This is a genomic window from Dactylosporangium sp. NBC_01737 (genome assembly GCF_035963215.1).
Taxonomy (GTDB): domain Bacteria; phylum Actinomycetota; class Actinomycetes; order Mycobacteriales; family Micromonosporaceae; genus Dactylosporangium.
Window position 1 is genome coordinate 630,679 of sequence record NZ_CP109153.1, and the last position, 57,671, is coordinate 688,349.

The 57,671-nt window shown below is 72.2% G+C and carries 52 protein-coding genes and 1 pseudogene (2 of these 53 only partly in view); 19 read left to right on the plus strand and 34 right to left on the minus strand.

The features are described 5' to 3' along the window. Together OHA72_RS02875 and OHA72_RS02880 are read right to left on the minus strand one after the other, a co-directional pair. A protein-coding gene (locus OHA72_RS02875; protein ID WP_327006307.1) for a serine/threonine-protein kinase crosses the window boundary here: on the minus strand, positions 1–69 show its beginning. Its footprint begins 1,836 nt before the window's first position; the window shows 69 of its 1,905 coding nt (coding positions 1–69); its start codon is at positions 67–69; its stop codon lies beyond the left edge, outside the window. 65 nt (positions 70–134) lie between these two features. Continuing rightward, the gene (locus tag OHA72_RS02880; protein ID WP_327006308.1) at positions 135–2,279 is read right to left on the minus strand and encodes a prealbumin-like fold domain-containing protein; all 2,145 of its coding nucleotides are present in this window, start codon (positions 2,277–2,279) and stop codon (positions 135–137) included. Positions 2,280–2,387: 108 nt separating this feature from the next. Here OHA72_RS02880 and OHA72_RS02885 point away from each other — a divergent pair, with 108 nt between their 5' ends. Then, positions 2,388–2,606 (plus strand): acyl-CoA carboxylase subunit epsilon, encoded by a 219-nt coding sequence (locus tag OHA72_RS02885; RefSeq protein ID WP_327011433.1) that lies wholly within the window; start codon positions 2,388–2,390, stop codon positions 2,604–2,606. Positions 2,607–2,947: 341 nt separating this feature from the next. Here OHA72_RS02885 and OHA72_RS02890 read toward each other — a convergent pair. Then, positions 2,948–3,184, minus strand: a pseudogene (locus OHA72_RS02890) (MscL family protein); the annotation flags it as partial. Positions 3,185–3,211: 27 nt separating this feature from the next. On the opposite strand from OHA72_RS02890, the gene OHA72_RS02895 reads away from it, so the two are divergent. Both OHA72_RS02895 and OHA72_RS02900 read left to right on the plus strand, forming a co-directional pair. Further along, the gene (locus tag OHA72_RS02895; RefSeq protein ID WP_327006309.1) at positions 3,212–3,826 is read left to right on the plus strand and encodes a Maf family protein; all 615 of its coding nucleotides are present in this window, start codon (positions 3,212–3,214) and stop codon (positions 3,824–3,826) included. Beyond that, a complete protein-coding gene (locus OHA72_RS02900; RefSeq protein WP_327006310.1) occupies positions 3,823–4,482 on the plus strand; it encodes an O-methyltransferase in 660 nt (219 codons plus the stop codon). Before OHA72_RS02895 ends, OHA72_RS02900 begins: the two co-directional genes overlap by 4 nt. Here the strand turns inward: OHA72_RS02900 and OHA72_RS02905 are convergent. From OHA72_RS02905 to OHA72_RS02920, 4 genes are all read right to left on the minus strand, one after another. Continuing rightward, the gene (locus tag OHA72_RS02905; protein WP_327006311.1) at positions 4,460–5,638 is read right to left on the minus strand and encodes an MFS transporter; all 1,179 of its coding nucleotides are present in this window, start codon (positions 5,636–5,638) and stop codon (positions 4,460–4,462) included. The two genes, OHA72_RS02900 and OHA72_RS02905, sit on opposite strands and share 23 nt — an antisense overlap. 161 nt (positions 5,639–5,799) lie before the next feature. After that, entirely contained in the window at positions 5,800–6,555 is a 756-nt protein-coding gene (locus OHA72_RS02910; RefSeq protein WP_327006312.1) for an ABC transporter permease, read from the minus strand. A gap of 6 nt (positions 6,556–6,561) precedes the next feature. Then, positions 6,562–7,518 carry an ATP-binding cassette domain-containing protein gene (locus OHA72_RS02915; RefSeq protein ID WP_327006313.1) on the minus strand — a complete coding sequence of 319 codons (957 nt, stop codon included), beginning with the start codon at positions 7,516–7,518 and terminating at the stop codon, positions 6,562–6,564. A gap of 85 nt (positions 7,519–7,603) precedes the next feature. After that, complete coding sequence (locus OHA72_RS02920; RefSeq protein WP_327006314.1) at positions 7,604–8,239, minus strand: PadR family transcriptional regulator; 636 nt, start codon at positions 8,237–8,239, stop codon at positions 7,604–7,606. A 115-nt stretch (positions 8,240–8,354) separates the two neighbouring features. Between OHA72_RS02920 and OHA72_RS02925 the strand changes: the two genes are divergently transcribed. After that, a complete protein-coding gene (locus OHA72_RS02925) occupies positions 8,355–10,100 on the plus strand; it encodes an acetyl/propionyl/methylcrotonyl-CoA carboxylase subunit alpha (protein WP_327006315.1) in 1,746 nt (581 codons plus the stop codon). Here OHA72_RS02925 and OHA72_RS02930 read toward each other — a convergent pair. From OHA72_RS02930 to thrS, 6 genes are all read right to left on the minus strand, one after another. Then, positions 10,081–10,443 (minus strand): heavy metal-binding domain-containing protein, encoded by a 363-nt coding sequence (locus OHA72_RS02930; protein ID WP_327006316.1) that lies wholly within the window; start codon positions 10,441–10,443, stop codon positions 10,081–10,083. The two genes, OHA72_RS02925 and OHA72_RS02930, sit on opposite strands and share 20 nt — an antisense overlap. 87 nt (positions 10,444–10,530) lie before the next feature. Continuing rightward, on the minus strand, positions 10,531–11,127 hold the full coding sequence (locus OHA72_RS02935; protein WP_327006317.1) for a hypothetical protein: 597 nt from the start codon (positions 11,125–11,127) through the stop codon (positions 10,531–10,533). Beyond that, on the minus strand, positions 11,124–11,510 hold the full coding sequence (locus OHA72_RS02940; RefSeq protein WP_327006318.1) for a hypothetical protein: 387 nt from the start codon (positions 11,508–11,510) through the stop codon (positions 11,124–11,126). Before OHA72_RS02940 ends, OHA72_RS02935 begins: the two co-directional genes overlap by 4 nt. A gap of 114 nt (positions 11,511–11,624) precedes the next feature. Continuing rightward, on the minus strand, positions 11,625–12,134 hold the full coding sequence (locus tag OHA72_RS02945) for a SigE family RNA polymerase sigma factor (protein WP_327006319.1): 510 nt from the start codon (positions 12,132–12,134) through the stop codon (positions 11,625–11,627). 44 nt (positions 12,135–12,178) lie between these two features. Continuing rightward, positions 12,179–12,934, minus strand: a complete 756-nt coding sequence (locus OHA72_RS02950; RefSeq protein WP_327006320.1) for a DUF3152 domain-containing protein — start codon at positions 12,932–12,934, stop codon at positions 12,179–12,181. 33 nt (positions 12,935–12,967) lie between these two features. Continuing rightward, complete coding sequence (gene thrS / locus OHA72_RS02955; protein WP_327006321.1) at positions 12,968–14,164, minus strand: threonine--tRNA ligase; 1,197 nt, start codon at positions 14,162–14,164, stop codon at positions 12,968–12,970. Positions 14,165–14,363: 199 nt separating this feature from the next. Between thrS and OHA72_RS02960 the strand changes: the two genes are divergently transcribed. Continuing rightward, on the plus strand, positions 14,364–15,179 hold the full coding sequence (locus OHA72_RS02960) for an Fpg/Nei family DNA glycosylase (protein WP_327006322.1): 816 nt from the start codon (positions 14,364–14,366) through the stop codon (positions 15,177–15,179). Further along, positions 15,161–15,694, plus strand: coding sequence for a 2'-5' RNA ligase family protein (locus OHA72_RS02965; RefSeq protein ID WP_327006323.1), 534 nt, complete (start codon positions 15,161–15,163; stop codon positions 15,692–15,694). The genes OHA72_RS02960 and OHA72_RS02965 overlap by 19 nt, the downstream gene beginning before the upstream one ends. Here the strand turns inward: OHA72_RS02965 and OHA72_RS02970 are convergent. After that, complete coding sequence (locus tag OHA72_RS02970) at positions 15,691–17,094, minus strand: NAD(P)H-quinone dehydrogenase (protein WP_327006324.1); 1,404 nt, start codon at positions 17,092–17,094, stop codon at positions 15,691–15,693. The two genes, OHA72_RS02965 and OHA72_RS02970, sit on opposite strands and share 4 nt — an antisense overlap. Before the next feature lie 164 nt (positions 17,095–17,258). On the opposite strand from OHA72_RS02970, the gene OHA72_RS02975 reads away from it, so the two are divergent. Further along, the gene (locus OHA72_RS02975; protein ID WP_033358353.1) at positions 17,259–17,714 is read left to right on the plus strand and encodes a gamma-glutamylcyclotransferase family protein; all 456 of its coding nucleotides are present in this window, start codon (positions 17,259–17,261) and stop codon (positions 17,712–17,714) included. A 671-nt stretch (positions 17,715–18,385) separates the two neighbouring features. On the opposite strand, the gene OHA72_RS02980 is transcribed toward OHA72_RS02975, so the two are convergent. The 3 genes from OHA72_RS02980 to OHA72_RS02990 all read right to left on the minus strand — a co-directional run bounded on the left by OHA72_RS02980 (position 18,386) and on the right by OHA72_RS02990 (position 20,953). Next, on the minus strand, positions 18,386–19,336 hold the full coding sequence (locus tag OHA72_RS02980; protein WP_327006325.1) for a GNAT family N-acetyltransferase: 951 nt from the start codon (positions 19,334–19,336) through the stop codon (positions 18,386–18,388). After that, positions 19,333–20,082, minus strand: a complete 750-nt coding sequence (locus OHA72_RS02985) for an SCO6745 family protein (protein ID WP_327006326.1) — start codon at positions 20,080–20,082, stop codon at positions 19,333–19,335. Before OHA72_RS02985 ends, OHA72_RS02980 begins: the two co-directional genes overlap by 4 nt. 70 nt (positions 20,083–20,152) lie before the next feature. Further along, complete coding sequence (locus tag OHA72_RS02990) at positions 20,153–20,953, minus strand: TolC family protein (RefSeq protein ID WP_327006327.1); 801 nt, start codon at positions 20,951–20,953, stop codon at positions 20,153–20,155. Between the two features lie 22 nt (positions 20,954–20,975). Here OHA72_RS02990 and OHA72_RS02995 point away from each other — a divergent pair, with 22 nt between their 5' ends. Beyond that, positions 20,976–21,545 (plus strand): 3'-5' exonuclease, encoded by a 570-nt coding sequence (locus OHA72_RS02995; protein ID WP_327006328.1) that lies wholly within the window; start codon positions 20,976–20,978, stop codon positions 21,543–21,545. Here the strand turns inward: OHA72_RS02995 and OHA72_RS03000 are convergent. Further along, positions 21,542–22,171 (minus strand): MBL fold metallo-hydrolase, encoded by a 630-nt coding sequence (locus OHA72_RS03000; RefSeq protein ID WP_327006329.1) that lies wholly within the window; start codon positions 22,169–22,171, stop codon positions 21,542–21,544. The two genes, OHA72_RS02995 and OHA72_RS03000, sit on opposite strands and share 4 nt — an antisense overlap. Before the next feature lie 145 nt (positions 22,172–22,316). Here OHA72_RS03000 and OHA72_RS03005 point away from each other — a divergent pair, with 145 nt between their 5' ends. After that, positions 22,317–23,645: a DUF4349 domain-containing protein gene (locus OHA72_RS03005; RefSeq protein ID WP_327006330.1), complete on the plus strand. Its 1,329-nt coding sequence runs from the start codon at positions 22,317–22,319 to the stop codon at positions 23,643–23,645. Positions 23,646–23,743: 98 nt separating this feature from the next. Here OHA72_RS03005 and OHA72_RS03010 read toward each other — a convergent pair whose 3' ends face one another. Then, entirely contained in the window at positions 23,744–25,990 is a 2,247-nt protein-coding gene (locus OHA72_RS03010) for a hypothetical protein (RefSeq protein ID WP_327006331.1), read from the minus strand. Between the two features lie 145 nt (positions 25,991–26,135). Next, positions 26,136–27,419 carry an amidohydrolase gene (locus OHA72_RS03015; protein WP_442788498.1) on the minus strand — a complete coding sequence of 428 codons (1,284 nt, stop codon included), beginning with the start codon at positions 27,417–27,419 and terminating at the stop codon, positions 26,136–26,138. Positions 27,420–28,078: 659 nt separating this feature from the next. Here OHA72_RS03015 and OHA72_RS03020 point away from each other — a divergent pair. Both OHA72_RS03020 and OHA72_RS03025 read left to right on the plus strand, forming a co-directional pair. Then, complete coding sequence (locus tag OHA72_RS03020) at positions 28,079–30,007, plus strand: serine/threonine-protein kinase (protein ID WP_327006332.1); 1,929 nt, start codon at positions 28,079–28,081, stop codon at positions 30,005–30,007. Positions 30,008–31,351: 1,344 nt separating this feature from the next. Continuing rightward, positions 31,352–32,956 carry a phospho-sugar mutase gene (locus OHA72_RS03025; protein WP_327006333.1) on the plus strand — a complete coding sequence of 535 codons (1,605 nt, stop codon included), beginning with the start codon at positions 31,352–31,354 and terminating at the stop codon, positions 32,954–32,956. Here OHA72_RS03025 and OHA72_RS03030 read toward each other — a convergent pair. Then, a complete protein-coding gene (locus OHA72_RS03030) occupies positions 32,951–34,117 on the minus strand; it encodes a glycoside hydrolase family 26 protein (RefSeq protein WP_327006334.1) in 1,167 nt (388 codons plus the stop codon). The two genes, OHA72_RS03025 and OHA72_RS03030, sit on opposite strands and share 6 nt — an antisense overlap. A 174-nt stretch (positions 34,118–34,291) precedes the next feature. Further along, positions 34,292–34,924 carry a uracil phosphoribosyltransferase gene (gene upp / locus OHA72_RS03035; RefSeq protein ID WP_327006335.1) on the minus strand — a complete coding sequence of 211 codons (633 nt, stop codon included), beginning with the start codon at positions 34,922–34,924 and terminating at the stop codon, positions 34,292–34,294. Between the two features lie 25 nt (positions 34,925–34,949). Here upp and deoC point away from each other — a divergent pair, with 25 nt between their 5' ends. From deoC to OHA72_RS03070, 7 genes are all read left to right on the plus strand, one after another. Continuing rightward, on the plus strand, positions 34,950–35,885 hold the full coding sequence (deoC, locus tag OHA72_RS03040) for a deoxyribose-phosphate aldolase (protein WP_327006336.1): 936 nt from the start codon (positions 34,950–34,952) through the stop codon (positions 35,883–35,885). Positions 35,886–35,889: 4 nt separating this feature from the next. After that, on the plus strand, positions 35,890–37,320 hold the full coding sequence (locus OHA72_RS03045) for an aldehyde dehydrogenase family protein (RefSeq protein ID WP_327006337.1): 1,431 nt from the start codon (positions 35,890–35,892) through the stop codon (positions 37,318–37,320). After that, positions 37,310–38,185 carry an aldehyde dehydrogenase family protein gene (locus OHA72_RS03050; protein WP_327006338.1) on the plus strand — a complete coding sequence of 292 codons (876 nt, stop codon included), beginning with the start codon at positions 37,310–37,312 and terminating at the stop codon, positions 38,183–38,185. Before OHA72_RS03045 ends, OHA72_RS03050 begins: the two co-directional genes overlap by 11 nt. A 91-nt stretch (positions 38,186–38,276) precedes the next feature. Further along, positions 38,277–39,497, plus strand: coding sequence for a SatS C-terminal domain-containing protein (locus OHA72_RS03055; protein WP_327006339.1), 1,221 nt, complete (start codon positions 38,277–38,279; stop codon positions 39,495–39,497). Between the two features lie 234 nt (positions 39,498–39,731). Beyond that, complete coding sequence (locus tag OHA72_RS03060) at positions 39,732–41,351, plus strand: hypothetical protein (RefSeq protein WP_327006340.1); 1,620 nt, start codon at positions 39,732–39,734, stop codon at positions 41,349–41,351. Continuing rightward, a complete protein-coding gene (locus OHA72_RS03065; RefSeq protein ID WP_327006341.1) occupies positions 41,348–42,982 on the plus strand; it encodes a hypothetical protein in 1,635 nt (544 codons plus the stop codon). The genes OHA72_RS03060 and OHA72_RS03065 overlap by 4 nt, the downstream gene beginning before the upstream one ends. Beyond that, positions 42,979–43,422 carry a hypothetical protein gene (locus tag OHA72_RS03070; protein ID WP_327006342.1) on the plus strand — a complete coding sequence of 148 codons (444 nt, stop codon included), beginning with the start codon at positions 42,979–42,981 and terminating at the stop codon, positions 43,420–43,422. Before OHA72_RS03065 ends, OHA72_RS03070 begins: the two co-directional genes overlap by 4 nt. 1,385 nt (positions 43,423–44,807) lie before the next feature. Here OHA72_RS03070 and OHA72_RS03075 read toward each other — a convergent pair. From OHA72_RS03075 to OHA72_RS03095, 5 genes are all read right to left on the minus strand, one after another. Then, positions 44,808–45,410, minus strand: coding sequence for a GTP-binding protein (locus tag OHA72_RS03075; RefSeq protein ID WP_203848113.1), 603 nt, complete (start codon positions 45,408–45,410; stop codon positions 44,808–44,810). Beyond that, positions 45,391–45,768: a DUF742 domain-containing protein gene (locus OHA72_RS03080; RefSeq protein ID WP_033358337.1), complete on the minus strand. Its 378-nt coding sequence runs from the start codon at positions 45,766–45,768 to the stop codon at positions 45,391–45,393. The genes OHA72_RS03075 and OHA72_RS03080 overlap by 20 nt, the downstream gene beginning before the upstream one ends. Positions 45,769–45,866: 98 nt before the next feature. After that, a complete protein-coding gene (locus tag OHA72_RS03085) occupies positions 45,867–46,271 on the minus strand; it encodes a roadblock/LC7 domain-containing protein (protein WP_033358336.1) in 405 nt (134 codons plus the stop codon). Next, positions 46,268–49,747 carry a sensor histidine kinase gene (locus tag OHA72_RS03090; protein ID WP_327006343.1) on the minus strand — a complete coding sequence of 1,160 codons (3,480 nt, stop codon included), beginning with the start codon at positions 49,745–49,747 and terminating at the stop codon, positions 46,268–46,270. Before OHA72_RS03090 ends, OHA72_RS03085 begins: the two co-directional genes overlap by 4 nt. 300 nt (positions 49,748–50,047) lie before the next feature. Beyond that, positions 50,048–51,118 (minus strand): adenosine deaminase, encoded by a 1,071-nt coding sequence (locus tag OHA72_RS03095; protein ID WP_327006344.1) that lies wholly within the window; start codon positions 51,116–51,118, stop codon positions 50,048–50,050. 17 nt (positions 51,119–51,135) lie between these two features. On the opposite strand from OHA72_RS03095, the gene OHA72_RS03100 reads away from it, so the two are divergent. After that, positions 51,136–51,960 carry a putative RNA methyltransferase gene (locus OHA72_RS03100; protein WP_327006345.1) on the plus strand — a complete coding sequence of 275 codons (825 nt, stop codon included), beginning with the start codon at positions 51,136–51,138 and terminating at the stop codon, positions 51,958–51,960. Here OHA72_RS03100 and OHA72_RS03105 read toward each other — a convergent pair. From OHA72_RS03105 to OHA72_RS03135, 7 genes are all read right to left on the minus strand, one after another. Next, positions 51,952–52,632 carry a DUF4272 domain-containing protein gene (locus OHA72_RS03105; protein WP_327006346.1) on the minus strand — a complete coding sequence of 227 codons (681 nt, stop codon included), beginning with the start codon at positions 52,630–52,632 and terminating at the stop codon, positions 51,952–51,954. The two genes, OHA72_RS03100 and OHA72_RS03105, sit on opposite strands and share 9 nt — an antisense overlap. A 21-nt stretch (positions 52,633–52,653) precedes the next feature. Next, positions 52,654–53,013 (minus strand): cupin domain-containing protein, encoded by a 360-nt coding sequence (locus OHA72_RS03110; RefSeq protein ID WP_327006347.1) that lies wholly within the window; start codon positions 53,011–53,013, stop codon positions 52,654–52,656. Then, positions 53,013–54,290: a thymidine phosphorylase gene (locus OHA72_RS03115; protein ID WP_327006348.1), complete on the minus strand. Its 1,278-nt coding sequence runs from the start codon at positions 54,288–54,290 to the stop codon at positions 53,013–53,015. Before OHA72_RS03115 ends, OHA72_RS03110 begins: the two co-directional genes overlap by 1 nt. Positions 54,291–54,375: 85 nt before the next feature. Further along, positions 54,376–55,032: a cytidine deaminase gene (locus tag OHA72_RS03120; protein WP_327011435.1), complete on the minus strand. Its 657-nt coding sequence runs from the start codon at positions 55,030–55,032 to the stop codon at positions 54,376–54,378. 50 nt (positions 55,033–55,082) lie between these two features. Then, the gene (locus tag OHA72_RS03125) at positions 55,083–56,336 is read right to left on the minus strand and encodes an ABC transporter permease (RefSeq protein WP_327006349.1); all 1,254 of its coding nucleotides are present in this window, start codon (positions 56,334–56,336) and stop codon (positions 55,083–55,085) included. After that, a complete protein-coding gene (locus tag OHA72_RS03130) occupies positions 56,333–57,475 on the minus strand; it encodes an ABC transporter permease (RefSeq protein WP_327006350.1) in 1,143 nt (380 codons plus the stop codon). The genes OHA72_RS03125 and OHA72_RS03130 overlap by 4 nt, the downstream gene beginning before the upstream one ends. Positions 57,476–57,566: 91 nt before the next feature. Further along, positions 57,567–57,671: the final stretch of an ABC transporter ATP-binding protein gene (locus OHA72_RS03135; RefSeq protein WP_327006351.1), read on the minus strand. Its footprint extends 1,416 nt past the window's final position; the window shows 105 of its 1,521 coding nt (coding positions 1,417–1,521); its start codon lies beyond the right edge, outside the window; it ends in the stop codon at positions 57,567–57,569.

The following is a 57,671-nucleotide window of genomic DNA, read 5'->3' on the forward strand; positions in this document are numbered from 1 at the left end:
CATGCCACCGGCACCGAGCGACTCGATCAGTCGGTAACGCTCGGCGATCAGGGATCTGGACTGCATCATCACTGCAAACGCTACCCAACGAGCGCCCGTTCCAGACAGCCCGGATCCTGCTCAGATCACTCTATTCAGTCGGTGCGGGACCGCAGGACCATGATCAATAGGATGACGAGCCCGATACCGACCAGCCCGGCGCCGATCAGGGCCACCGGCAGGATGCGGAACGTGTCCAGCACCTTCTGCTGCGTCGGCGCCGCGTCGTCCGCGGTGAAGGTCACCGTCACGGTCACGGTGTACAGGTCGACGTCCTTGCCGGCGTCCTCGCCGATGGCGACGGTGCCCGGTATCGACAGTGGTGCGTTGCCCGGCGCCGGGTCGAGCGTCGCGCCGACGCTCACCGTGGCGCCGGCCGCCGCAGGGGTCGACGGGCGCCGCAGCGTGCACCTCGTCGGGTCGAGGAAGCCCAGCGGCACGGGCAGCGTGGCCTCGCTGTTGTCGTCCTCGGGCAGCACGACCCGGCCGGTCGAGCCGTCCAGGCAGTCCAGGTCGAGCACGACGGGGCCGCCGCGGCCGCTGGTGCTGCCCGCGAACCGGACCGTGACCTGCAGCTGGTGCGCCTCGTCGAACAGGTAGGTCGCGGTGCACTTCGCGGCCGGCTCGGCGGCGGTGAGCGGCACGACGTCGGCGCCGACGTTGGGCACGTCCTGCGACTCGCCCGGGTCGCAGGCGAACGAGCTGAGCCGCCAGCTGCCGTCGACGGTGGCGAGCGGCGGCAGCGGTGTCACCAGGTATTCGCCGAGCGGCAACGCGCCGGGCACGCCCTGGGCGATCGCGGCCTCGCCGAAGGCGGTGGTGGTCGCGACGCCGGACCAGCCGGGCGAGCCCTGGGTGCGCGGCGCGATCACGAACGACGCCGCGCCGATGCCGCCGACGGTCACGGACCGCAGCTGGATGGCGCCGCCCTTGCGGGTGACCCGCAGGGTGCAGTCGGTGGGCGTGCCGGCGGCCACCATGACCGTGACGGTCAGCCCTTCGGGCTTGAGCTCGGTCCCGCCGCAGCCGGCCCCGGCGAGGGTCCACGCGGCGGCCTCGCCGGCGGGAGCGGTGAGCGTCACCGGGTAGGCGCCCGGCAGCAGCGTGGACAGGTCGGCGCCGACTGCGACGGTCGCGGAGCCGTCACCGGTCGGAGCGGCCTGCAGCAGCCGCGGCGGGTCGGCGCCGCCGCCGGATGCGACGGACACGTTGAACGCGCCGCCGGGCGCGTCGCCGAACAGCCGCAGCGTCAGCCCGGCCGGCGCGACCGGCGGGGTGTAGGTGAACGTGCAGGTGACGACCTCACCGGCGGCGAGGGTCACGGTGGCGGTCCCGGTCGGGACGTCGGTCGCGGTGAGGCTGCGCCCGGCGCCGCTCTTCGCGCAGCTCAGGTCGGTGAGGGTCCAGCCGGCCGGGGTCCGCGACACGACCGTGCCGGGCGTCCCGCCGGAGCTGCGCACCAGGGTCGCGTCGGTGGTCGCGTCGGCGTGGATCCGCTTGTCGGCGGTGTAGCTCGCGGAGGCGTCGAAGGCGAAGCGCTGCGGGTAGCCGGTGGGCGTGGCGGTGCGGGCCTTCACCACCAGCGTGCCCGGCGCCTGCGCGGACTTCACGTAGTACGCGAAGCAGAACACGTGCCGCGTCCCGGCCGGGAAGCCGAGCCACTGCACGTTGCCGCCGGCGTGCCCGTCGGCGGCGCAGCGCAGGGCGCCGAAGCCGTAGCCGGGCCGCGCGGCGGCGAGCAGCGGATCGCCGGGCGTGCCGCCCTGCACCCAGAGCTGCCGGTGCGTGGACGCGCTGGCCTGCTCCGGCGACAGCTGCATGGTCACCGCGCCGTCGATGAGCTTGTCGGTCTTGTACCCCGCGGCGTCCAGCAGCGGCACCTGCGCCACGGTCTCGCCGGAGTCCACGGCGGGCGTCGTCACCGTCGACAGCGCGCCCTTCTTCTCCTGACCGGGTCCCAGTGAGAAATGCCATCCGGGCAGCGCGGTGCAGCCGCTGCCGTTGGCGGCCTCGACGGCCGGGTCGACCGCCTGGCCGTCCTTGTACGCGTTGCCCCGGCCCGGCGCGGTCGCCGCCTCCATCCGGTCGTCACGGACCCGGTTGGCCATGACGTCGGCGTAGGAGTCGCAGGACCGCGCCACGAACGTGATCTGGTAGCGCAACGACGCGGAGACCGAGGCCGGCTGCTCGCCTTCACGGGCGTGCCCGGGCACCGCGGGCAACAGGACAGCGAGGAGCACGCCGACAACGAGCATCGACGCGGCTCGAAATGAGACGTTTGTCAATGCGCCCCCCAAACTCGCCATCGACTCCCGTTCCGCTTGAGTATGCGCCGCCGATACATGCGTATGCTCGCAGGACGGCAACGTTTCGCACACTTTCAGGGAGTCACGGTGGCCGAGGAAGCGCTGTTCAAGGTCGTCCGCGGCACGCCGACGGCCGAAGAGGTCGCGGCGATCGTGGGCGTGTTGTTCAGCCGGCCGGCCGCCGCGGCGGCTCCGGCTCCGGCTCCGGTGTCCCGCTGGCGGCAGAGCGCCCGGCCAGGGTCTCGTCCCCGCTGGAAGTAGGCCCTCCCGCCGGCGGCCCGTCCGCCGCGGGCGCCTCGTCCCGGGTCTCGTCCCGGGCGGGGGGCCGCTCCCGGTGGCCTCCGGCGCGGGATCGCGATCGGCGGCAGCGCCGGCAAGGTCGGCCAGCGCCGCGCCTCGCGCTCGTCGAGCAGGTGCTCGGCCTCGGCGAGCGTCGGCAGGTCCGCCACGAGCTGCTGCCCGCAGGACCGGCAGATGAGCGCGGCGCCCGGGACCCGGTCGAAGCAGAACGGGCACTGCCGCTGATCGAGGGACCGGCCGCGCTCCACGCCGATCCAGGTCATGAACTTGATGATCACGAACAGGGCGACCGCCAGCAGCATGAACTGGAGCAGGTCGTTGAGGAACACGCCGTACCTGATCGGCGTGCGGTGCAGCGTGATCTCCAGCTTCTGGAAGTCGGGCTCGCCGACGACGGAGGCGACCGCCTGCAGGAACAGGTTGGTCACGAACGACTGGACGAGCGTGGCGAACGCCGAGCCGATGATGAAACCCAAAGCCAGGTCCAGGACCGTGCCACCGATCGCGATCGCCTTGAACTCCGCCCAGAGCTTCCGCATGGCCGCGATGGTACTAACGTCCGTCCCGTGAAGACCTTCATCCTCGCCTCGGCCAGCCCCGCCCGCCGCAAGCTGCTGCAGTCCGCGGGCATCGACCCACGGGTCATCGTCAGCGGCGTCGACGAGGCCGCGGTCGAGGCCTCCGGCGACGCCGCCCTGGCGGGCACCCTCGCCGAGCTCAAGGCCCAGGCGGTCGCCGAGTCGCTGGACCCGTCCCTCAAGGGGGCGCTCGTGCTCGGCTGCGACTCGATGCTGGCCTTCGACGGCGAGGCCCTCGGCAAGCCCGTCGACGCCGCCGACGCGGTGGCCCGCTGGAAGGCGATGCGGGGGCGCTCCGGCGTGCTGCAGACCGGGCACTGCCTGATCGACACGGCGACGGGGAACAACACGTCGAAGACCGTCGAGACGATCGTGCACTTCGCCGAGCCCAGCGACGAGGAGCTCGACGCGTACGTGGCGACCGGCGAGCCGCTGCACGTGGCCGGCGCGTTCACCATCGACGGCCTCGGCGGCGTGTTCATCGAGCGCATCGAGGGCGACCACGGCAACGTCGTCGGGTTGTCGCTGCCGACGCTGCGGGTGCTGATGGCGATCCTCGGCGTTCGGCTGACCGACTACTGGTCGGGCAGGATCGAGCGATGACGAGACAGACGCTTCCCCTCACCGACGCGCTGCACGCCTACGTCGTCGCCAACGGCAGCGAGCCCGACGACCTGGTGCGGGACCTGATCGCGGAGACCGCGGCGGCGCTGCCGCACGACGCCGGCATGCAGGTCGCGCCCGAGCAGGCCGCGCTGCTGACCCTCCTGACCCGGATCACCGGGGCACGGCGGGCCCTCGAGATCGGCACGTTCACCGGGCTGTCGTCGATCGCGATCGCCCGCGGGCTCGCCGACGGCGGGCGGCTGACCTGCCTCGACGTGTCGGAGGAGTTCACGTCGATGGCCCGGCGGTACTGGCGGCGCGCCGGCCTCGACGACCGCGTCGAGCTGCGGATCGGCCCGGCCGCGCAGACCCTCGCCGCGCTGCCCGCCGAGCCGCACCTCGACCTGGTCTTCATCGACGCGGACAAGACCGGTTACCTCGGCTACTGGGAGGCGGTCGTGCCCCGCACCAGGCCCGGCGGCCTGATCCTGGTCGACAACGTGCTGCGGCACGGCCACATCATCGACCCGGACCCGGGCGACGAAGGCACCCTCGCGATGGTCGAGTTCAACCGTCGGGTCCTGGCCGACGACCGGGTCGACTCGATGATCCTGCCGATCGCCGACGGGCTCACACTGGCTCGACGGCTCTGACCGGCACCGGTGGCAGGGTGGCGCGGTCCAGCCGCGCCACCACCACCACACTGAGCAGCAGGAACCCGGGCACGAGCAGGAATGCGGTGTGCGGGCCGACCGCGTCGGCGATCGCCCCCAACGCGAACGGGGCGACGGCAAAGGAGATCCCGACGGCGAAGGAGGCCCGCGCGGCGGCGAGGTCCGGCTGCCCGTCGGAGTGCGCGAGCGCCAGCCCGATGCCGAGCGGGTAGTGCAGGCCGACGCCCAGCCCGCAGACGAACAGGCCGGAGACCGCCAGCCACGGCACCGTCGCCGACCAGAACAGCGCGAAGCCCGCCGCCGACACGCCGAGGGCCGCCAGGAGCATGCGGGTCGGCCGGTACCGCAGCAGCAGCCGCCCGCCGATGATCCTTCCGGCGACCATCCCGGCGATCATCATCGACACCGCCGCGGTGGCCACCCCCGCCGACACGTCGGCGTGGGCCCGCAGCACGTCACTGCCCCACAGCGTCAGGCAGACCTCGACCGAGCCCGTCGCGAACAGGCTCGTCGCGGCCAGCCAGTAGGTGGTGGGGAGCCTGCGGACGCGCTTGCCGTCGGCGGTGACGACCTGGAGGGGCTCGGGTGCCCGTACCCCGGCGAACACCGCCAGCAACAGGGTGGGGACGACCACGAGCACCAGCCCGACCCGCCACCCCAGGCCGATGCCGTAGGCCAGGCCGACGACCAGCGGGGCGACCAGGCCGACCGCGGCGGCCGCGGCGTTGGCCTCGCTGATCGCGGCCGGGCCGGCGGTGCCGTGGTGCTCGGTGAGGGCCGCGACGACCCCGTTGACCAGCAGCGACCCGCCGAAGCTCGCGAGCGTCGCGAAGGTGAGGGTCAGCGCCAGGTGGTGCGCGGCGAACATGCCCACGGCGGCGGCACTGATCAGCGTCAGGCCGCCCCAGATGAGGCGGTTGCGGCCGTACCTGCGGGTCAGGGCGGGGATGACCGCGCCGCCGATGATGCCGCCGACCGCGAAGCCGGTGCCGTGCAGGCTCGCGAGGGTGCGGCTGATGTGCAACTCGTCGCGCAGCAGCGGGGCCACCGGCCCGAACCCGTAGAGGAAGTAGCACCACAGGGACAGCTGCACATAGATGACCCAGGTGAGACGGTCACGGACGAGTCGCGGCACCACCTGACGGTGTCACGGCCCCTCCCAAGGTTGGAAGGGGCCGAGACGGTGACGGTCGTTACCGGTACAGTTTCTTGCCTCGGCGGCCTATCGGCCGGAAGAGCAGTGGGGGTTCCCACCCACACCCCCATGCGACGCTGCGCGCCGCACTCAAGCGTTGCCTAGCGGACGCCTCGGGCGAAGGCGCGGGAGGCCCACACGACGGTGATCAGGGTCAGCCCGCCGATCACGACGGCGGCCTGCCAGACCGAGTCCGCGCCCGCGTCGCCGGCGAACAGGGCCCGGACGCCGTCGGTGGCCCAGGAGAACGGGTTCCAGTCGGCGACCCGCTTGAGCCAGGTCGGGGCGAACGTGAGCGGCAGCAGGATGCCGGCCGTCAGCAGCAGCGGCTGCGAGATCGTGTTGAGCAGCGGCGCCAGGGCGTCCTCACTGCGCAGCTTCAACGAGATCGCGTAGGAGAACGCCGACAGCATCAGCGAGATGATCGCCATCAGCGCGAACGCCGCGAGCACGTCGAGCACGTTGACCTTGAGGCCGAACCCGACGGCGATGATGACGATGAGCGCCGCCTGGAACAGCAGCGACACGACGTCGCGCAGCGAGCGGCCGATCAGCAGGGCCAGGCGGCTGACCGGGGTGACCCTGCTGCGCTCGATGACGCCGGCGCGCAGCTCGGCGATCAGGCCGAAGCCGGTGAACAGCGAGCCGAACATCGCCAGCAGCACCAGCAGGCCGGGGACGAACAGCTTGTACGCCTCGGCGTTGGTCTGCACGCCCAGCGCAGGCTTGAGCAGCGGCGCGAAGAGCAACAGGTAGAACAGCGGCTGGACGACCCCGACGATCAGCCACACCGGCTGGCGGAGCATGAGCTGCATCTGGCGGGCAAAGACGAGCCAGGTGTCGCGGAGGAATTTCATCGCTACTCAGCTTTCCCGAAGTGAACGGCCGGTCTTGGTGAGGAAGACGTCGTCCAGGCTGGGGCGGTGCAGCTCCATCTGCTTGAGCTGCACGCCGGCGGTGTCCAGGACGCGAAGGATGTGCGGGATCGCCACGGCGCCCTCGTCGACATACAGCCGCAGCGAGTGGTCCTGGTTCTCCTCGATCTTGCGGACGTAGTCCTGGCCCTTGAGCAGGTCGGTGGCGGCCTTCGCGGCGCCGTTGACGCCGACCGTGACCACGTCGCCGGCGACCTCGCGCTTGAGGTCGTCGACCGTGCCCTCGGTGACGATCTCGCCGTGGTCCATGATCGCGATCCGGTCGCAGAGGGCGTCGGCCTCGTCGAGGTAGTGCGTGGTGATGAAGACGGTCATGCCCTCGTCGCGCAGGCGGCGCACCTCGTCCCACATGTGGGCGCGGCTCTGCGGGTCGAGCCCGGTGGTCGGCTCGTCGAGGAACACCACCTTCGGCCCGTGGATGATGCCGAGCGCGATGTCGACCCGCCGGCGCTGGCCACCGGAGTAGGTCTTCGTCTTGCGGTCCGCGTATTCGGTGAGCTGGAACGCCTCCAGGGCCTTCTTCGCCCGCTGCTGCGCCTCGGCCTTGTGGATGCCGTAGAAGCGGGCCTGCAGCACCAGCTCCTCACGGGCGGTGCTCTCGTCCCAGGTGCTGCCGCCCTGGGCGACGTAGCCGATCCGGCGGCGCACCTCGCCGGGGTGCTTCAGCAGGTCCGCGCCGGCGATGACGGCCTCGCCGCCGTCGGGCGTGATGAGCGTGGCCAGCATCCGCAGCGTCGTGGTCTTGCCGGCGCCGTTGGGGCCGAGGAAGCCGTAGATCTCCCCCTCCTTGACGGAGAGATCGACCCCCCGCACCGCTTCGACGACCTTGGTCTCGCGACCGGCCCGTGAGCGGTACGACTTCCGCAGACCCTTCGTCTCGATCATGACGGTCTCCCCTGTCGTCTCGTGTCTCGCAGGGTCAACCTAACGCGATATAGTTCTACTAGTCAAGACAGATATATATCGCGTTTCAATCCTCGTCCTCGTCGACCGGCTCGCCGAATTGCTCGCGGATCGCCTTGCGCCACGCCTCGGCGCCGTGCTCCTCGGAGTCCTCGGCGAAGTGCGAACCCTCTCCGGCCTCGACCCGGGCGGCGACGTCGTGGCACCAGCGGGCCTCCGCCTCGGACCGCAGCATGGTCAGCTCGAACTGCCAGCCCACGTGCGGCGGCTTGCCGACGGCCCATTCGTCGCCGCTATCGCGATAGGTCGCCACCCAGCTCTCCAGGAGCCTCGCGCGGGCCCGCAGCGCGCCGACCGCCTCGGCCCGCGGCAGCGACGGCAGGAACGCGAACGCGGCCAGGAACGGGTCGACCGGCTCGGCGTACTCCCACCAGTACCGCCGCAGCATCGTCTGGTATTCGACCTCGCCGGCCTTCGTCAGCTGATACCTGGTGCGGGCCGGACGCCCGTCCACCTGCTCGGTGTCGACCGCCTCGAGCAGGCCCTCCTCGGTCATCCGGCGCAGCGCGTGATAGATCGAGCCCGGCTGCACGTTGGCCCAGCTCTCAACGTTCCAGCTGGTCAACTCCTTGCGGATGTCGTAGCCGTGGACGGGCTGGAGGTAGGAGATCAGCCCCATGATCATCAGACGCGTAGTAGACACGACACTATCGTAATGGTGTTTCTTGACTACGGCACTCAGTGACATTGTTGGCAGCGGTCCCCGCCGAGCAGGTCGCCTAGACTGCGCTGGAGGGTTACCCGAGGGAGCGTTCAGCGTGCGCAAGGTTCTCATCGCCAACCGTGGCGAGATCGCCGTCCGCGTCATCCGCGCCTGCCGCGATGCCGGTCTGGCCAGTGTCGCGATCTACGCCGACTCGGACCGCGACGCGCTGCACACCCGCCTCGCCGACGAGGCCTACGCGCTCGGCGGCGACACCGCCGCCGCCTCGTATCTGCGCATCGAGAAGGTCATCGAGGTCGCCGTCGCGGCCGGCGCCGACGCCGTGCACCCCGGCTACGGGTTCCTCTCCGAGAACGCCGCCTTCGCCCAGGCGGTCATCGACGCCGGGCTGACCTGGATCGGGCCCACCCCGCAGGCCATCCGCGACCTCGGCGACAAGGTGACCGCCCGGCACATCGCGCAGCGGGCCGGCGCGCCCCTCGTCCCCGGCACCGCCGAGCCCGCCCGCGACGCCGACGAGATCGTCGCGTTCGCCCGGGAGCACGGCCTGCCCGTCGCCATCAAGGCCGCCTTCGGCGGTGGCGGCCGCGGCCTCAAGGTCGCCCGCACCATCGAGGAGATCCCGGCCCTGTTCGAGTCCGCGACCCGCGAGGCCGTCGCCGCGTTCGGGCGGGGCGAGTGCTTCGTCGAGCGGTATCTCGACCAGCCCCGCCACGTCGAGGCCCAGGTCCTCGCCGACCAGCACGGCAACGTGATCGTCGTCGGCACCCGCGACTGCTCACTGCAGCGCCGCCACCAGAAGCTGGTCGAGGAGGCGCCCGCGCCGTTCCTCACCGACGCCCAGCGCACCCAGATCCACGAGTCGGCGAAGGCCATCTGCCGCGAGGCCGGCTATCACGGCGCCGGCACCGTGGAATACCTGGTCGGCAACGACGGCACGATCTCCTTCCTGGAGGTCAACACCCGCCTGCAGGTCGAGCACCCGGTCAGCGAGGAGACCGCCGGCATCGACCTGGTCCGCGAGCAGTTCCGCGTCGCCGACGGCGAGAAGCTCCGCTTCGACGCCGACCCCGAGCCGCGCGGGCACTCCATCGAGTTCCGCATCAACGGCGAGGACCCGGGCCGCGGCTTCCTGCCCGCCCCCGGCACCGTCACCGTCCTGCGGCTGCCGACCGGCCCCGGCGTCCGCGTCGACGCCGGCATCGAGTCCGGCAGCGTCATCGGCGGCAACTTCGACTCGCTGCTGGCCAAGGTCATAATCACCGGGGAGACCCGCGAGCAGGCCCTGGAGCGGGCCCGCCGCGCCCTCGACGAGATGGTCGTCGACGGCATGGCCACCGCGCTGCCCTTCCACCGCGCCGTCCTGCGCGACGAGGCCTTCACCGCGTCGCCGTTCCGGGTGCACACCCGCTGGATCGAGACCGAGTGGGTCAACACGGTCCCGCCGTTCACCGCGCCCGCCGCAGACCTGCCCGCCGCCGAGGAGCGCTCGACGGTCGTCGTGGAGGTCGGCGGCAAGCGCCTGGAGGTCTCGCTGCCGGCCGGCTTCGGCGCGGGCGCCGCCCCCGTTGCCGCCGGCGCACCGCGCCGGCGCTCGACCCCCAAGAAGCAGTCCGGCGCCGCCGGCGGCGACGCGCTCACCAGCCCCATGCAGGGCACCATCGTCAAGATCGCGGTCGCGGAGGGCGACACCGTCGCCGAGGGCGACCTGATCGTCGTGCTGGAGGCGATGAAGATGGAGCAGCCCCTCAACGCTCACAAGTCCGGCGTCGTCACCGACCTGTCGGCCGCCGTCGGTGAGGTCGTCTCCGCCGGCGCCGTCATCGCGACCCTGAAGTAGCCCGCTCCGCCGCGTGGGCGCCCGAGCTGGCGTGCAGCGGCACGGCGACCACGGCCGTGCCGTAGGCGCACATCTCCGCCCAGGTGTTGGTGAAGTCGCGGTGGTGGAAGCGCATCCCGACCACGGCGTTCGCGCCGCGCTGCTCCGCCACGTGCACCATCTGCCCGACCGCCTTGGCCCTGGTCTGCACCAGGAACTGCGACATGTCCATTCCCGGCCCGCCCTCGGTGGACCGCAGCCCCGCCGCGAACGGGTTCCGCGACGTGGGGCACACGCCCAGCACCTCGCCGAGCACCGTGGTGATCTCGTACCCCGGTAAGCCTTCAGTGGTTACAACTAACACAAATGAATCGTATGCCCATATGTACGGTTTAGGGTGCATCTACTGTGAACCACCCCACTGCTCCCCTGCGTCCGGGACAATTCCTCGTCAGCCCTGGCCGGGGGTGGCAGTGGGGTTGACGGTGATGCCGGCGGCGAAGCGGATCAGGTCGGGCTCCGGCAGCGGCACCCGCACCGCGGACTGCACCACGAGCAGCCGCCCGTCGCCCAGGTCGACCTGCAGCGCGAGGTAGCCGCCGGCCGGGTCGGTCAGCGTGCCCGGGTGGCCGGCGACGTCGACCCGGCGGCCCGGGGACTGCTCGCCGGTCACGCCCAGCATCACGGTGATCTTGCCGACGAAGGACTGGTCGAAGGCGACGTCCGCGGGGCAGAAGGTCACGGCGGCGGGGCTGACGTTGTCGATGGTGTAGCCGTCGGGGACGAGGGCGAACGTGAACGGCGCCGGCGCGGTGACCGGGACGGGCACGAGGCTCTTGGCGAACCCGGCCAGGCGGTCCACCGGCACCCGGGGGGACGCCCGCAGCTCGAACCACTGCTCGGCGCTCTCCTGCCACACCAGCGAGAGCTCCGGGCCGCCGGCGTCGTCGGACCACTCGACGGCGTGGCCGGGGTGGCCGCGGACCGTGAGGGGGGTGGTGCCGGTCGCGGTGGCCAGCACCGCCGGGCGGGCCGGGCTCGCGGTCACGGTGGCGGTGACGCCGCCGGTGCCCGGCAGCGGCTGGGTCGGAGGGTCGGCAGCCCCGCGGCGAGCCGCACCTCGGCCGGGCCGGGCGGCGGCGTCGTGCCCGGGTCGGCGGGCAGGCTGAGGGGGAACGTGACGGTCGCGGGGGTGGCCGGCTCGCTCAGCGTGGACGGCGCGGCGACCGTCATGGGCGCGGTGGCGAGCCGTAGCGGCAGGGTAGCGCCGGCGCCGGCGAGCACCGTGACGACCGCGGCGAGCAGGACGCGGGTGCGCCGCGTGCGGCGCCGGCTCTCCCTGCGCACGGCGGTGAGCAGGGTCGCGCCGGGCGGGGCGTCGGCGGCGTGGCGCTCCAGCAGGTCGCGGACGCGATGTTCGACGTCGCTCATGCCCCGCCTCCACGGAAGCTCACTGACACGTCTGCGCGGAAGGTCACTGGCACGTCTGCACGGAAGCTCATGCTCCGCCTCCATGGAAGGTCACTGGCACGTCTGCACGGAAGCTCATGACTTGTCTCCACGGGAGCCGAAGGAGGCCGGCACGGGGGTCAGCACGGACCGGAGCCGGTGCAGTGCGTGGAACGCGTGGACGCGGACGGTTGCCTGGGCGCACCCGAGCAGCCTGGCGATCTCGGCGTCGGGAAGGTCCTCGTAGTAGCGCAGGACGACCACGGCACGCTGCGAGCGGGGCAGCGTGTGCAACGCGGTCCACAGCTCGTCGGCGTCGGCCACCCGGTCGGCGAGGTCACCACCGGCCGGGCCGTCGGGTGGCTCGGCGACCGGCCGTTCGGTGCTCGCGCGGCGGCGGCGCCACGACAGGTACTGCCGCAGGATCACCCGGCGCACGTACGGCTCCGGACCGTCCTCGCCGGTGATGGCGTGCCAGCGGCGGTGCGCCCGCACGAGGGCCTCCTGGGTCAGGTCCTCGGCGAGGTGCCGGTCCCCGGTCAGCAGATAGGCGAACCGGAGCAGCGACGCGCTGCGACCCGTCACGAAGTCGTCGAAGTCCTGCACACAGCACCCCCTCACCTCCTAGACGAGGCCGGGTGCCCGGGCGTTTATGGCGATTCCTCGGGAGTCGGATCGTTGTACTGCCCGGAGCGCCCCGCATAGGGCCGGCCGTCGACGATCGGCCACGGGTTGGCGACGCAGCCGTGCAGCCCGAGGGTCTGCTGCTGCATGACGGGCGCCGGGCGCCCGGGGCCGGGGCACAGCTCGTGGCCGCGGCCGAGGCGGTGACCGGTCTCGTGGTTGACCACATACTGCCGGTAGGCGGTGAGGTCGGCGCCGTACCCGGGAATGCCGCGCGCCCAGCGTGCCACGTTGACGACGACGGTGTTGCCGTTCCTGCACGAGGTGTACCGGTCGTAGCCGTTGCCGCACAGCACGTCGCGGGTCGCCGGGGTGGCGAGGTAGATGGTGTAGTCGAACCGTTCGCCCTGGCCGGCCCGGCGCAGCCGCCAGTTGCCGGTGGCGGGCCAGCTGCGCGTGTCGGCGTAGATGAGCTCGACGGCGTCGCCGAACGTGGCGGCGTCCACGCCGGTGATGCCGCGCTCGACCCCGACCCGGTAGCTCAGCAGCGTGCCCTTGCCCCCGACGACCGGCCCGGCGGCCTGGGCGAAGTCGAACTGCCCGCCGCCCTCGACGGGGTACCTGATGACGGGCACGTCGACGGTGGCCGGCCCCCGCGTGGGAGCGGGGGCCGAGGACACCACCGGCGACACCGCGGGCGACACCGCGGGCGCCGAGTAGGACGGCGTGGACGAGCAGCCGGCCACGAGGGCGAGCAGGACGACGATCCGGAAGATCCGCACACCTGGACTGACGCACCGGTCGCGCCCGCCTGTTTATGGGGCCGAGCACACTTCCGACAACGCGGCGACCGCCGACCCGATCGGCAGCACCCCCGACAGCGCACCGGGATCGCGCGGGCGCAGCGACACCGCGCCGTCGGCGGCCTCCCGTTCGCCGACGACCGCGACGTACGGCACCTTGCGCGCCACCGCCTGGCGGATCCGGGCGCCGAGGCTGCCCGCGTGCCACTCCTCGACCCGCAGGTCGGCGGCGCGGCAGGCGCGCAGGAACTCGCCGCCGGCGCAGGCGTCGGAGACGGGGAGCACGGCCACCTGCAGCGGCGCGTACCAGGCCGGGAACGCCCCGTCGTGCACCTCGATGAGGTGCGCGAAGAGCCGTTCCATGCTGCCGGCGACGCTGCGGTGCACCATGACCGGGCGGCGCCGCTCGCCACCGGCGTCCACATAGGACAGGTCGAAACGGGCCGGCTGGAAGTAGTCGACCTGCACGGTCGCGAGGGTGCTCTCCCGGCCGGCGTGGTCGAGCAGCTGCACGTCGACCTTCGGGCCGTAGAAGGCCGCCTCCCCGGGAGCCTCCACATAGGACACGCCGGCGTCGTCGAGGGCGGCACGCAGGACCGAGGACGCCTTGTCCCACATGGCGGGGTCGTCGACGTACTTGCCGCCCTCGCCGCGCAGCGACAGCCGGAACGACGAGGGCTTGAAGCCGAGCGCCTCGTGCGCCACCCGCATGAGCCGCAGCGACTCGACGACCTCGCCGTGCACCTGCTCCTCGGTGCAGAAGACATGCCCGTCGTTGAGGGATATCGCCCGGACCCGCGACAGTCCACCGAGGACACCGGAGCGTTCGGCGCGGTACTGCCCGCCGATCTCACCGATGCGCAGCGGCAGTTCGCGGTAGGAGCGGCCGCGCGCGTTGAACACGGCCGCGTGGTGCGGGCAGAGGCTGGGGCGCAGCACGAACGCGTCGTGCTCGCTCAACGCCATCGGCGGGAACATGTCGTCGGCGAAATGCGGCAGGTGCCCGGACCTGACGTACATCTCGCGTTTCGCCAGGGGCGGCGAGTAGACGTGCTGATAGCCGTTGCGGCGTTCGAGGGCGTGGAGGTAGTCCTCCACGGCGCGGCGGGCGGCGGCACCGGCGGGCAGCCACAGCGGCAGCCCGGCGCCGACGAGCGGGTCGGAGTGGAACAGTTCGAGGTCGCGGCCGAGTTTGCGATGGTCCTGCATGAGGAGGCTCCCTGTGACAGGGGGGCGCGGCACCTCGGGCGCACGAAAATGCTCCGGAGCGCAGGCGCCCCGGAGCATGGCTGAACGACGAGTGTCAGCGCCGCCGGGGTGGACCCGGCGTCGTCGTGGACAGTGCGCTGCGACTCATGCCCCCGAGAATAGCGCGCCACGGTCGCGGCGCGACGGGTATAAACGTTCGGTGCCTGAAGGTCACACCATCCACCGCCTCGCCGGGCGGCACCGCGCGCTGTTCGCCGGCCGCGCCGTTGCGGTCAGCAGCCCACAGGGCCGGTTCGCCGACGGCGCCGCCCGCGTCGACGGGCGGGTACTGCTGGGCACCTCCGCCCACGGCAAACACCTGCTGCACCACTACGAGGGCGACGTGACGCTGCACGTCCACCTCGGGCTGTACGGCAAGTTCACCGACGGCGACGCGGACCCGCCGCCGGCCGTCGGGGAGGTGCGGCTGCGGATGGCCAACGGCGCGCACTGGCTCGACCTGCGCGGCCCGACGGCGTGCGAGCTGCTCGACCCGCTGCAGGTCGAGGCCCTGCACGCCCGGCTCGGCCCGGACCCGCTCAGCGACGTCGACGACGGCGGGGTGGCGGCGTACACCATCATCAAGAAATCCGACCGGCCGCTGATGGCACTGCTGATGGATCAGTCGGTGGTCGCCGGGGCTGGCCTCATCTACGTGACGGAGGCCCTGTTCCGGGCCCGGCTGCGCCCCACGGTCCCCGGCCGGCGGCTGACCCGCCCGCGGTGGAACGCGATCTGGCAGGATCTGCGGATGCTGATGCGCGCCGGTGTACAGGACGGCCGCATCGACACCGTCCACAGTGTCCACCTGCCCGAGGCGATGGGCCGCGCCCCACGCGTCGACCGGCACGGCGGCGAGGTCTACGTGTACCGCCGCGCGGGCCTGCCCTGCCTGATCTGCGGTACCCCGGTGCGCACGGCGGAGCTCAACGCCCGCAACGCGTACTGGTGCCCGGCGTGCCAGGCGACCCGCTGATGGTCGCCGCCCTGGAGATGCATCTCGACGAGCGCTCCACCCGCCGGATCCGCGTGCTGTGGGACCTGCTGGAGGAGCTCGGCGTGCAGACGCTGCGCACGCCGCACGACGGCAAGCACCGGCCGCACGTCTCGCTGATCGGCGCCCGCGCCCTCGACCCGGACGCGGTCGCCGAGGCCCTGGCACCGGTGCGGGTCGCTACGCCGCTGCGGCTCAACTTCCAGTTCGCCGGGGTGTTCGTCGGCCGGGTCATGTTCCTGGGCCTGGCGCCGACCCCGGACCTGATGCGCCACCAGGCCGACGTGTGGCGGCACCTCACGGGCGCCGGCATCGAGAGCCTGCCCCTGTACGACCCCGGCGAGTGGGTCCCGCACTGCACCGTGTCCATGCGGGTGCCGCGCCCGATCCTCACCGAGGCGCTGCGCCGCTGCCTGGAGGTCCTGCCCATCGAGGCCACGGTCACCAGGGCCGCGGTCGTCGACTACGCCCGCGACATCTACCGGGAGCTGCCCTAGTCCTCGGCGTGGAGCATCAGCTGCCGCGCCGCCTCCGCGACCGAGCCGGAGATCGACGGGTAGATCGTGATGGTGTGGGCGAGCTGGTCGACGCTCAGGTGGTTCTCGACCGCCATCGCGATCGGCATGATCAGCTCGCTCGCCTTCGGCGCGACCACGACCCCGCCGACGACCAGCCCCGACGCCGGCCGGCAGAAGATCTTCACGAACCCGTCGTCGAGCCCGTCCATCTTCGCCCGGGCGTTACCGGCGAGGGGCAGCATGACCGACCGCGCCGGGACCTTGCCGCTGTCGATGTCGGACTGCGTGATGCCGACGGAGGCCAGCTCGGGGTCGGTGAACACGTTCGCGGCGACGGTGCGCAGCTTCAGCGGCGCGACGGCCTCGCCCAGCGCGTGCCACATCGCGATGCGGCCCTGCATGGCGGCGACACTGGCCAGCGGCAGCAGCCCGGTGCAGTCGCCCGCGGCGTAGATGCCGGGGACGTTGGTGCGCGACACCCGGTCGACGGTGACGTAGCCGCCGGGGGCGACCTCGACGCCGTACTCCGTCAGCCCGAGCGTGGCCGTCTGCGGCACGGAGCCGACCGCCATCAGCACGTGCGAGCCCTCCACGGAGCGGCCGTCGGCGAGCTCGACCACGACCCCGCCGTCGACCCGGCGGGCGGCGGCCGCGCGGGAGTTGTTGAGGATCGTCATGCCACGCGCCCGGAAGACCCGCTCGATCGCCATGGCGGCGTCGGGGTCCTCGTGCGGCATGACCCGGTCCCGGCTGGAGACCAGTGTCACGGCGATGCCCATCGCCAGATACGCCGAGGCGAACTCGGCGCCCGTGACGCCGGACCCGACGACGATGAGGTGCTCGGGCAGCTGCGGCAGGTCATACACCTGGCGCCAGTCGAGGATCCGCTCGCCGTCCGGCACCGCGGTCGGCAGCACCCTGGGCGTCGCGCCGGAGGCCAGCAGTACCGTTGAGGCCGCAATCACATACGGAGCGTTACCGCCGGCGGGTGTGATCTGCACCGCATGAGTGTGACCCAGCGTGTCCTCACCGAGGCGCGCTGTGCCCGTGACGAACTCAACACCCGCTTTGAGCAATTTCGAGTGGATGTCGCCCGACTGCGCCGCGGCCAGCCGCTTCACCCGCCGGTGCACCGCCGGACCGTCGACCCGCACGTCGTCGCCGGGCGGCCCCATGACGCCGAACTCCTCGGTGTCCAGGTGCGCGGTGACCACGCTCGAGCTGGCGATGAAGGTCTTGGACGGCACGCAGTCGTGCAGCACGCACGCGCCACCAGCGCCTTCGGCCTCGATCACGGTGACCTCGGCACCGAGCTGCGCGGCGACCAGGGCCGCCTCATAGCCCGCCGGGCCCCCTCCGATGATCACGATCCGGCCCACGAACGCCACCCCTTCTCACCCCTTGACGCCCTATTGTCCCCCGTCGGCACGCACCCGCGGGCGGCGCCCCAACCGAACGGCCGCACCGCGCCGACGAGTGGATCCGAATCCGACACGCTCTGCAGTATTCTCTCCCGCACCCTGACGGGTTTATCGTCATCGCCGTGCGTCATTACGCCGCGTATGGCTCGAACCTGGACCCAGCCCGCATGCGGGCCTACTGTCCGTATTCGCCGATGATCGGCACCGGCTGGCTGGAAGGCTGGCGGCTGACGTTCGCCGGTGAGGATGTCCTCGGCTGGGAGGGCTCGGTCACCACGATCGTCGAGTCACCCGGCGACCGGGTCTTCGTCGCGCTCTACGACGTCCACCCCAACGACGAGAAGCAGCTCGACGAGGTCGAGGGCGCGCTCGCCGGCACGTACCAGAAGCTGCACCTGCGCGTGGCCACCCTCGACGGCGACGCGACCGCGTGGGTCTACGTCTTCAACGGGTACGAGGGCGGCCTGCCGACGGCCTGGTATCTCGCCGAGATCGCCAACGCGGCCGCGAAGGCCGGCGCGCCGGCGGACTACCTCGACGCGCTGCGCGCCCGGCCCACGAAGACCGCCATGCCGTAGCGGGCCCGGTCTCTCTGCCCGCTTCGCCGGCTACCTTGCCGTTGCGGTTCGCGTGCGGGTTCGGCATGCCCGTAATAGAAAATCCATCACGGCTGCGGCCTTCGTGGTTCCGCGCAGCCTGTCGGCAGCGCGACAGGTAGCGCAGTCACCGTCCGTGCCGTAGTCGCGGTGATCCCAAGCCAGGTCCGAACTCACATGATCCAGCGCCGTCGAGCGCATCATTCGGTGCTACAACACCGCCGCTGGTCAAAAAACGAAAACCATCGATCACTAGACCGGGTAGTACCCACGCTCAGGACGGCGATCTTCCACCCCGCCCCATGATCGAAGGACGGCCGTGGCCGTCCGGACGACCACCCGGATCCTTCGATCAAGACGGGGCCGGACTGGATCTTGGTGCACGCCTCGGGCGTGCCACGGTTTGGGTGATTTGCGATGGTTTTTGAAACCAGCGACGGTGTGGCACCACCGAACGACGACCTCGACGGCGCTGGATCATGTGAGCGCGGACCTGGCTTGGCATCACCGCAAGACGGCACGGACGGCAACCGCGCTACCCGTCGCGCCGCCGAAGGCTGCGCGGAACCACAAACGGCCGCAGCCGTGTCGGATTTTCTATTACGGAGATGACGATCACGCACGCGAAGAGCGACCGCAAGGTAGCCAGCGCATCAGGGAACGTCGAGCGGACGCTCATAGACATCCGCAGCAAACGTCACCGTCATCCCCACCCCCGTATACAACCGATAAGCCCCAGTCGGATTGGTCAGATCGACCCCCAACCCGGCCCCACTGCGCCCCTTAGCCGCGTACGCCGCGAAGGCAGTACGCAGCAACGCCCCGCCGATGCCGGACTTCCGGTGACCACACAACACGGCCAGGTTCTTGATCCAGCCCTCGCCGTGCTCGACGGCCTGGTCGGCGGACTGCAGCACGCCGACGATCTCGCCGTCGACCAGCGCCACGAACCACTCGTCCCAGCTGACCGACGGCAGCCCGTCGATCGCCGCGCGCCAGTCGTCGTAGCCGGTCGGCTGGAAGTCGGGGGTGTCCGCGAAGGCCGACTCGAGCACCTCGTGGAAGCGTGGCAGCTCGTCGGGGCGCACGGGGCGGATGTCGAAGCCGGACGGGGCGCGCTCGTCGCCGGTCAGCGGGCGGCTCATCCGGGCGTGCCGTTTGACGAAGGCGAAGCCGTGCCCGTCCAGTACCGCCACCAGCGCCGTCTCCGAGGCGAGCGTCCCGGCGCGCAGGATGGAGCGCGCGAAGCCGTTGCGGCGGGCGCGTTCGGCGGCCCGGGCGATGGCGAGGTCCAGCAGCGGGCCGTAGGCCGGTTCGCCGCGGCCGGGCCAGCCGTACACCTCGACGTTGTCGCGCACGCCGCGCTGCGGGTTGTCGACATAGGCCCAGGCGACCGGCTCGCCGTCGGGGCCCGCGGCGAGCCACGAATCGACCGCCGGGTCCTCGGCCGGGGCGGTGAGCGTCGCCACGACCTCGTCCTCGGACCAGTCCGGCTCGCCGAGGGCGGCCATGTCACTGGCCCGGGTGATCGCGAGGATCGCGGGCACGTCGCGCAGTGTGCAGCCGCGCACGGTCCAGCCGTCGAGACCGGGCAGAGAACTCATACGGGTGCCGCCTCCCGGACGGTGGTCACCGCCGCGTCGAGCAGGTTGACCAGTTCGATGCGCTCGGTGGGTGCCAGGGCGCGGAACGCTTCGCCGGCGATGCGGTCGGTGAGGGCCTCTGCCCAGCTGCGGCGGCGCACCAGCGGCTCGAAGGGCGGGAACGGCGGCTGCCAGCCGAACGCCGTCGCGCCGGCCTCGCCCTCGGGGCCGGCGATGATCGCTTCCAGAGGGCTCAGGCCGCTGGCGCGGATGGCGAGCAGGTGCGCGGCGCCGCGGTGCTCGCGCAGCAGGTGGGCCAGGACGGCGGCGCGGGCTCCGGGTGAGTCGTCGGGCAGCGGCATCGCCCGCCACGCCGCGAACAGCGGCATGCCGGCCGTCTCGGCGCTGACCACGACCCGCTCGGCGAGCTCGACGAGCTTCGGCAGGGCGTAGAAGCTCTCCAGGTGCTCGCGGCCCCACCGGCAGCACTCGTCGAGGTTGTCCGCGGCGATCTGCTCGGGCGGGGCGACCTTGCGGGCGGCGTCCCAGCCGTCCTGCACCGCCTCGGGCGCGATGAACCCGAGCGCCGCGGCGACGGTGTCGGCCCGCACGTCGCCGAGGGCGCCGCCGCGGCCGGCGACGTAGAACGCCCAGCCGGTCAGCCCGATCTGCCGAGCGCGGCGCATGGTCTTGGGGTCGTCGCTGAACGCGCCGCCCAGCATCAGGACGGCCTGCTTCGCCGCCGCTGCCGCCTGCTCGGGAGTCACCCGGCTCATTCTGCCTGCTCGGGTGGATCACAGAGTAGGCACACGTTCGTGGGAGCGGGTCCGGTCGGGTTCAGGACAGGTCCGCGAGGGCGTCCTGCGCGATTTTCACCCGCTTCTCGGCTGATTTGATCGCTTTCTCCGCGGCGGCGACGGCGCGCTCCGCCTCGGATTTCGCGGTCTCCGCGTCGGTCAGCTGCTGCAGCGCCGTCATCAGTTCGCGGCGGGCCTGCTTGACCACCCTGGCGTGTTCGGCCTCGGCCTGGCGCCGCTCCTCCTCCCGCCGGCGGGCCTCGGCGCGCTGCTCCCGGTCGTCCTGCGTCGGCGTGGACCGTTTCGCGGTCACGGTGCTCAGCCGGGGCGCGTCCTCACCGCCCTGGAGCAGTCGCAGCTGCGGTCGTGGGGTTTCCCCGAAACCCGTGTACTCGAGCGATTTTGTCAGCGCTCCCTGCTGTACCGCCGCCGCCGCCGTCGCATCGGCGAGCGCTGCCGCGAACGTTCCCTCCACCTCCTGCAGCGGAAGGTTGCCCCGGTCGGGGCCGGCGAGGCGGGCGGACTCCTTCGCCAGGGCGGCGACGGTGGAGCGGCGCCTGGTCGACAGCTCGCGCAGCTCCGCGCCGCGCAGCTCGCGTTGGGCGTCGCGCAGCTCCACGGCCAGCTCGAGCAGCTCCTCGACCAGGTCGGGCCGCTCGTGGGCGAGGAGGTTGACCAGCCACGCCGCGACCGTCGGCTTGCGCAGCTTGCCGATCGCGGCGGCCAGCCCGGTGTCGCGCGCCTTGCGGGCCTTGGCGACCTCTTCGGAGCGCACCGTGACGAACTCCTCCGGCGGCACCGCGTACAGCCTTGCCACCACGGCGGCGAGCGCATCGTCCACCATCCGATCGTAGGATCACCGGATGCGCGCGGACGTCTATTTCTCCCTCGATGTCGAGGCCGACGGCCCGATCCCCGGGCCGTATTCGATGGTGAGCCTCGGCCTCGCCGTCGCCGGCCGCTCCGACGGGGTGTTCGTCGCGGCGGACCCGACCGCTGAGACGTTCTACCGGGAGCTGCGCCCGATCAGCGACGACTTCGTCCCGGAGGCCCTGGCGGTGTCCGGGCTGGACCGGGCGGCCCTGCTGCGCGACGGCGCCGACCCGGCGACCGCCATGGCCGAGCTCAGCGCCTGGGTCACGCGCACCGCCGGCGCCGGGCGGCCGGTCATCGTCGCCTACCCGGCGGTGTTCGACTGGATGTTCCTGTACTGGTACCTGCTGCGCTTCGCCGGCAGCAGCGTCTTCGGCCACTCGGGCTGCCTGGACATCAAGACCCTGTACGCGGTCCGCGCGGGCGTCCCCATCGGCGCGGCAGTGAAGAGCCGCATGCCGGCGCATCTGCTGTCGAAGCGCCGGCACACCCATCACGCCCTCGACGACGCCGTCGAACAGGCGGAGCTCTTCGCCAACCTGATGGCCTGGAGGCCTTAACCCACGCTGGTGCCGGGCTCCAGGCGGGCGTACCGGGTGCCGGACAGCCTGATCATGTGCCCGGTGACCATCTGCTGACCGGCGTCCACCAGCAGGCTGTCGTGCAGCGCGAACGCCCGCTCCGGCGCGACCTCCCGGGTGAAGTCGATCGCCTCGGCGAGCTTCAGCCACGGCGCGGACACCGGCACGAACAAGGTCGCGATCTGCTCGTCCGGCACGTGGAGCGCGTCGCCCGGGTGGTAGAGCGGGCCGTCCGGGGTGTCGATCACGAAGCCGACGTTGACGACCTGGGGGATGTCCGGGTGGATGACCGCGTGCCTGCCGCCGTGGGCGCGGACCGTCATCCCGGCCGCGACGAAGGTGTCGCCGGGCGCGACCGCATACACGTCGGCGTCGAGGTCCGTGAGCTGCGCCTCGACGTCGGCGTGGGTGTGCACGGTGAACTCGGGGCGTTTCAGTGCCCGCAGCGCCTCGATGTCGACGTGGTCGAAGTGCTCGTGCGTGATGAGCACGGCGTCGGCGCCGTCGAGGGCCTCCGCCTCGCTGAAGACGCCCGGGTCGATCACCAGCACCCCGCCGTCGTGCTCGATGCGCAGACAGGCGTGCGTGAACTTGGTGATGCGCATGGGCTCCGTCTCCTCTGCTTGCTGTGCTCTCGCCGTGGCTCTGCTGTGTCGCAACCGTGACGCTGGGGGCGGGAACCGGGGTGCGGCCCGGCTACGTCCCAGGGTGCAGTTCGATCGCTCCGATCGACCCTACCCAGGAGGCGTCATGTCAGTCAGGCGCACCAGAGTGTTCCTCACGGCGGTGGGTGCCGCGCTGCTCGTCGCAGTGGGCGGTTGCGCCGGCGACAGCAAGGACTCCGCCGCGCCCAGCTCGGCGGACCGCGGCGCGGTCGCGCCCGGGGTGGCGCAGGAGGGCGGCGGCGGCCCGGGGGCCGGCCCCGCCAAGGAGCCGCTGCAGGACCCGAACCAGAACAAGGTCCCCGACAACCTCGACGTCGAGAACCGCTCGATCATCTACTCCGGCTCGATGACCGTCCGCGTGGACGACGTCGACGCCGCGGCCGCGAAGGCGATCACGCTGGCCACCGCGGCGGGCGGCTTCGTCGGCGGCGACAACCGCCGGCGCGACGACCGCCGCTCCACGGGCACGCTGGTGCTGCGGATCCCGGCGGCGAAGTTCACGCCGACGCTGGAGCAGCTCAAGGACCTCGGCGACGAGGAGGACCGCACCATCACCGCGCAGGACGTGACCGACCAGGTCGTGGACGTGCAGGCGCGGCTGAACAACGCCGAGGCCAGCGTCGACCGCATCCGCGCGCTCCTGGCGAAGGCCACCACCATCGGCGAGATCACCTCGCTGGAGTCGGAGCTGTCGCGCCGCCTGTCGGACCTCGAGTCCCTGCAGGCCCGCAAGCGCAAGCTCGACGGCCTGACCGCGCTGTCGACGATCACGCTGCAGCTGCTCGGCCCCGAGGCGGCGATCACCCGCGACAAGGACGAGATCGGCATCGTGGCCGGTTTCAAGTCGGGCATGAAGGCGTTCCTCGCCTCGCTGCAGGTGGCGCTGACGGTGCTGGGCTGGCTGGTCCCGTGGCTGCTGCTGCTGGGTGTGCCGCTGTACGTCCTGGTCCGGCTCTTCCGCCGCTTCCGGCCGAGCCGTCCCGCGCTGGTCGCCGCGGGCGCGCAGCCGGGTGGTCCGGCGCCGGGCTGGACCCCGCCGACGGCCGCGTTCCCGACCGCCCCGCGCCCGGGAGCAGGTGCGCGGCCCGGCCCGCCGCCCGCCGTGGTGCCGCCCGCTCGCGGCCCGGTCTCCGCACCGCCCGCCGCGGGTCCGGTCTCCGCACCGCCCGCCGGTGGTCCTGGCTCGATGCCGCCCGCCGGTGGTCCTGCTGCCATGCCGGCCGGTCACGGCGCGGTGTCGGCGCCGCCCGCCACCGGCGGTCCTGTCACCGCGCCGCCGTCCACCGGTCCCGCGGCCGGGACGGGCCCCGTCTCCGGCGCCTGCCGGCGGTCCGGCCGCCGGTACCGGTCCGGCCTCCGCGTCGCCTGCCGGCGGCCGGGGGCCGGGCCAGCCACCGTCCGAGGCGCCGACTGAGGCGCCGTCCGAGGCGCCGTCCGAGGCGCCGCCGAAGCGCGACGAGGACGACCGGTGACCCCGGAACGGGTCACGCACCACCGATGAGCAGTGTCCGGTCAGGGCGTCGGGTGCGCCGACGGGTTCTCCACCGTCGGCGGCTCGGCCGAGGTGCTCGACAGGACCGTCACGAGTCCGGCCACGGCAGCGCCGAACGCGGGCCGCAGCTGGTAGCCGGAGTGCCCGTCAACCTTGGGGAACACCGTGTCACCGGGTGCGATGTCGAAGCCCGGCGGGTCCACCAGCCGCACATCCCGTGCGGTCGGTGACTGCACCGGGCCGCCGATCGGGTCGGTGTCCCGCCAGAGGTTGACCCAACGGGGGCTGTGCTGACCCGCGTCGAGGACGCCATCCTCGGGGCGGGCCAGCACCGCGCCGATGCGTTCCAGCACCGCGTCGTTGACGTAGGCGGGGAAGAACCTCGCGTACAGGCGGCGCAGCGGCGAGCCGTAGGTCAGCAGCGTGGTGCGGGCCTGCGCCTCCGGCGGCAGCTGCAGGACGGTCGCGGCGGCCAGGACGGTGCCCTGGCTGTGCCCGGACAGCACGACCCCGCCCTGCTCGGCGGCGAGCCACCCGGTGCGCCGGGCCAGCTCCGGCACGACCCGCTCGGCGTAGCAGGGCGGCGCGAGGGGATGCGCGGCCCGCGGCCAGAACGTGCCGAGGTCCCACAGCACGCCGACGATCCGGCGGAATCGCTGGTACCGGTATGCCAGTACACCGATGAACACGAGCGCGAACGCCGACAGTCCGATGAGGTAGGTGCCGAGGTTGACCACGACCGACATCACCTCGGCCGCCGCCGAACCGGAGGACGCCAGCCGGATCGGCCGCTGCCCCAGCAGCGCGAACCCGGTCGCGACGACCGCCGCCGCGGCGGCCGGCACGAACACCCAGACGAGCATGCGGCCGACGTGGTCGGTGACGAGGGCGTCGGCGACGGCGGTGTCGATGTGCCGGGCCCGCCGCCCGTCGCGCTGCCGGCCGCCGCGGAAGTCGGCGTCGGTGACGACCCGGGCGTACCTGCGCAGGCGGCGCACCAGCGGCAGCCCCATGCTCAGCCCGACCAGCACGGCGAGCACCAGCAGCAGGACGAACCCGGCGGCGGCCCACTCGTACGCGGGCGGCGGTTCGATCAGGTGGCGGGCCTCCTTGTAGTCCGCGGTGGACGGCAGCGCCCGGCGGTCGAGGAAGTCGGCGACCCGGTACGCCATCCCGGCGGCGAACGCGACGGCGACGCCGAGCCCGGTGCTGGCGATCAGCGGGCCCGCGAGCCCTTGCAGGAACGTGCGCTTCGGGCGGGTCCCCAGGACCACGCCGCCGAGCACGAGCATCAGCAGGACCTGCACGCCGAAGAGCACGGTGACGGTGCCGCTGAAGACCGGCAGCCGGTCCTTGGCCGTCCACGGGTCGCGGTTGAGGCAGGCGTACGCGAGCACGAAGCCGGTCAGCACGACGGCGGCGTGGCTCAGCACGCGCGTGAACGGCTTCGCCCATGCGGCCGGGCTGTCGCGGTGCACGACGGCGCTCAGGGTCACCGCGAGGAACCCCGACAGCAGGATGACGGCGGTGACGGCGGCGAGGACGTACCCGAGCGGATGCCGGTCGTGCGGGACGAGCACGCCGAGCAGCACCGCGTCGAGGGTGCCGAACGCGACCGCGATGTGCAGCGACCGGAGCCTGCCGACGAGGGGCCGGCCGTTCCAGAAGCACGGGTGCGCCAGGCCGTCGCCGTCGCCGTCGGTGGTGACGGGGTACGCCTCGTACCGCGCCCAGGTGCGCCGGCCGAGGAACCACAGGAACGCGATCGCGACGACGGGGATCAGAGCGGTGACGGCGAGCCGCCGGCTGGTCGTGGCGAACGTGCCGTCCGCGAGAATCGACAGGTACCCGCGGTCCTGCAGGCAGCGGGGCAGCGCCGCGCACTGCCAGCCGACGAGGTCCATCGAGATCTCGACGAACGCCAGGACGAACGACGCGGTCATGGTCAGCGCGAAGACGCGGGTGATCGCCCGGATCACGGCCCGGGGTCCGGGGCCGACGTCGGGCCGCAGCCAGATGGCGACGTTGGCGAACATGAACGGCAGCAGGAGCAGCCAGAGCGCCCGGGCGGCGGCGCCGGCGGTGAGGTTGCCCCAGCGGTAGGCCTCCAGGGTCACGCCGCCGGGGCCGGTGACGGCGCCGTACTCCGCGCGGGGGCGGAAGAACCCAGCGTCGGTGTCGCCCGCGACCCGCCGCAGCAGCGGCCGGTCGAGGACGTCCTCCGCCGGGGTGCCCGTGACGCCGTGCACACGCAACTCAGTGACCACGGCCCATGGCTATCAGACCAGTGACGCTTTTAGATAGCCCTCGGGCCAGTGCTTCTGCTTTGCGTGCTCCTGCTTGCGTGCTCCTGCCTTGCGTGCTCCTGCTTTGCGTGCTCCTGCTTTGCGTGCTTCTGCTTTGCGCCGAGGCCTAGAACGCGCCCGCGCTCAGTGCGGCGAGGGCGGTGTGGACCATGACGCGGACGCCGTAGCCGATCGCGCGCTCGTCGACGTCGAAGGACGACTGGTGGATGTCGAACTTCTGGTCCGAGCCGGGCACGCCGACGCCGAGGCGGATCATCGAGCCCGGCACGCCGTCGAGGTAGAACGCGAAGTCCTCGCCGCCCATGCTGATCTCCGCCTCGACGACCCGGTCCGGGCCGAGGGCGGCACCGGCGGCGCCGGCGATGATCGCGGTGGCGAGACGGTCGTTGACCACCGGCGGCACGCCGCGGGTGTACTTGACCTCCACATCGGCGCCGGTGGGCGCGATGACGTCGTGGACGAGCTTGGTGACCAGCTCGGGCACGTCGCGCCAGGCGTCGCGGCTGAGCACCCGGATGGTGCCGCGGGCGATGCCCTCGATCGGGATCGCGTTGGCCGCCTCGCCGGCCCGCACGGCACCCCACACCATGGAGACCCCGGCGCGGGCGTCGAGCTTGCGGTCCAGCAGCGACGGCACGTCCACCAGGATCCGGCCGAGCGCGTGGACCAGGTCGGCGGTCAGGTGCGGCCGGGCGGTGTGCCCGCCGCGCCCGGTGAGCCGGACCTCGATCTTGTCGGCGGCGGCGGTGAACGGCCCGGAGCGGACCCCCACGAGGCCGACCGGCAGCTGCGGCGCGCAGTGCAGCGCGAAGATCGCGGCGACGTCCTTGAGCCCGCCGGCGGCGATGACCTCGGGCGCGCCGGACGGCATCGTCTCCTCGGCCGGCTGGAACAGCAGCCGCACCCGGCCCGGCAGCTCGTCGCGCTCGGCCAGCTGGGCAAGGGCGAGGCCGACGCCGAGCAGGATCGTGGTGTGGACGTCGTGGCCGCAGGCGTGGCAGACGTTGTCGACGGTGGAGCGGTAGGGCACGTCCTTGGTGTCCGGCAGCGGCAGGGCGTCCAGGTCGGCGCGCAGCGCGATGACCCGGTCGCCGTAGCCGATGTCGCACATGACGCCGTTGCCCTTGGGCAGCATGCGGGGCGACAGACCGGCACGGGTCAGCTCGCGGGCGACGAGGGCCGCCGTCTCGAACTCCTGGCCGGAGAGCTCCGGATGCGCGTGAATGTGACGCCGGACGGCTACGAGCTCGGCACCCCGGGAGGTGAGCCAACGGTCGAGTTGACCGGGCAGCGGATCGGCCCCGGGTGGAGTCTCGGGCCAGGACGACGTCAACTTGCTGACCCGCGCCGCCGCAGCGGCGGGATCGGGCAGCGTCAGCGCTCTCGTCACGGTGAGTTCTCTATTTCGGTCTAAAGGAGCGGCCCGCCCCATGCGTGCCACGGACAGACTAACTGGGTCAAGGTGACGGAGCGCAACATCATTCTGGTGATGTTCGGATAGCTGAGCGTCACTTGATTGGTACTGGAGGCGTAAAGTTGCTGGCCTCGTCGGAAGTGTGCGGTCCGCTTCAGACAAGTACCCCTCACCTCCTACAACGGGTGACAGGCGCCACGGTCACGTGGTGTCGCGAGTAACTTTTCGCCTCGGTGCTGCCGCCATGGTCGCCGATGATCGACGCACAGTGACGGAAGACGTCGCAGAGTGGCATGAACCCGGGGGTCGACGCCGCACCATGCGTCCGTCCGGCCCCCCGCTGATCGGCAGGTGCACCTGGAAATCCAGGGAAAGTAGTCCCCCGATGTTCCGGATGCGTTTCAGTACCCCTGCGTAGACGCTCCGCCGTACCGTTCGGGTTCCCCGAATGAACGGATTCAATCCAACCGTTTCAGCAGCGCGACAAGATCAGCACGCACGGTTGCCTGTGGGTCACGGTACGGTGAAGGACCGGACCCCACCTTTCTTAACCGGCGGCCAGCAAGCAAGATAGTGGGGACCGCGGTCGTACAGCGAGAAAGTCATCTCCCCTCCATGACGACGGTTTACTGCCTGTGACTCAGCTCCCGACGTGGCACGGCGAGCCCCTGCCACCCACCGGCGCTCTGGCCTCCGCCGGAGCCGGGCGTGATCCTGCGCGCGGCCCCGACCAGCGGGAGCCCCGCGAGCCTGGCTCCACGAGCATGCCCGTGCCCGGCCAGCGTGCCGCGCCAGGCGTGGTGATCGGCGGGCGCTATGCGCTGCGCACCGCCATCGGCCACGGCGGCATGGGCACCGTGTGGCGCGCCAGCGACACCGTGCTGCGCCGTGACGTGGCGGTCAAGGAAGTGATACTGCCGCCGAACATGGCCCCCAGCGACCGCGACTCGATGTATCAGCGGACGCTGCGCGAGGCCCGCGCCGCTGCGGCGCTGTCGCATCCCGCCGTCGTCCAGGTCTACGACGTGGTCACCGAGGCCGGCCGCCCATGGATCGTCATGGAGCTGCTCCAGGCCCGCAGCCTCGCCGAGATGATCGTGGAGGACGGCCCCCTCGCCGCCCGCGCGGTCGCGAAGATCGGCATCGCCCTGCTCGGCGCGCTCGAGGTCGCCCACGCCGCCGGCGTGCTGCACCGCGACGTCAAGCCGGCCAACGTGCTCATCGCCGGCGACGGCCGCTGCGTGCTCACCGACTTCGGCGTGGCCCGCATGCCCACCGACAGCGAGCTGACCACGCCCGGCATGGTGCTCGGCTCGCCGCACTTCATCTCCCCCGAGCGGGCCATCGGCGCCAAGTTCGGGCCGCCCAGCGACCTGTTCTCCCTCGGCGTCACGCTGTACACGGCGGTCGAGGGCCGCCCGCCGTTCGACCGGCGCGACCCGTTCGAGACGATGCGCGCCGTCGTCGAGGAGCCGCCGGCCCAGGCGGTCCGCGCCGGCCCGCTCGCCGGCGTGCTCTACGGCCTGCTGGAGAAGGACCCGGCCCGCCGCTGGAATGTCGAGACCGCCCGCGCGGTCCTGCGTGACCTGCTCGCCGGCCCCCTCGCCAGCAACGCCCCGGCGCACATGACGGACCCGTATGCGGTGGTCCGCCCGACGCACCAGCCGACGGTCGCGACCCCGCAGCACTCCCCGACCGGCCAGATCGGCGGCCGGGCGATGATCGCCCCCGGCGAGACGGTCAGCGGTGCCCTGCGCCGCATGCACTCCGGCGGCCCGTCCCACCAGGCGCAGGAGCCCGAGCTGGAGCGGACCGACGCCAGCCGCTACGCGGCCTACCAGGACGGCCCGCTCGGCACCACCGACTGGACCCGGGCCCCGGCCGAGCCGCCGAAGCAGCCCGGCGCCGACCTCAAGCGCATCGTCACCCAGGCACCACGCTGGGCGAAGATCGCCGTCGCCGCGGGCGTCGTGGTCGTCCTCGTCGTCGCGCTGTCCATGTCCGGCCTGTTCTCCGGCGGCGGCTCCGACGCGCAGAGCGGCAAGCCGACGACGACCGCGACGAGCGCCCCGGCGCGCCCCCTGCTGGACGTGGAGTCCTTCACCCACCCCGGCGGCATCACGGTCAACATCCCGAAGGGCTGGACGAAGAAGCAGCTCGGCAACGCGTCGGCGCCCTACTACGACATCACCGACCCGGCCGACGCCAACCGCCGCATCCGCGTCAACATCGAGAAGGCGTCGAACACGCCCCGCGCCTTCCTCGAAAGCGCGGAGAACCGGCTGAAGTCGACCGCGTCCAGCTGCACCCAGCCGTTCGCCCACGTCGACATGACCGAGAACAAGCTCGACGGCCACGACGCCGCGGTCCTCGAATACACCTGCGGCGCCGGCGACCAGCAACGCCACGCCCTGTGGAACGCCGTGGTCCTCAACGGCAAGAGCTACCACTTCTTCGTGACCGTGCCCGAGGCCAAGTTCGCCGAGAGCAAGGTCATCTTCGAGGAGATGGTCCGCTCGTTCAAGCTCACCACCCCCTCGGCAGGCGCCACGACCAGCCAGTGACCCGCTGAGCTCACCCGCCGCACGGGTCCCGGCGCCTGATCGAAGGATCCCGTGCCGCGGGCGTTTCGTGGCGCTTGACGGCTCGCCGCCCTACGCCCGGCCGGCAAGGGGCGACGAGCCGGGCCGGCGCCGGCACGCGCTTGGGGCCCTGTGAGCCGGCACACGCGCGAGCGCGCTCAGGCAGTCCCGCCCCTGCTGCGCCGTCGCAGACCCGGGCCGCGTGCTGCATGCTCCGACGTGCGTGCCTGGACCGGCGCGCGATGACACGCGCACCCGCCCGCCGGTGTCCGGACCGGGCTCCTTGCCGGATCGGACGCCTCGAGGGCGGGTCTTGCGGTTGATCGAAGTCGTCTTGTGGCCGTGCGAGCGACCAGCGCGCGCCGTTGATCACAGCAAGGCAGCGTGCGGCGGCGGCGCGCTCCGGACCGTCCTTGCCGGTGGTCACGCGTACGGCCGCCGGGCGAGCGCCTGCCGCGGGTCCGACCCGCGCATGATTGGTGTTTGCTGTCGTTGGGTGTCGCCGCGGCCGGCGGGCAGCCGCCGGACGATCTTGCTGCCGTGATCGAAGGACAGCGGTGGTCGTCCCGGCGGCCGGGGGCGTCCTTCGATCAAGCGGGGCGGGGACAAGGTCGCCGTCTGAAGCGAGGTACTCCCCGGTCCAGTCATCGATGGCCGCGACTTCGCAGCGATCCGGGAGGCACCGGCACCCATCCGGTCCGGCGCAGCGGCCGGGGTGGCTGGGTGGCGGCCCGCGCACAGCAGTGTTCCTGCCCGCGGCCGCGGTTCGGCGCCGGCGGACGATCTCGCGGCCGTGATCGAAGGACAGCGGTGGTCGTCCCGGCGGCCGGGGGCGTCCTTCGATCAAGCGGGGCGGGGACACGATCGCCGTCTGAAGCGAGGTACTCCCCGGTCCAGCCACCGATGGCCGCGAACATCGCAGCGATCCGGGAGGCACCGGCACCCATCCGGTCCGGCGCAGCGGCCGGGGTGGCTGGGCGCGGCCCACGCACAGCAGTGTTCCTGCCCGCGGCCGCGGTTCGGCGCCGCCGGACGATCTTGCGAACGTGATCGAAGGACAGCAGTGGCCACCCCAGCGACCACAGGCGTCCTTTGATCAAGCGGCGGGGTGAAGATCGCCGCTTCGATCATGCCGACGGGGCGCGCGACCGATCCGGGCGGCGACCGCGCACCGGAAGCTCACTGCTGTAACCCAACCTTCGGTGCGAAACGGACACGCCTCCGGCAGGTGCGCCAGTCGATCATGAGGGTCTGGAGCTGGGCGGCCGCCGCCGGGGGTGCTCGGCTTGGCGGCCGGGGTGGGGCGGGGCGTGCTAAGAACGACGGATGAGTGATCTGCGCGCCGAAGCGGAGGCCTGGCTGGCCGACGATCCCGACCCCGCCGGCCGGGACGAGCTGCGGGCCGTGCTCGACGATCACCAGGAGCTGCAGGACCGGTTCGCGGGGCCGTTGACGTTCGGCACGGCCGGGTTGCGGGGGCCGCTGCGGGCAGGGCCGAACGGCATGAACCTCGCTGTCGTGCGGGGTGCGGCCGCGGGGCTGGTCCGGTGGCTGCGGGACAGCGGGGTCGAGGGGCCGCTCGTCGTCGGGTACGACGCCCGCCACGGCTCGAAGGCGTTCGCCGAGGAGACGGCGAGGGTGGCGCAGGGCGCCGGGCGGCGGGCGCTGCTGCTGCCCAGGCCGCTGCCGACGCCGGTCCTCGCGTTCGCGGTGCGGCACCTCAAGGCGGCCGCCGGGGTCATGGTGACCGCGAGTCACAACCCTCCGCAGGACAACGGTTACAAGGTGTACTTGGGCGACGGCTCGCAGATCGTGCCGCCCGCGGACCGGGAGATCGAGCGGGCGATCCGGGCGGTCGGGCCGCTACTGGACGTGCCGCTGGGTGACGCCGGCACGACGCTGGGCGAGGACGTGGTCGACGCGTACGTCGACGGGGCGCTGCGCACCGTCGAGCCGGAGGTGCCACGGGATCTCGTCGTGGCGTACACCCCGATGCACGGAGTCGGCAAGGACGTGTTCGTCCGCACGATCACCGAGGCGGGTTACCCCGAGCCGGCGGTGGTCGCGGAGCAGGCCGAGCCCGATCCCGACTTCCCGACCGTCGCGTTCCCCAACCCGGAGGAGCCCGGCGCGACCGACCTGCTGATCGCGCTGGCCACGGCGGCGGGCGCCGACATCGCGATCGCCAACGACCCGGACGCCGACCGGTGCGCGGTCGCGTACAGGAACGACGCGTCCGGCGCCTGGCGCCTGCTGCGCGGTGACGAGGTGGGCGTCCTGCTCGCCGACCACCTGATGCGCAGGGGCGTCAAGGGGCGCTATGCGACGACGATCGTGTCCTCCAGCCTGCTGTCGAGGATGTGCGAGGCGCACGGCATGCCGTACGGCGAGACGCTCACCGGTTTCAAGTGGATCGTGCGGGCCGGCGACGACCTGGTCTACGGCTACGAGGAGGCGCTGGGGTACTGCGTCGCGCCCGGCCACGTCCGGGACAAGGACGGGATCACCGCCGCGCTGCTGGTGTGCGAGCTCGCCGCGGGGCTCAAGTCCGAGTTCAAGAGCCTCGGCGACCGCCTCGACGAGCTCGCGCTGCAGCACGGGGTGCACGCGACGGACCAGTTGAGCGTCCGCGTCGACGACCTCGCCGACATCGCGGCCGCCATGGCCACGATCCGGCGGAGGCCGCCGGTGGCGCTGCTCGACGAGCCGGTCCACGCGGTCGAGGACCTGCTGCCGGACGCCGACGTGCTGATCGTGCGGGCAGGCCCGGCCCGGGTGGTGGTGCGCCCGTCGGGGACGGAGCCGAAGCTGAAGGCGTACCTGGAGGTCGTGGAGCAGGTCACGGACGGTGACGTGGCCGCCGCGCGGGAGAGGGCCCGGGCCGGCCTGGCCGCGCTGAGGACCGAGACGGCCACCGCTCTGGGGCTATAGCGTCACGGAGAACACCGTCGACGAGGCCAGCTTCTGAAACTCCGCAAGGGCCGCCTGGGAGCTGTCCGGGCGGGTGTCGCCCTTGGGTGCGTTCGGCGAGTCGAAGTAGACGAGGGCCTTGATCGCCGGGAAGCGCCCGAGCTGCTGACGGACCGTCGAGTAGATCCAGGCCTTCTGGGCGGGGTCGGCGGCATGCTCGTACACCCCCCATTCGGCGATCATCAGGGGCTTGTTGCCGTGCGTGCGGGTGACCCAGGTGTAGAACCCGGGCCACTTCGCGGGATCCGAGGTGCGGTCGACCAGGTAGGTGAAGTCGCCGTGGCCGTAGCCGCCGGGCTTGGCGAACAGGTAGGGGTCCATGCCGATCCAGTCGACGACGTCGTCGCCCGGGTACAGGTCGCCGAACCACGGCTGCACGCACCACGGCTCGTAGGCCATGTAGACCATGACGAAGACGACGTTCGTGACGCCGGCGGCGCGCAGGCGCAGCACGGTGTGCCGGTACATCGCGGCGTAGTCGCGGGCGGTCATGCCGCCGCCGGCGCGCACGTCGTTCTCCGGCTCGTGATGCAGGGCGACGAACAGCTTCCCGGGGAACGCCTTCAGCCGGGCGGCGGCGCGGTCGATGCGGGCGTCCTGCCCGCCGGCGGCGACGTCGGCCCAGGTCGTGTCCCAGGCGACCTTCCAGTTGGCGAACAGGATCCGTTTGCGCGACTGCCGCACGGTGGCGATTTCGTCGGCGGTCGGCCAGACCTCGTCGCCGCGGTGGTAGGAGTGCAGAATGTCGGCGGGCCGGCCGGTGGTGCGCTCGAAGTTGCCCAGCGCCTCGGACGACGGCAGGTCGGTGAACGCGCCCGGCGCCACGCCCCACAGCAGCCCGCAGCTCGGCACCAGTTTTGCGCTCAGCCCGCAGCGGCGGGCGCCCTCGGTGGTCTTCGGGGCCGTCGAGGGCGCCGTGGACGGCTGCTTCCGCGCCGGAGCCGACCCGAGCGTCCCGAGGCCGCTGCTGTCTGGTCGCTGCGCCGCCGGTACGGCGTCAGCCCGCGGCTCGGGTCTGCCGACGGCGGTCGCAGCCAGGGCGCCCGAGCCGACGAGGACCCCGACGGCGAGCGCCACGGCGAGGACTGGATGGGTGCGCAGGAACGAGCGTCGGTGCTTCATCGCCGGTCACCGTAGGCCGCTGCTCAGCCCGCCAGGCAATGGCTGAGCAGCGGAAGTCCCCCGATCCGGCGACGAGAATTCAGCGTGAGTGGGAGCGAGGGAGCATGGGGGGTGTGGGGTGGCGCAGCCCCCACAGGACCGCTGGCGAAGCCGCCGGAGCTGGAAACAGCCGCCTCAGAAACGGGGCATGCCGCCGAACTGCCGGTCGCCGGCGTCGCCGAGGCCCGGGACGATGTACATGCGCTCGTTGAGCTTCTCGTCGATCGCGGCCGTGACGAGCCGGATCGGCAGCCCCGAGTCGGCGAGGCGCTCGATGCCGGCGGGCGCGGCCAGGACGCACAGCACGGTGATGTCGGTCGCGCCGCGGTCGACCAGCAGCCGCACGCAGTGCAGCAGCGAGCCGCCGGTGGCCAGCATCGGGTCGAGGACCAGCACCGGGATGCCCTTGAGGACGCCAGGCAGCGACTCCATGTAGGCGCGCGGCTCGTAGGTCTCCTCGTCGCGGGCCAGCCCCACGAATCCCATCGAGGACTCCGGCAGCAGCGCCAGGGCCGAGTCGGCCATGCCGAGGCCGGCGCGCAGGACCGGCACCAGCAGCGGCGGGTTCGCCAGGCGGGTGCCCTCGGCCATGGCGACGGGCGTCTTCACCGGGAACTGCTCGGTGGCGAAGGAGCGGGCCGCCTCGTACACCAGCATCGTGGTGAGCTCGTGCAGCGCGGCACGGAACTGGCCGTTGTCGGTCCGTTCGTCACGCATCGCGGTCAGTCGCGACTTGGCCAGGGGGTGATCCACCACGAGTACGTCCACGAGCAGTAAGCCTAGACTCGGGGGCATGACCCTCACCGCCGAGGTCGCGCGCTCACAAGGCGCCCTGCGGACCTTCCTGCACGGTTTGCCCGGTGTCGACCAGGTCGGCGCGGAGCAGCGCGCCGCCATGCTGGGCACCCGGTCGATCAAGACGACGGCGAAGGCGCAGGCACTTGACCTGGCGATCCGCATGGTCGACCTGACGACCCTCGAAGGCTCCGACACCCCGGGCAAGGTCCGGGCGCTGTGCGCGAAGGCGGTGCGCCCCGACCCCGCGGACCCCACCTGCCCCAGCGCCGCCGCGATCTGCGTCTACCCGGCGATGATCTCGGTGGCGGCCGATGCGTTGCGCGGCAGTGGGGTACACCTGGCGAGCGTCGCGACCGCCTTCCCCTCGGGCCAGGCACCGCTGGACGTGAAGCTCGCCGACACCCGCGCGGCGGTCGCCGACGGCGCCGACGAGATCGACATGGTGATCAAGCGCGGTGCGTTCCTGGCCGGGCGGTACGCCGAGGTCCATGACGAGATCGTGGCGGTCAAGGAGGCGTGCGGCGACGCCCACCTCAAGGTCATCCTGGAGACCGGCGAGCTGGCCACCCTCGACAACGTGCGCCGCGCCTCCTGGCTGGCGATGCTGGCCGGCGCCGACTTCATCAAGACCTCGACAGGCAAGATCCAGCCGGCCGCGACGATGCCGGTGACGCTGGTGATGCTGGAGGCGGTGCGCGACTTCCGGGCCGCGACCGGCCGGATCATCGGCGTGAAGCCCGCCGGCGGCATCCGCACCGCGAAGGACGCGATCAAGTACCTGGTCATGGTCAACGAGACCGCCGGGCCCGACTGGCTGGACCCCGACCGGTTCCGCTTCGGCGCCTCCACGCTGCTCAACGACCTGCTCATGCAGCGGACCAAGCTCGCCACCGGCCACTACGCGGGCCCCGACTACTTCACCTTGGACTAGAGCGATGGACTTTCAGTACGCACCCGCGCCGGAGTCACGCTCGGTCGTCGACATCCGGTCCTCCTACGGCCTGTTCATCAACGGCGAGTTCGTCGACGGGCGGGGTGAGTCGTTCAAGTCGATCAACCCCGCCACCGAGGAGGCCCTCGCCGACATCGCGGCGGCCGACTCGGCGGACGTGGACGCCGCGGTCCGTGCCGCGCGCCACGCCTTCGACACGGTGTGGGGCCCGATGCCCGGGCGGGAACGCGCGAAGTACCTGTTCCGCATCGCCCGGATCATCCAGGAGCGGGCCCGCGAGCTGGCCGTGCTCGAGTCCCTCGACAACGGCAAGCCGATCCGGGAGTCGCGCGACGTCGACGTGCCACTCGTCGCCGCCCACTTCTTCTACTACGCGGGCTGGGCCGACAAGCTGCCGTACGCCGGATTCGGCCCGGATCCCCGCCCGCTCGGCGTGGCCGGTCAGGTCATCCCGTGGAACTTTCCGTTGTTGATGTTGGCGTGGAAGATCGCGCCGGCGCTCGCCGCGGGCAACACGGTGGTGCTGAAGCCGGCCGAGACGACGCCGCTGACGGCGCTGCTGTTCGCGGAGATCTGCCAGCAGGCGGAGCTGCCACCGGGCGTGGTCAACATCGTCACCGGCGCCGGGGACACCGGCCGGCTGCTCGTCGAGCACGACGGGATCGACAAGGTCGCCTTCACCGGGTCGACCGAGGTCGGGCGGGCCATCGCGCGGTCCGTCGCCGGCACCCGCAAGCGCCTCACCCTGGAGCTGGGCGGCAAGGCCGCCAACATCGTCTTCGACGACGCGGCGCTCGACCAGGCGGTCGAGGGCGTGGTCAACGGCATCTTCTTCAACCAGGGGCACGTCTGCTGCGCCGGCTCGCGGCTGCTGCTGCAGGAGTCCGTGGCGGAGGAGTTCCTGGAGTCGCTGAAGCGCCGGATGGCGCAGCTGCGGGTCGGTGACCCTCTGGACAAGAACACCGACGTCGGCGCGATCAACTCCTCCGCGCAGCTGGCCAGGATCCGGCAGCTGTCGCAGATCGGCGAGGACGAGGGCGCCGCCCGGTGGTCGGCGCCGTGCGAGCTGCCGGCCCGCGGGTTCTGGTTCGCCCCGACGATCTTCACCGGGGTCACGCAGGCGCACCGCATCGCCCGCGAGGAGATCTTCGGCCCGGTGCTGTCGGTGCTGACGTTCCGCACGCCCGACGAGGCCGTCGAGAAGGCCAACAACACGCCGTACGGGCTGTCCGCCGGGGTCTGGACCGAGAAGGGCTCCCGCATCCTGCACATCGCCGACAAGCTGCGGGCCGGCGTCGTGTGGGCCAACACGTTCAACAAGTTCGACCCGACGTCACCCTTCGGCGGCTACAAGGAGTCCGGCTACGGCCGCGAGGGTGGCCGTCACGGGCTGGAGGCATACCTTGAGCACTGAGTCACCGGCACGGGTCGCCGTGCGCAAGACGTACAAGCTGTTCATCGGCGGCGCGTTCCCCCGCAGCGAGTCCGGGAGGTCCTACCAGGTGCATTCCGCCTCCGGCGCGTTCCTGGCCAACGCCGCGCTCGGCTCCCGCAAGGACGCCCGCGACGCGGTCAAGGCGGCCCGCGCGGCCGTCGGCAAGTGGTCCGGCGCCACCGCGTACAACCGCGGCCAGATCCTGTACCGGGTCGCCGAGGTCCTCGAGGGCCGCCACGAGCAGTTCGTGAGCGAGGTGAAGGCCGCCGAGGGCGTCTCGCGCAAGGAGGCCACCGCGCAGGTGGACGCCGCGATCGACCGGTGGGTCTGGTACGCGGGCTGGTCGGACAAGATCGCGCAGATCCACGGCGGGGCGAACCCGGTCGCCGGGCCCTATTTCAACCTGTCCGCGCCGGAGCCGACCGGGGTCGTGGCGGTGGTCGCGCCCGCCGACTCGTCGCTGCTCGGCCTGGTCAGCGTCATCGCGCCGGCGATCGTGACCGGCAACACCGTCGTGGTCCTCGCCGCCACCGACCGGCCGCTGCCGGCGGTCTCGCTCACCGAGGTCCTCGCCACCTCCGACCTGCCGGGCGGCGTCGTCAACGTGCTCACCGGCAAGGTCGCCGAGATGGCGCCGTGGCTCGCGGCGCACATGGACGTCAATGCCATCGATCTCACCGGTGTGACGGACAACACGCTCGCCACCGAGTTGGAAATTGCGGCGGCGGAGAACCTGAAGCGGGTGATCCGGCCTGGTAGTCCCGACTGGACCGCCGACCCGGGTGTGTCACGCATGCTGGCACTGCTGGAGATCAAGACGGTCTGGCACCCCAAGGGGGTCTGACCGTCGCCAACCGGGCACACTAGGGTGTTTGTGCGCGAGGCCATGTAAGTGAGCAGTGTGCCCGCACGCCGAGCCGACTACGGAGGTCACAGTGGCCCGCCAGTCTTCCCGTCCGTCTTCTTCACGTCCGGCGTCCTCGCGCCCAGCAGCGGCGAAGAAGAGCACACCGGCGCCCGAGCCGGTCGCCGCCGAAGAGGTTTCGGACATTTCGGACACCACTGAGACGGCGGACGTCATCGACGACGTCGACGCGGTCGACGCGGTCGACGCGGTCGACGCGGTCGAGGACGACGCGGTCGAAGCGGTCGAGGACGACGCGGTCGAGGACGACGAGGTCGAGGCGCTCGACGACGACGCCGACTTCAACGAAGAGGACGGCGGCCGGGAGCGCTCCGCGCAGGCCGACGCGATGTGGACCGACGTCAACATCGAGCCGGTCGAGATCGCGCTGCCGAAGGGCGTCGGCTACACCCTGCGGGCCTACCGGCTGTCGACCGACCTCACCCCCACCGAGCTGGACGAGGAGGAGGACGACTTCGCGATCCTCCACCGCCGCGACGCCGACGTGGACGAGGACGAGGTCGTCATCCTCGACGAGAACGCGGAGCTGTTCGAGGAGGAGCCCGAGCCCCCGGCGGCGCTGACGAAGTCCTCGAAGAAGAAGTCCGCCCGCGACGAGGACGAGGACGAAGATTCGGACGACGCCGTCGCGAAGGACGAGTCGGACGACCAGTCGGACGAGGACGAGCCGGACGAGGACGACGCGGAGAAGGCCGAGGCGGACGTCATCACCGACTCCGACGAGGATGAGGACGAGGAGGAGCCCGAGGAGGTTCCCGCGTTCCTCGGTCACCGCGGCAAGCTGCTGCTGTTCCGCAGCGTCGAGGGCCTCGTCGAGTTCGTGAAGTCCGACGAGGAGCACGACCTGCTCCAGCTCGACACGTGGAGCAGCCTGAAGACCCGCATCACCGCCTCGGCGGTCGTGCCGAAGGACGAGGACCGCTACGAGTTGGACCTGGTCGTGGAGAACCTCCGCGGCGGGCAGGACGCCTGGGACGGCGAGCTGCTCATCGCCGCCGGCGAGGCCGCCCGCGACCTGGCATACTCGCTGCGCCTCGAGCCGGTCCGCACCGCCCTCGCCCCGGGCTCCCCGCTCGACGACCTCGACGAGGCGCTGCGCGCGGCGGCCGGCGGAGGCGTCGGCGGCTTCTTCGCCAAACGGCGGCTGAAGAAAATCGGGGCACAACAGGCAGCGCTCGGCTGGCGGACCATAATCGGCAAGATTTCTGCCGCTGTGGACTGGCGTGATTGATTTGTGACCGACAGGATCTAAGCCGTGGGCATTTTGGCACGGCGGGCAAGACCCGACCTTTGACCGGACGGGTGCGGCGCTGAGCGACGATCAGCCGATGACGGCATTCAACCGAAACGGCTGATCGCGCCACCCGCTCGTAACCTGTTTAGTAGAGGTCGTTCAGTTTGACCTGCGGCAACACACGGCGGGGTGCCGGGACACGTCCCCGCCGACGTGGCGAAAGCTCAACTGATGTCCCGAGAGGAGGACGACGCGGTGGCGCTCGTTCGGGTGTACTGCGGTCTGGCGTCGGCTGATCTCGCCGAGCCGCAGTCAAGCTCCGAAATCTGGTTGACCGTCGCGGTCGTCGACGACGCCGGCCGACTCATCGACATCTGCGAGGTGAGCGACGACGCCGGCGGCTACGCCGAGCTCAGCGCGCTGCTCGCGCAACGCTCCGGCGGGCAGTCCGCCGTCGCGGTCGCGGCCGAAAGCGACGACCACGTCGTCACCCAGCTGCTCACCGCGGCCGGGCGCAACCTCGCCTTCACCGACGACGACTCGGCCGACGACTACGCCGAGCGGTTCGCCGACGACGAGTCGCCGGAGGAGATCCAGTCCAACGCCGCCGAGCGTCGCGCCGTGGGCCTCGCCCGCGCGCTGCAGGCCGGCGTGCTCTCCGCGGTCGGGCAGTCCCCGCCGCGTGACATGCTGCCGCTCAAGCCGGTCCTCGCCGCCCACGCCGCGGTCGTCTCCGGCCGTCAGAGCGCCGCGGCGACGCTGCGGGAGGTGCTGCGCGAGCTGTACCCGGCCGCACTGCGTGCCTACCCGGACCCCGCCGAGGCCATCCCGCTGGCGATCCTCGACGCGCTGCCCGAGCCCGGCATCCTCGGCGGCGGTGCCGCCGGCCGGAACCGGGACGCCCAGGTCGTCACCGAACTCGCCGCCGGCGGTCTCGCCGACGCCGAGACCCTCGGCGAGGCCATCACCGCGCTGCGGGTCGCGATCGCCGAGACCCCCCGCCGCACCGGGGTCAACCGTGCGCTCACCGCCGCCGTCGCCGAGACCATCCGGCAGTCGGTCGCCGCGGTCCGCGCCTGCGACGCCGCCGCGTCCTCGCTCGTCGGCGTCCTCGCCGACAAGATGAGCCCGTCCCGGCTGCAGCCGGGGCGCCAGCGCCCCGGTTCGCCGCTGACGCCGGTCGCTCCGCTGCGCTCCGCGCAGCCCGCACCCGTCCCCGCCGCCGGTTCCCTCGGAGCCGTGGCCGCCGTCGGGCAGGACGCGCCGCCGACCCGCACCCGGGTCGCCGCCCGCGCCGCCGAGGCCGCCCGTGCCGCCGAGTCGACCGCCGCCCAGGGTGCGCCCGGGTCCGCCGCCGCCTCCTTCGGGGCAGGTGCCCAGCCCGCTGCCGCCGCCGGACGCACCTCCGCCGCGCAGGCGACCGGTGGTCGCCGCCGCGCTCAGGCCGCACCCGCTCAGGCGCTGCCCTCGCAGGCCCAGCCGCCGGCCGTGTCCGCTCCCCGGCCGCGTCGGTCGTGTCGAGCCCGCCGTCGCGTCGCGCGGTCGTCTCCGGCCCGCCGTCGGTCACCTCGACGCCGCCCGGCTACCAGCCCGCGGCCGCCTCGTTCGGCCAGCCGGTCACCTCCACGCCGCCCGGTTACGGGCAGCCGGTCACGTCCACGCCGCCCGGGTTCGGGCAGCAGGTCGCCTCCGCGCCCCCGGCGTACGGCCAGCCCGTCACGTCGACGCCGCCCGGTTACGGGCAGCCGGTCACGTCCACGCCGCCCGGGTTCGGGCAGCAGGTCGCCTCCGCGCCGCCGGCGTACGGCCCCCCCGTCACCTCGACCCCGCCCGGCTACGGGCAGCACGTGACCTCGACGCCGCCCGGGTTCGGGCAGCAGGTCACGTCCACCCCGCCCGGCTACGGCGTCACGTCGACGCCCCCGGCGTACGGGGTCACCTCGACGCCGCCGGGTTACACCGCGCCGCCCGGGCACGGGCAGCCGGTCACGTCGACGCCGCCCAGCTACTCGCCGACCTTCCCGGGCGCGTTCGACAACACGTCCGCCGGTGTGCCCGGCCAGCCGGCCGTCCCGCTGTACCAGCCGGCCGCCTACCAGCCGCCGACGCCGACGTACGCACCCGCGCCGCCGATCCCGCCGACGTACCAGCAGCAGCCGATCCCGGCGTCGATGCAGTCGATCCCGGTGCCGTTGCAGCCCGCGCCGCCGCAGCCCGTGCCGGTCGCTCCCCTGCCCGTCGCGCCCGCCCCGGTCGCACCGCCGCCGGTCGCCCCAGCACCGGTGATCCCGCCGCCGGCCGCGACCGAGCCGACGTTCGCGTCGCTGATGCCGACGCCTCCGCCGGGCATCGCCCCGCTGCTCGCCGAGAGCGGCTTCGACTTCACCCGGCCCTCCTCCGCGCCCCCCGCCGAGAGCGACAGCGGCGCGATCCGGCTCAGCGACCTCAGCTCCCTCGGTGAGCCGCCGAGCCTGGACCCGGCGACGCCGGCACCCGGGACGCGCAGCAACTGGCCGCTGAGCGGCGCCGACAGCACCGACGCGTTCGACGGCGACCCGCTCAACATGACGACGTCGGCGTACGCCGTCGAGACCCCGTCGTTCTCCTCGGACCTGAGCAGCCTGCCGCGCCTGAGCGACCTGCCCAAGCCGCCGGTCGAGCTGCAGGACCTCGAGGCCACCGGCGACTTCGGCGGCCGTGGCGCCGCGGAGCCCACCGCCGTCCGCTCCGAGCACGCCGAGCTGCTCAACCGTTCCGAGCTGAGCCGCTCCGACCGCAACCGGACCGACCGCAACCGGGCCGACCGTGACCCGCTCAACCGCTCCGACCTGGCGAGCCCCGACGGGGAGACCGTCGCGGAGCCGAGCCGGGGGCGGCGCGCCAGCCGTACCGACGAGGCAGCGACGACCGGACGGTCCGAAGGCCGCCGGTCGGAGCGCTCCCGCGCCGAGGCCGCAGAGCCCGCGCGTGAGCCCGCCCGGTCCGAGCGGTCCCGCACCGCGATCCCCCGCAGCGAGCGGTCCCGCGCCGAGGCGCCGGAGCCCGCGCGTGAGGCCGCCCGCACCGAGATCCCCCGCAGCGAGCGGTCCCGGACCGAGATCCCGCGGTCCGAGCGCTCCGCCGCGAGATCCCCGCAGGTCGCAACCGGGCGGAGCGCCCGGTCGAGCTGCCCCGCCAGCGCGAGGGTCGCGTCCCGCCGCCGTGGCAGACCGGCGACCTGCCGGCCGAGCCCGCCGGTCTCCGCCTCGTCGAGCCCGCACCCGTGCCGGACCCGGCGCTCACCGGGTACGCCGACGAGCTCAGCGGGGAATACAGCGGCGAGTTCCGCTTCGAGCCGCCCGCGCTCCGCCTGGTCGACGGCCCGGCCGAACGCGCCACCGCCCGCAGCAACGGCACCGGCGCGGGCCGCAGCCGCCGCGCCGCCGCCGAACGCGCCGAGGCGACCACGAAGCCCTCCGACGAGGCCGACGGCGATCTGTTGATATTCGCCGCGGCACGCTCCGCGTGGTTCACCGACTGGGACGCAGACAGCGAGACGGAGACCCCGGCCGAGCGCCCCGCCGTCAGCTGGGAGAACCAGAACGACTCCGCCTGGCGCGCCGCCGAGCAGGCCGCCCAGCCGAAGCTGGGCGACGAGACCTCGACGGGCCTGCCCCGGCGCGTGCCGCAGCAGAACCTGGTCCCCGGCTCCCCGGTCAACTCCCCGGAGCGCCCGCTGCGCATCGTCCGCGACGCCGCGCAGATCGCCGCGCACACCACCGGCTACTTCCGTGGCTGGCGCCGGGGCCAGGAGGTCGGCGGTTTCGCCGTCGGCGGCCGTCCGGGTCGCGAGGCGGCCGGCGGCTGGGACTTCAGCCGCGAGCGCGAGGCCAGCCGTGAATATCAGGAGCGCGAGTTCGAGTACCGCTCAGCGCGCCGCTAGGCACTGACACAGAAGGGCCGCCCATCACTGGGCGGCCCTTTTGCTTGCCTGCAATCCCATCACATTCACCTTGAGTAACTGAACGGTGATGGAGTGTCGACTTCGGCGTGCGGCGGTGGACCTGGCTGCGGGCCGTCGCGAGGATGGAGCGCAGGACATCGTCACCCTCGGGCCCGGCGGCGGCCGTAGCTGGGCTCAGGTGCGCGGTGGACGCTTGCACGGCACGTTTCCATGTTCTCGGTGGTCCGCGATCGATGCGCGCCTCTCAGGGCTCACCAGAGGGTCCGCGCGTGGTCACGGGTCGTCGGGATCTCCAGGCACGCGGGGCGCGCCCCTGGAGCCAGGTGCCTGCGAATCCCGTCGGCAGTGGGGAGGCTCGATCTGGATCAGGGTGCTCGTCAGGTCGAGCAGGTGGGCGGTGCCCGCTGTGCCGTCGAGCAGGTAGGCGGTGTCCGCCGCGAGGTCGAGCCGCCCGCGGAGGATGACGGCGTCGCCGTCGGAGAGACCGCAGGAGCGGGCGTGTCACTGAAGGAACGGATAGCGAGGCCGAGGCGTCGCCGACGGAGTCGACTGCTGAGTCGGCTGCGGAGGCCGGGCTGTGCGCGGCATGGAGGACGCCCGGACCGGAACACCGCCCGACGGCAGGAGCTGAGCCTCGCCGACAGGCAGGACCACGGGCGTCGGGGCTTCCGGCGGCAGGCAGGCCCGCAGGTGATGGGCCGTCCACGGCAGCCAGGACCGCGTGGGGCGGGCGCCTGCAGCAGGCAGGACCGCAAGCGGTGGGCCGTCGACGGCAGGCAGGACCGCATGGGGTGAGGCACCTGCGCCAAGCAGGACCGCGGAGGTCGGGCCGACGACGGCGAGGAGGCCCGCGGCGGTCGGGCTTCCGCAGCGGGAGGACCGTATGGGGTGAGGCGCCTGCGCCAAGCAGGACCGCGGGGTCGGGCCGGCGGCAGGGAGGCCCGCGGCTTCCATGGCAGCCAGGACCGCGTGGGGTGAGGCGCCAGCGGCAGGGAGGGCCGCAGCGGTCGGGGTGACGGCGGGCCGGGCGTCGCGGAGCCAGGTCAGCGCGTGGGCGACGGTCCATTCCGCGTGATACGGCCCCGGAGCGGCGTGGGAGCGGCGTGGGAGCGGCGTCGGAGCGGCGTCGGCCGGGCGTGCCACGGGACCGCCGTGCCGCAGGCCGCGGGTCTCGACCTCCGCGACCGGCACCCCGGCACTCGGCACGCGGCTCTGCGGGACGCGGCGCAGGGGCTTGAGCTCGACCGGCATGGTGAGCAGCGTCCAGGCCACGGCAAGACAGACGCGCGCACCGGGTCCGCCGTGCTGAGGTGGCGGACGCGGTGCGCGCGAGGACGTGCGAGAGAGGGGGGTGCCAGGGGGTGTTACGCGGGGGCGGTGGCCCGGGTGCGGCGCATCGACAGGACGTACTCGACGAGCGAGATGAGCACGTTCTTCGTCGACTCCCGGGAGCGGGCGTCGCAGGAGACGACCGGGACGTCGCTGGAGATCGCGAGCGCCTCGCGGACGTCGTCGGCGTTGTGATACTGCACGCCGTCGAAGCAGTTGATGGCGACGAGGTACGGCAGCCGCCGATGCTCGAAGAAGTCGATCGCGGCGAAACAGTCGGCGAGACGCCGGGTGTCCACCATGACGACAGCGCCGATGGCGCCGCGGACCAGTTCGTCCCACATGAACCAGAAACGGGTCTGGCCCGGCGTGCCGAACAGGTACAGGATCAGGTCACGGTCGATCGAGATACGACCGAAGTCCATCGCGACCGTGGTCGTCGTCTTGCCGGGGACATTGCGGGTGTCATCCACACCGACGCCGGCGGACGTCATGATGGCCTCAGTGGTCAGCGGCGTGATCTCCGAGACCGAGCCGACCAGTGTGGTCTTGCCCACGCCGAACCCTCCGGCGATGACGATCTTCGCTGACGTGACCCGCCCTGGGCGGACTGCCACGTCAGAGCCTCCGAAGTCCACTCAGCACCCTCTCAAGCAGTTCTGTGCCCACCGACTCGTTTTCGTCGAGCGAGGTCGGCTCGTACACCGCGACGAGTCCGTCGGCAGCCATGTCCGCAACGATGACCCGCGCGACACCCAGCGGAAGCTGCATGCGCGCCGCGATCTCAGCGAGAGACTGCAAGCGACCGTCGCAAAGCGTGGAAATGTATTGCTGTTCTTGTCCGTGAGCACCGCCCGGCCGAGAGTTGGCCGCTCGACCACGCACGGTGGTCTCGACCAGCGCCTCGATCGCAATATCCAGCTTTGGCCGGGTGCGACCTCGGGTGACGGCGTACGGCCTGACCAACGCGCCGGTTGGTTCATCGCGCTCGGCCATGGTCGCCGTTCACCTCCTCACTCGTCGGGCCTCGTCAACAGCTAATGCGTCAACATCTATTGCGTCATGAGCTAATGCGTAAAGCACCTAGTTCAGGTTCAGCCGAGCATCGATGCCGTCGGCCGGGGTGGCGGTGTCAATGCGTCACCGACCCGGTCGACCAGCAGCGCCATTTCGTATCCGACCTGACCGACGTCACACGCCCGGGCCGCAAGGACCGCGAACGAGGAACCGTCGGAGATCGACATCAGGAAGAGGAAGCCGTTGTCCATTTCGACGACGGTCTGCAGCACAGCCCCGCCCTCGAAGCAGCGGGAGGCGCCCTGCGTAAGGCTCACCAGGCCGGAGGCGATCGCGGCGAGCTGGTCGCCTCTGTCGCGCGGCAGATCACGAGAGGCGGCCAACAGCAGACCGTCTGCCGACACGGCTACCGCGTGGGCGACGCCCGGCACTCGGTCCGCGAAGTTGGCGAGCAGCCAACCGAGATCCTGCGTAGATGTCATGCCTCTTGCTCCTTGCCAACCTGCGAGTTTTGAGGCCCGGCCGAAGTGGGCTCCGGGGTTTTCGAGTCGTCGGACCGGGTGCGGCCGCGCTGAACGCCTCGGTGATACGCGGACAACAGACCACGCACGGACTCCGGTGTGCGCCGGTGCACCGTGGCGGGGTTCTTCTCCACCCCGCCGGGGACCAGTTGCGCCTGCGGCACGCGTTTTGGCAAACCCGTGTCGGTCGTCGCAAATTCCTGCTCCTCGGCGAGTGCGGCGGCCGCCTGCCATCCTTCGTCTGCCGCAGTCTGCCAGTTTACCGCCGGACCGCCGGATGCCCGGTCGGCCGAACCTCGCGAAGCTTCACCCGGAACCCGGGTTTCAAATCGCTGCGGCGGCACGTATGCCGTGTCGCTGTACGTCACCTCGACCGGGCGCGTCGCCGTAGTGCCGTTGGACACCGGTGCCGGTGTCGGCGGCGGCACCGGCATCGTCGCCGGGGCCGGCACATGGGCGACAGGCTCGTCGTCGAAGGTCGGGCGCTTGCTGGTGGTCTGGAACCAGGCCGACTCCAGCTCGCGGAAGATCGGCAGCTCCATCGTCTCGTCGACGAAGCGCTGACGGGAGTCGGCGGCCTCGCCCTCGGAGACCGAGGGGTCCCAGTCCAGCCGCACCCGTGGAATCTCCGCGGTCATGTCGACCGGCGGATACGCCTCGGCCTGCGGCTGCGCGTAGGCCTCCGCCTGCTGGGCCGCCGCGGCCGCATACCTGTCCGGCTGCGGCGCGGGTGCCCCGGGCGCGGGCGCCGGGGACACCGGCGGCCAGGCGGGCGGTGCCGCCGCGGCCGGAGGGGGTCCACCGGCGGCGTAGGCCGTGGGAGCGTCGTAGCCACGCGGTCCGGGGACCTCGGGGCGCTGCCGCGGGATCTGGCCGCTGACCTCGTCCTCGACCTCGCCGTCGACGTCCCAGTTCTCGTTGGCACGGCGCTGGGGCAGCGGGTTGAGATCGTCGGGCGACTGCCGGCCCTGGTCGCCGCCGACGCCGGTCAGGTCCGACCAGGCGGGCAGGCTGCGAGCGGGTCCGGCGCCGAGCGGCGGGCGACCGCCGAAGCCACCGTCGCGCGGGCCGGGACCGGCCTCACGCGGGCCGGGGCCGTGACCGCCGGCGAAGCCGTCGCGGGGCGGCGGACCGGAAGGACCCTGTCCGAAGCCACCGCCGTCGTGGAAGGCGTTGGGTCCACCGTACGGAGGCTGCCCGTTGGACACCGGCGGCGTCTCCCGCCGGGGCGGGGTGCCGTTGGCGAAGCCGTTGACCGTCGGGCGCTCGCCGGTGTGGTGACCACCGCCGCCGAACAGGCCGCTGCTGGTGAGCGTGCCGAAGCGCGGACCGCCGCCGTTGCCGCCGCCGGCCGGTGCCGGACCGCTCTCCAGCGCGAGCGGCGAGGCCAGGGGGGAGCGCGGTGCGGGCGTCGACGGGATCGGCCGGGCCTGGACCATGTCGTTGGGCCCGACGGCGGGCATGCCCGCGGTCGGCATCCCGGCATTGGCGCGGCCGGACAGCGCCCTCGGCACGAGGACCCCGGCGGGCAGCGTCATGTCGGCGATGGTGCCACGCTCCCGCGCGGCCCGCAGCTCGACCTTGACACCGTGCCGGGCGGCCAGCCGGGCGACCACGACGAGGCCCATCATCCGGGAGACGGCCACGTCGACCATCGGCGGGTTGGCCAGGCGCTCGTTGAGCTCGTTGAGCTGCTCGGGCGAGACGCCGATGCCGTGGTCCTCGACGAGCAGGACGGAGCGGTCGCCGACCCGGCGGGCCTCCACGATGACCGCGGAGTCCGGCGGGGAGAAGGCGGTCGCGTTGTCCAGCAGCTCGGCGACCAGGTGGACCATGTCGTTGACCGCGTGGGCCGCGATCTCGATGTCCCGGTCGATCATGCCGAACTCGATGCGCGTGTAGTGCTCGACCTCGGACTGCGCGGCGCGGAGCACGTCCATGAGCGGCGCGGGCTCGCGCTGGATGCGGGTCGAGTCGGCACCGGCGAGCACCAGGAGGTTCTCGTCGTTACGGCGCATCCGGGTGGCGAGGTGGTCGAGCTGGAAGAGCTCGGCCAGCCGGTCCGGGTCCTCCTCGCCGCGCTCCAGGCGGTCGAGGTGGCCGATGAGCCGGTCGACCAGGATCTGGGAGCGGCGGGCGAGGTTGACGAACATCGTCGCGACGCTGGCCCGCAGTGCGGCCTGCTCGGCCGCGGTGCGGACGGCTTCCAGGTGGACGGCGTTGAACGCCTCGGCCACCTGGCCGAACTCGTCGCGACTTCGGACCGGTAGTGGCTCGGCGATCTGCAGCGCCAGCTGGTGCGGCGACATCTGACCGGCGAGTGCGGGGTCACGCAGTCGCTGGACGGCCTGGGGCAGCCCGTACTGCGCGACGGTCAGCGCGCCGTGGCGCAGCTCCCGCAGCGAGCGGGCCATCGACCGGGCCACGATCCAGGCGAAGAGGATGGCCAGCAGCAGCATGCCCATCAGGGCACCGGCGGTGACGAGCACCTGGCGCTGCAGGTCGTTGCGGTGCGCCGTGGCGTCCTCGATGTTGTGCTCATCGAACTCGATCTCGATGCCGCGCAACAGGTTGGTCTTGTTCACCATGGCGTTGTCCCAGTTGGCGACGCTGAAGATGTCGCCGGGCAGTGCCTCGGTGGTGAGCGGGGTGAGCTGGCCCTCGAACTTCGCGGCCTCACGCAGGTCGGAGCCGGCGATCTTCTTGTCGAACAGGTCGCGGTGCCACGGCTCGGAGACGACCCGGAACTGTTCCTCGGCCTGTTCCTGGCCGTTGAGCGCGGCGTCGAACTCCTTGCGCAGCTGCGGAGTGAAGGCCCTGGTGGTCAGGACCCGCAGCACGACGACCCGTTCGAGGGAGACCTGCTCCTTCATCTCGGAGATCGCCGCGGCGGCGCGCATGTCGGCGCCCAGCGTCGGATTGTTGGACAGCTCGGCGGCGGCGTCGCGGATGCTCAGCAGGTCGTCGATCATCGTGCGGTAGCGGCTGACGACGGTGCTGGCGAGGATCTCCTTGCCGCCCTCGGAGATCTGCTTGCGCATCCCCGGCAGGTCGAGCAGCTGGGTGTCGATCGACGCGAGCTGCCTGCGGAAGTCCTCGGGCGGGTCGGCCAGGCCGGACCGGGTGAGCCGGTAGTCCTTGCTCGCGTCCTCGGTCTTCTGGATCTGCCGCTCGAAGGTGGCGCGCGCCTCGACGTCGGCCGGAGAGCCGATCACACCGAGGAGCAGCGCCGCGTTGGCGCGCTCGCTCTGCAGCTCGTGCACCAGCGCCGACGCCTGGGCGGACAGCCCCGACAGGGTGCGGGCCCGGTCGGCGTCGTTGGCCTGACCGATGTTGTTGACGAGGCCGTTCGTGCCGACCACGATCGTCGCGATGATCGGGACGATCATGATCAGGCCGAGCTTCGACCAGATCGGCAGGTCTCGGAGCCGGCCCACCGGGAGACGCAGACGCGACGAGACCGGCTCCCGCGTCGTTGGCCGTTTGCTCACTTCACCGCCCTCCGAACCGGGGCCTTGTGAAACAGCAGGCACCCGCGACCGGCCGACCCTACTGGGCCAGACCTCCGAGATTCCACCATGTCCCGTCGCAAGAAGAAAGCCCAGGCCTGCCGCTAGCCGTTATGTTCCCAGTCGGGAAAAAAGTCCGTTTGGCGGGTGCTTCATCCGATCATCCCGTTACGCTGGGCGATTTACCCGATGCACGCAGATGATGACGGCTGACAAATCAGGACAAAATTACGACATCAACTTCGCGTACGAGGGCTTGATGACGTCATTGATCAACGACAGGCGCTCATCAAACGGAATGAAAGCACTTTTCATTGCATTCACCGTGAACCACTGCAATTCGGACCAGCCGTAGCCGAAGGCCTCGACCAGCAGCGCCATCTCGCGGCTCATCGAGGTCCCGCTCATCAGCCGGTTGTCCGTGTTGACCGTGACCCGGAAGCGCAGGTCACGCAGCAGCCCGATCGGGTGCTCCCGGATCGAGGCGGCGGCGCCGGTCTGGACGTTGGACGACGGGCAGAGCTCCAGGGGGATGCGCTTGTCCCGCACATACGCGGCGAGCCGGCCGAGCGAATTGTCGTCCGCGACGTCGTCGACGATGCGCACACCGTGTCCGAGCCGGTCGGCGCCGCACCACTGGATCGCCTGCCAGATGGACGGCAGGCCGAACGCCTCGCCCGCATGGATGGTGAAATGCGAGTTCTCGCGCTGGAGGTATTCGAAGGCGTCCAGGTGACGGGTGGGCGGGTAGCCGGCCTCCGCGCCGGCGATGTCGAAGCCGACCACACCGGCGTCGCGGTACTGCACCGACAGCTCGGCGATCTCCATCGAGCGGGCGGCGTGCCGCATCGCGGTCAGCAGCGTGCCGACCCGGATCGGGCTGCCGGCCGCGGCCGCCTCGGCGGAGCCCTCGCGGAAGCCGTCCAGGACCGCCTCCACCACCTCCGTCAGCACCAGGCCCTGGGCGAGGTGCTGCTCGGGGGCGAACCGGACCTCCGCGTAGACCACGCCGTCGGCGGCGAGGTCCAGCGCACACTCCCGGGCGACCCTGGCGAGGGACTCCCGGGTCTGCATCACCGCGACCGTGTGCGCGAACGTCTCCAGGTAGCGCTCCAGCGAGCCGGAGTCCGCGGCCGCGATGAACCACTCGCCGAGCCCTTCGGGGGTGGCGGCGGGCAGCTCGTGGCCGATGCCGGCGGCGAGGTCAAGGATGGTGGCGGGGCGCAGGCCCCCGTCGAGGTGGTCGTGGAGGAGGGCCTTCGGCGCGCGACGGATCTCGTCGTAGGTAGGAGCAACCATGGAACGACACTAGTAGCGTGCACGCTTCCGTCATCACACATCTGCGTTGTCCGGTCTGTGCCGGTGCTCTCGCGGCCGCGGACCGGGCGCTGCGCTGCGCCGCGGGTCACTCGTTCGACGTCGCCCGGCAGGGCTACGTGGACCTGACCGCCGGCCGGACGGTGCACGCCGGCGACAGCGCCGACATGGTCGCCGCCCGGGAGTCGCTGCTGGACGCCGGGCACTTCGACGTCGTGTCCGACGCTGTCGCAGCGGCCGCGGCGGGTGTACCGGGAGCAGGGCTGATCGTCGAGGTGGGCGCCGGGACGGGGCGGTACCTGTCCCGCGCCCTCGGCCCGCACCGCGTGGGCCTGGCCGTGGACGTGTCGAAACCGGCGCTGCGCCGCGCGGCGAGGATCGACCCCCGGATCGGCGCGGTCCGCGCCGACGTGTGGCAGGGGCTGCCGGTGCAGGACGCCGCCGCCGACGTGATCCTCGACGTGTTCGCGCCGCGGTCGGGTCAGGAGTTCGCCCGGGTGCTGCGCCCCGGCGGCGTCCTGGTGGTCGTGACCCCCGCACCGGGGCACCTCGCCGAGCTGGTGACGGCGCTGGGCATGGTCGGCGTCGACCCGGCGAAGCCGCAACGCCTCGCCGCGGGCCTGCGGCCGTGGCTCACCCCCCGCGACAGCGTCCCGCTGCGCGCCGGGCTGAGCCTGGACCGGGCCGCCGCGGCCGCGCTCGTCGGGATGGGGCCGAGCGCGTGGCACACCGACCCCGCGAAGGTCGCCGCCACCCTCGCGGGCATGCCGGAGCCGATCACGGCCACGCTGGAGGTACACCTGAGCACCTGGACGTCAGGTTGACAGGTCGACGTCCTCCCAGCCGGGCGGGTCTCCGTGATAGGGACCGGTGAAGATGACCGCCCACTCCAGGGCCCAGCGCCGCTGGCCGATCGAGTTGGAGTCGATCTGCCCGGGCAGCGGCAGCCGCCGGCGCTCCGCCTCCAGATATGACCAGTCCAGGCAGTAGTAGAGGTCGAGCTGGGCCGCCGCGGCGGCCGCACCGCGGGGCGCGGCCAGGGTGCGCTGCCGCCACGCCGCGAAGGTCTCCCCCTGCGGCAGGTTGGGCAGGCGCTCCATGAGCCCGTCGGCGGAGGGCAGCAGCGGGTCGAGGTCCATGGCGATGCCGAGCAGCCAGGACAGCGCGAAGAGCGCCTCCAGGTGCAGCGCGAAGGAGCGCTCGTCGCCCTCGCCCTCCGCGACGAACTGCCACTCCGGGCTGGTCACCCGCTCCTCCAGCCGCGCCTCGCGCAGCCACTCGGTCGCCAGCGGCGGCGGCATGCCGAAGGCACGGGCGAGCACGACGTTGAGGATCGCGGCGCGGGCCTCGATCTCCTCGCCGGAGCGCAGCTCCACCAGGTCGCCCGGCTCCCACGCCAGCGGGAAGTTGGGCGGTGGCAGGGGGAGCCGCAGGCGGTGCAGCTCTTCGAGGCTCGCCTCCCGCACCCGCTGCGGATCCGGCGACGTCACGGTCACCCGGGCACTGTAGCGGCAGGATCAAGCAGTGTCTCTACGGGCCAGGTCCGGTCCGAAGGCGGGCAGGCACACCGCGACGTACTCGGCGCCCTCCGGGGTCGGCGTGGTGTACCGCACGCGTTCCCCCGCGCGGGTGACAACGGCCTGACCTGCTTCGACGTCGAAGTGGCCGCCGTCGTGCTCGACCCGGACGGTGCCCCGCAGCACGATCGTGAACTCGTCGAACTCCGGCGTCTGGAACGGCTCGGTCCAGCCGCCCGGTGCGAGCATCCGGGCGATCGACACCGCCGACTCGCCGGAGTTGACCCGGCCGACGTACTCGTCGATGACCTTGCCGCCGGGGACGGGAATCTGAGTCGGGGCCTTGATCAGTTCTGGCATCAGGAGATCCTGTCGAGAATCAACGGTCGGGAGGGTGGCGGCGTGTCCGACAGCGCGACCGCGTCACGGGCCACGGACAGCGCCGTGGGCAGTTTGCCGGCGTCCTCGGCGCGCAGTTCCATGATCACATCGCCGGCCCGGACCGCCTCGCCGGGCTTGCGGTGCAGGATGATGCCGGCCGAGGCGCTGACCGGGTCCTCCTTGCGGGCCCGGCCCGCGCCGAGGCGCCAGGCGGCCACGCCGATGGCATAGGCGTCCATGGTGGCGACAAAGCCGTCGCGGCCGGCGGTGATCGTCTCGACCTCGTTGGCCACCGGCAGCGGCGCGTCGGGGTCGCCGCCCTGGGCGCGCACGAGGGCCCGCCACGAGTCCATGGCCCGCCCGTCGGCGATCGCGGCGAGCGGGTCGACGTCGCCGAGGCCCACCGCGTCGAGCATCTCCCGGGCCAGGGCCAGGGTCAGCGCGACCACGTCCTGCGGGCCGCCGCCGGCGAGGACCTCCAGGGACTCCTCGACCTCCACGGAGTGCCCGACGGTCCGGCCGAGCGGGACCTCCATGTCGGTGAGCAGGGCGACGGTGGTCACGCCGTGGGCCTTGCCCAGCTCGACCATGGTGCGCGCCAGCTCGCGGGCGTCGGCGACCTGGCGCATGAAGGCCCCGGAGCCGAACTTCACGTCCAGGACCAGCGCCCCGGTGCCCTCCGCGATCTTCTTGCTCATGATCGAGCTGGCGATCAGCGGGATCGCCTCGACGGTGCCGGTGACGTCGCGCAACGCGTACAGCTTGCGGTCCGCCGGGGCGAGACCCTCGCCGGCGGCGCAGATGGCCGCGCCGACCGTGCGCAGCTGCTCGACGAACGCCTCGTTGGACAGCTTGGTGCCGAAGCCGGCGACCGCCTCGAGCTTGTCGAGGGTCCCGCCGGTGTGCCCCAGGCCGCGGCCGGACAGCTGCGGCACCGCCGCGCCGCACGCGGCGACCAGCGGGGTCAGCGGCAGCGTGATCTTGTCGCCGACGCCGCCGGTGGAATGCTTGTCGACGGTCGGCCGGCCGACGCCGGACAGGTCCAGCCGCTCCCCCGAGGCGATCATGGCAGCGGTCCAGCGGGCGATCTCCCCGGCGGTCATGCCGTTGAGCAGGATCGCCATGGCGAGCGCCGACATCTGCTCGTCGGCGACGACGCCCTTGGTGTACGCGTCGACGACCCAGTCGATCTGTGCGTCACTCAGGACGCCCTTGTCACGCTTGGCGCGAATGACGTCGACCGCCGCGAAACTCATGCCGTCACCTCCGCTGCGCTCCGGCGCCGGCCTGAGCCGACACCGCGCCCCTGATTCGCGGCTCCTCCGCTGCGCTCCGGCCCACTCATGGCGTGCTCCAGTCCTGCTCGATGCCGGCCGGTCGGGGGGTGTCCCCGGCCCAACTCGTGCTGCCCTGCGCGTCGACCACGACCACCCGGGGCGTGCGGATCCGGCCCCAGGCGACCCCCTCGGCGGCGGTGCCCCAGGTCGGCCCCTCTTCAAGGATGCCCGCCGGCTCGCCGTCGACGGTGCCGGATGAACGCTCCCAGTAGCCGGTCCAGACCTGCTGGCCGTCGGCGACGTCGGGGTGTACGAACACCGTCCCGGTGCCGATCTTCAGCGCCAGCGCGGCCGGGACGGAAAGACCCGACGGCGCGAGCCGGCCCAGGTCGGTGTCGTCGAAGGCGTGCGGCAGCAGCGCCGACATGGGCAGCGGGCCGTCGGCGTGGTCAATGAGGCAGTCCGGGCCGCCGTGCTCCCACAGCAGCTGCCGGCACCTGCCGCACGGCATGAGCGGCCGCCCGTCGCCGTCGACGCACGCGAGGGCGACCAGCCGGCCGCCGCCGGTGACCTGGAGGTTGGAGACCAGGCCGCACTCGGCGCACAGGCCGAGCCCGTAGGAGGCGTTCTCGACGTTGCAGCCCACGACGATCCTGCCGTCGTCGACGAGCGCCGCCGCGCCGACCGGAAACTTGGAGTACGGCGCGTAGGCGCGCGCCATCACGGTGACGGCCGCCCGGCGCAGCGCCACCCAGTCAACGTCCGTCACGCTCAGCCTCCACGCCGGTACGGTTTGCCGTCCGCGGCGGGCGGTCTGAGCCGTTGCGCCGCGAGCGCCAGCACCACCAGCACCGTGATGTAGGGCGCCGCCTGCACCAGTGCCGTCGGGATCTTGTCCACAGAGAAGAACAATACGTAGGACAGGACGCCGAGGACGGCGGAAGAGATCGCCACGACCCTGTTCCGCCTGATGAACTCCCACACGGCCAGGGCCAGCAGCAGCGCGCCGACCAGGAGGAGCAACGCGTGCACGGACTCACTGCCGCGCCGCAGCTGCAGCGCGTCGGTGTAGCCGAACAGGGAGGCGCCGACGGCGAGGCCGCCCGGCCGCCAGTTGCCGAAGATCATCGCGGCGAGGCCGATGTACCCACGCCCGCCGGTCTGCCCCTCGCGGTAGATCGCGGAGGTGACGGTGGACAGGTACACGCCGCCGAGCCCGGCCATCGCGCCGGAGATGACCACGCCGTAGTACTTGTAGCGGTAGACGTTGAGGCCGAGGCTCTCCGCCGCCTGCGGGTCCTCGCCGACCGACCGGACGCGCAGGCCGAAGGCGGTCTTCCACAGCAGCCACGCGGTGAGCGGGATGAGCAGCACCGCGAGGATCGTCACGATGGACACCTCGTAGAGCAGGCCGCGCAGTACCCCGGCGATGTCGCTGATCAGGAACCACTGGTGTTCCTCGAGGCCCTTGAGACCGTTGATGCCGGGCACCGAGAGCCTCGGCACCTGGTCCACGACCGTCGGGGACTGGGTGGCGCCGGCGCTGCCCCAGGTGATGTAGGACAGGTAGCGCACGACCCCGGGCGCCAGGATCGTCATAGCGACGCCGGAGATGATGTGGTCGACGCCGAACGTGACCGTGGCGACGGCGTGGACGAGCCCGCCGATCGCGCCGCCGAGGATGCCGACGAGCAGGCCGATCCACGGCCCGAACTCCAGGCTGCCCCACGCGCCGAACCAGGTGCCGAGGATCATCTGGCCCTCGAGACCGATGTTGACCACGCCGGCACGCTCCGCCCAGAGGCCGCCGAGACCGGCGAGCCCCAGGGGGACCGCCGCCTGCAGCGCGGCCTGGATGGCACCCTGCGACGTGACGTCGGAGGCGCCCGCCAGCTGGTGGACCAGGGACAACCCGACCAGCGCCCCGGCGACGATAAGCAGGATCGTGCCGGTGGACATGCGCCGGCCCCGGGGTTTGGCCGCGGGCTTCGCCGCCGCCGCCGAGAGCATCGCGTCGGTGCTCACTTCGACTCCTCCACTACCGGGATCGCCGGCGCCGCCGCGGCGGTGGCCACGCCGACCCGCCGTTGCTGCGCCCGCCGGCCGATGCGGGCCGCGAGCTCGTACGCGATGACGACCGACAGGACCGTGACGCCCTGCATGATCAGGATGATCTCCTTGGGAATCCCGTCGAGGTCCAGGATGATCTGGGAGCTCGCCAGAAAGCCCCACAGGATCGCGCCGAGGGCCATGCCGATCGGGTGGTTGCGGCCCAGCAGCGCCACGGCGATGCCGGTGAAGCCGATGCCGCCGAAGCCCTCCGTGTAGGTGTGGCTCTCCCCCAGCATGCGGGGCAGGTTGACCAGCCCGGCGATCGCCCCGGAGATCAGCATCGCGGTGATCACCATGCGCTTGGCGTTGACGCCGCTGGCGGTCGCCGCGAACGGGTTGTAGCCGGTGGCCCGCAGGTCGAAGCCGAAGCGGGTCCGGTTGATCACGAACCAGTACGCGGCGCCGAGGACCACCGCGACGGCGAAGAAGCCCAGGACCTTCTGCTCGGTGCCGGAGATGATCGGCAGGCCGGGCATCCACGAGTCCTCCGGCAGGATGCCGGTGGTCTTGATCTGCGCGCCGGGCTCGGTGACGCCCCAGTGCTCGTTGAGCAGCCAGGTGACGACCAGGCCGCCGATCGCGTTGAGCATCAGCGTGGAGATGACCTCGCTGACCCCGCGCTGGGTCTTGAGCAGCGCGGCGATCGACGCCCAGGCCGCGCCGACGATCATCGCGACCACGACGATCAGCACGATGCGCAGGCCGCCCGGCATCCAGTCCATGAACGACGCGCTGGCCAGGGCGCCGGCGAAGAACGCGCCGACCTTGGACTGGCCCTCGACGCCGATGTTGAACAGGCCCATCTTGAAGCCGAACGCCACCGAGACGGCGGCGATGTAGAGCTCGCTGGCCTTGTTGAGGATCTCGACCTTCTGGTCGGGCTGCGTGCCGAACTCGTACATGTGCTGGAAGGCCAGCAGAGGGTCCTTGTCGCTGATCAGCAGCGCGATCGAGGAGATCGCGGCGGCGATGACCAGCGCGGCGACGGGTGCGATCAGCTGCGGGAGCAGCTTCCCGACATCGATGCGCCGGGCGCCCACAGCAGCACTCATGCCGACCCCTCCGCTGCGCTCCGGCGCCGACATGAGGCACGAAGTGCCCTGAGCCGATGATGCCCGGCTCCTCCGCTGCGCTCCGGACCGGTCATGAAGGAATCTCCTCACCTGCGGCGCCGGTCATGGCGACGCCGAGCTGCTCAGGGGTGACGGTCGACGGGTCGGCATCGGCCACCAGGCGCCCACCGTAGAT

Excerpts from the sequence above, each read along its gene's own strand:
- OHA72_RS02885 (WP_327011433.1), top strand. The coding sequence starts at position 2,388 with ATGCTCGCAGGACGGCAACGTTTCGCACACTTTCAGGGAGTCACGGTG.
- OHA72_RS02900 (WP_327006310.1), top strand. The coding sequence starts at position 3,823 with ATGACGAGACAGACGCTTCCCCTCACCGACGCGCTGCACGCCTACGTC.
- OHA72_RS02910 (WP_327006312.1), bottom strand. The coding sequence starts at position 6,555 with ATGAAATTCCTCCGCGACACCTGGCTCGTCTTTGCCCGCCAGATGCAG.
- OHA72_RS02915 (WP_327006313.1), bottom strand. The coding sequence starts at position 7,518 with ATGATCGAGACGAAGGGTCTGCGGAAGTCGTACCGCTCACGGGCCGGT.
- OHA72_RS02940 (WP_327006318.1), bottom strand. The coding sequence starts at position 11,510 with ATGAGCGACGTCGAACATCGCGTCCGCGACCTGCTGGAGCGCCACGCC.
- thrS (WP_327006321.1), bottom strand. The coding sequence starts at position 14,164 with ATGCAGGACCATCGCAAACTCGGCCGCGACCTCGAACTGTTCCACTCC.
- OHA72_RS02980 (WP_327006325.1), bottom strand. The coding sequence starts at position 19,336 with ATGAGTTCTCTGCCCGGTCTCGACGGCTGGACCGTGCGCGGCTGCACA.
- OHA72_RS02995 (WP_327006328.1), top strand. The coding sequence starts at position 20,976 with ATGCGCGCGGACGTCTATTTCTCCCTCGATGTCGAGGCCGACGGCCCG.
- OHA72_RS03000 (WP_327006329.1), bottom strand. The coding sequence starts at position 22,171 with ATGCGCATCACCAAGTTCACGCACGCCTGTCTGCGCATCGAGCACGAC.
- OHA72_RS03005 (WP_327006330.1), top strand. The coding sequence starts at position 22,317 with ATGTCAGTCAGGCGCACCAGAGTGTTCCTCACGGCGGTGGGTGCCGCG.
- OHA72_RS03025 (WP_327006333.1), top strand. The coding sequence starts at position 31,352 with ATGAGTGATCTGCGCGCCGAAGCGGAGGCCTGGCTGGCCGACGATCCC.
- OHA72_RS03030 (WP_327006334.1), bottom strand. The coding sequence starts at position 34,117 with ATGAAGCACCGACGCTCGTTCCTGCGCACCCATCCAGTCCTCGCCGTG.
- deoC (WP_327006336.1), top strand. The coding sequence starts at position 34,950 with ATGACCCTCACCGCCGAGGTCGCGCGCTCACAAGGCGCCCTGCGGACC.
- OHA72_RS03045 (WP_327006337.1), top strand. The coding sequence starts at position 35,890 with ATGGACTTTCAGTACGCACCCGCGCCGGAGTCACGCTCGGTCGTCGAC.
- OHA72_RS03060 (WP_327006340.1), top strand. The coding sequence starts at position 39,732 with ATGTCCCGAGAGGAGGACGACGCGGTGGCGCTCGTTCGGGTGTACTGC.
- OHA72_RS03080 (WP_033358337.1), bottom strand. The coding sequence starts at position 45,768 with ATGGCCGAGCGCGATGAACCAACCGGCGCGTTGGTCAGGCCGTACGCC.
- OHA72_RS03085 (WP_033358336.1), bottom strand. The coding sequence starts at position 46,271 with ATGACATCTACGCAGGATCTCGGTTGGCTGCTCGCCAACTTCGCGGAC.
- OHA72_RS03095 (WP_327006344.1), bottom strand. The coding sequence starts at position 51,118 with ATGGTTGCTCCTACCTACGACGAGATCCGTCGCGCGCCGAAGGCCCTC.
- OHA72_RS03110 (WP_327006347.1), bottom strand. The coding sequence starts at position 53,013 with ATGCCAGAACTGATCAAGGCCCCGACTCAGATTCCCGTCCCCGGCGGC.
- OHA72_RS03115 (WP_327006348.1), bottom strand. The coding sequence starts at position 54,290 with ATGAGTTTCGCGGCGGTCGACGTCATTCGCGCCAAGCGTGACAAGGGC.
- OHA72_RS03120 (WP_327011435.1), bottom strand. The coding sequence starts at position 55,032 with ATGGCGCGCGCCTACGCGCCGTACTCCAAGTTTCCGGTCGGCGCGGCG.
- OHA72_RS03130 (WP_327006350.1), bottom strand. The coding sequence starts at position 57,475 with ATGAGTGCTGCTGTGGGCGCCCGGCGCATCGATGTCGGGAAGCTGCTC.